This window comes from Asaia sp. A2, assembly GCF_057319415.1.
Genome location: NZ_JBXWTO010000008.1, coordinates 57672 through 114953, shown reverse-complemented (window position 1 = coordinate 114953; position 57282 = coordinate 57672). Strand labels below are relative to the sequence as shown.

52 protein-coding genes and 1 riboswitch (2 of these 53 running past the window's edge) are annotated in these 57282 nt (G+C 59.4%); of the genes, 20 read left to right on the top strand and 32 right to left on the bottom strand.

Going from position 1 to position 57282, the window contains the following annotated elements; translation table 11 throughout:
- Positions 1–1164, bottom strand: partial view of an ammonium transporter gene (locus ACWNRM_RS08815; RefSeq protein ID WP_485170391.1) — the 5' portion only. 177 nt of this gene lie to the left of the window's left edge; only the first 1164 of its 1341 coding nucleotides appear in the window; it begins with the start codon at positions 1162–1164; its stop codon lies off the left edge, out of view.
- Positions 1161–1499 (bottom strand): P-II family nitrogen regulator, encoded by a 339-nt coding sequence (gene glnK / locus ACWNRM_RS08810; protein ID WP_023977809.1) that lies wholly within the window; start codon positions 1497–1499, stop codon positions 1161–1163. The genes ACWNRM_RS08815 and glnK overlap by 4 nt, the downstream gene beginning before the upstream one ends.
- Before the next feature lie 170 nt (positions 1500–1669).
- Here glnK and ACWNRM_RS08805 point away from each other — a divergent pair, with 170 nt between their 5' ends.
- The 4 genes from ACWNRM_RS08805 to ACWNRM_RS08790 are packed head-to-tail and all read left to right on the top strand — an operon-like array spanning position 1670 to position 4498.
- Complete coding sequence (locus tag ACWNRM_RS08805; protein WP_485170392.1) at positions 1670–2893, top strand: UbiH/UbiF/VisC/COQ6 family ubiquinone biosynthesis hydroxylase; 1224 nt, start codon at positions 1670–1672, stop codon at positions 2891–2893.
- Entirely contained in the window at positions 2890–3714 is an 825-nt protein-coding gene (gene cysE / locus ACWNRM_RS08800; protein ID WP_485170393.1) for a serine O-acetyltransferase, read from the top strand. Before ACWNRM_RS08805 ends, cysE begins: the two co-directional genes overlap by 4 nt.
- A 4-nt stretch (positions 3715–3718) precedes the next feature.
- Positions 3719–4324, top strand: a complete 606-nt coding sequence (locus ACWNRM_RS08795) for a hypothetical protein (RefSeq protein WP_485172194.1) — start codon at positions 3719–3721, stop codon at positions 4322–4324.
- 21 nt (positions 4325–4345) lie between these two features.
- A complete protein-coding gene (locus ACWNRM_RS08790) occupies positions 4346–4498 on the top strand; it encodes a hypothetical protein (protein WP_485170395.1) in 153 nt (50 codons plus the stop codon).
- A 27-nt stretch (positions 4499–4525) separates the two neighbouring features.
- On the opposite strand, the gene ACWNRM_RS08785 is transcribed toward ACWNRM_RS08790, so the two are convergent.
- From ACWNRM_RS08785 to ACWNRM_RS08750, 8 genes are all read right to left on the bottom strand, one after another.
- Complete coding sequence (locus tag ACWNRM_RS08785) at positions 4526–5275, bottom strand: TIGR00266 family protein (RefSeq protein ID WP_485170396.1); 750 nt, start codon at positions 5273–5275, stop codon at positions 4526–4528.
- A gap of 132 nt (positions 5276–5407) precedes the next feature.
- The gene (locus ACWNRM_RS08780; protein WP_485172193.1) at positions 5408–6868 is read right to left on the bottom strand and encodes a carbohydrate porin; all 1461 of its coding nucleotides are present in this window, start codon (positions 6866–6868) and stop codon (positions 5408–5410) included.
- Positions 6869–7030: 162 nt separating this feature from the next.
- Positions 7031–9625: an MMPL family transporter gene (locus tag ACWNRM_RS08775; protein WP_485170398.1), complete on the bottom strand. Its 2595-nt coding sequence runs from the start codon at positions 9623–9625 to the stop codon at positions 7031–7033.
- 115 nt (positions 9626–9740) lie between these two features.
- Positions 9741–10214: a 6,7-dimethyl-8-ribityllumazine synthase gene (ribH, locus tag ACWNRM_RS08770; RefSeq protein ID WP_485170399.1), complete on the bottom strand. Its 474-nt coding sequence runs from the start codon at positions 10212–10214 to the stop codon at positions 9741–9743.
- A gap of 9 nt (positions 10215–10223) precedes the next feature.
- A complete protein-coding gene (gene ribB / locus ACWNRM_RS08765) occupies positions 10224–11513 on the bottom strand; it encodes a 3,4-dihydroxy-2-butanone-4-phosphate synthase (protein ID WP_485170400.1) in 1290 nt (429 codons plus the stop codon).
- A complete protein-coding gene (locus ACWNRM_RS08760; protein ID WP_485170401.1) occupies positions 11510–12121 on the bottom strand; it encodes a riboflavin synthase in 612 nt (203 codons plus the stop codon). The genes ribB and ACWNRM_RS08760 overlap by 4 nt, the downstream gene beginning before the upstream one ends.
- Complete coding sequence (gene ribD, locus ACWNRM_RS08755) at positions 12121–13107, bottom strand: bifunctional diaminohydroxyphosphoribosylaminopyrimidine deaminase/5-amino-6-(5-phosphoribosylamino)uracil reductase RibD (protein WP_485170477.1); 987 nt, start codon at positions 13105–13107, stop codon at positions 12121–12123. The genes ACWNRM_RS08760 and ribD overlap by 1 nt, the downstream gene beginning before the upstream one ends.
- Before the next feature lie 192 nt (positions 13108–13299).
- Positions 13300–13450, bottom strand: a riboswitch (FMN riboswitch).
- A 186-nt stretch (positions 13451–13636) separates the two neighbouring features.
- Complete coding sequence (locus tag ACWNRM_RS08750) at positions 13637–13831, bottom strand: entericidin (protein ID WP_485170402.1); 195 nt, start codon at positions 13829–13831, stop codon at positions 13637–13639.
- Positions 13832–14094: 263 nt separating this feature from the next.
- On the opposite strand from ACWNRM_RS08750, the gene ACWNRM_RS08745 reads away from it, so the two are divergent.
- A complete protein-coding gene (locus tag ACWNRM_RS08745) occupies positions 14095–15546 on the top strand; it encodes a cryptochrome/photolyase family protein (protein ID WP_485170403.1) in 1452 nt (483 codons plus the stop codon).
- Between the two features lie 22 nt (positions 15547–15568).
- On the opposite strand, the gene ACWNRM_RS08740 is transcribed toward ACWNRM_RS08745, so the two are convergent.
- Together ACWNRM_RS08740 and ACWNRM_RS08735 are read right to left on the bottom strand one after the other, a co-directional pair.
- Positions 15569–16171 (bottom strand): hypothetical protein, encoded by a 603-nt coding sequence (locus ACWNRM_RS08740; protein WP_485170404.1) that lies wholly within the window; start codon positions 16169–16171, stop codon positions 15569–15571.
- A gap of 59 nt (positions 16172–16230) precedes the next feature.
- Positions 16231–17322 carry an A/G-specific adenine glycosylase gene (locus ACWNRM_RS08735; protein ID WP_485170405.1) on the bottom strand — a complete coding sequence of 364 codons (1092 nt, stop codon included), beginning with the start codon at positions 17320–17322 and terminating at the stop codon, positions 16231–16233.
- 9 nt (positions 17323–17331) lie between these two features.
- On the opposite strand from ACWNRM_RS08735, the gene ACWNRM_RS08730 reads away from it, so the two are divergent.
- Positions 17332–17934, top strand: a complete 603-nt coding sequence (locus ACWNRM_RS08730; protein WP_485170406.1) for a DciA family protein — start codon at positions 17332–17334, stop codon at positions 17932–17934.
- A gap of 98 nt (positions 17935–18032) precedes the next feature.
- Here ACWNRM_RS08730 and ACWNRM_RS08725 read toward each other — a convergent pair whose 3' ends face one another.
- On the bottom strand, positions 18033–18224 hold the full coding sequence (locus ACWNRM_RS08725) for a hypothetical protein (protein WP_485170407.1): 192 nt from the start codon (positions 18222–18224) through the stop codon (positions 18033–18035).
- Here ACWNRM_RS08725 and ACWNRM_RS08720 point away from each other — a divergent pair.
- Complete coding sequence (locus ACWNRM_RS08720; RefSeq protein WP_485170408.1) at positions 18223–18756, top strand: hypothetical protein; 534 nt, start codon at positions 18223–18225, stop codon at positions 18754–18756. The two genes, ACWNRM_RS08725 and ACWNRM_RS08720, sit on opposite strands and share 2 nt — an antisense overlap.
- Positions 18757–18871: 115 nt before the next feature.
- Here the strand turns inward: ACWNRM_RS08720 and ACWNRM_RS08715 are convergent, their stop codons facing one another.
- The gene (locus ACWNRM_RS08715) at positions 18872–19042 is read right to left on the bottom strand and encodes a DUF1328 domain-containing protein (RefSeq protein ID WP_485170478.1); all 171 of its coding nucleotides are present in this window, start codon (positions 19040–19042) and stop codon (positions 18872–18874) included.
- A gap of 230 nt (positions 19043–19272) precedes the next feature.
- Here ACWNRM_RS08715 and ACWNRM_RS08710 point away from each other — a divergent pair, with 230 nt between their 5' ends.
- The 3 genes from ACWNRM_RS08710 (at position 19273) to ACWNRM_RS08700 (ending at position 26289) form a co-directional block, all read left to right on the top strand.
- Positions 19273–21306 (top strand): NAD(+) synthase, encoded by a 2034-nt coding sequence (locus ACWNRM_RS08710; protein ID WP_485170409.1) that lies wholly within the window; start codon positions 19273–19275, stop codon positions 21304–21306.
- A 680-nt stretch (positions 21307–21986) separates the two neighbouring features.
- Positions 21987–23426: a beta strand repeat-containing protein gene (locus tag ACWNRM_RS08705; RefSeq protein WP_485170410.1), complete on the top strand. Its 1440-nt coding sequence runs from the start codon at positions 21987–21989 to the stop codon at positions 23424–23426.
- A gap of 148 nt (positions 23427–23574) precedes the next feature.
- The gene (locus ACWNRM_RS08700) at positions 23575–26289 is read left to right on the top strand and encodes a glycosyltransferase (protein ID WP_485172192.1); all 2715 of its coding nucleotides are present in this window, start codon (positions 23575–23577) and stop codon (positions 26287–26289) included.
- 145 nt (positions 26290–26434) lie between these two features.
- On the opposite strand, the gene ACWNRM_RS08695 is transcribed toward ACWNRM_RS08700, so the two are convergent.
- The 7 genes from ACWNRM_RS08695 to ACWNRM_RS08665 all read right to left on the bottom strand — a co-directional run bounded on the left by ACWNRM_RS08695 (position 26435) and on the right by ACWNRM_RS08665 (position 36267).
- Positions 26435–29008, bottom strand: a complete 2574-nt coding sequence (locus ACWNRM_RS08695) for a membrane-bound PQQ-dependent dehydrogenase, glucose/quinate/shikimate family (RefSeq protein WP_485170412.1) — start codon at positions 29006–29008, stop codon at positions 26435–26437.
- Positions 29009–29717: 709 nt separating this feature from the next.
- Positions 29718–30599: a sugar phosphate isomerase/epimerase family protein gene (locus ACWNRM_RS08690; protein ID WP_485170413.1), complete on the bottom strand. Its 882-nt coding sequence runs from the start codon at positions 30597–30599 to the stop codon at positions 29718–29720.
- Entirely contained in the window at positions 30596–31624 is a 1029-nt protein-coding gene (locus tag ACWNRM_RS08685) for a LacI family DNA-binding transcriptional regulator (RefSeq protein WP_485170414.1), read from the bottom strand. The genes ACWNRM_RS08690 and ACWNRM_RS08685 overlap by 4 nt, the downstream gene beginning before the upstream one ends.
- Before the next feature lie 80 nt (positions 31625–31704).
- Positions 31705–31920 carry a hypothetical protein gene (locus ACWNRM_RS08680; protein ID WP_485172191.1) on the bottom strand — a complete coding sequence of 72 codons (216 nt, stop codon included), beginning with the start codon at positions 31918–31920 and terminating at the stop codon, positions 31705–31707.
- 451 nt (positions 31921–32371) lie between these two features.
- Positions 32372–33076: a histidine phosphatase family protein gene (locus tag ACWNRM_RS08675; protein WP_485170416.1), complete on the bottom strand. Its 705-nt coding sequence runs from the start codon at positions 33074–33076 to the stop codon at positions 32372–32374.
- Complete coding sequence (locus ACWNRM_RS08670) at positions 33073–35163, bottom strand: hypothetical protein (protein WP_485170417.1); 2091 nt, start codon at positions 35161–35163, stop codon at positions 33073–33075. Before ACWNRM_RS08670 ends, ACWNRM_RS08675 begins: the two co-directional genes overlap by 4 nt.
- A gap of 177 nt (positions 35164–35340) precedes the next feature.
- Complete coding sequence (locus ACWNRM_RS08665; RefSeq protein WP_485172190.1) at positions 35341–36267, bottom strand: LysR family transcriptional regulator; 927 nt, start codon at positions 36265–36267, stop codon at positions 35341–35343.
- Positions 36268–36437: 170 nt separating this feature from the next.
- Here ACWNRM_RS08665 and ACWNRM_RS08660 point away from each other — a divergent pair, with 170 nt between their 5' ends.
- The 3 genes from ACWNRM_RS08660 to ACWNRM_RS08650 all read left to right on the top strand — a co-directional run bounded on the left by ACWNRM_RS08660 (position 36438) and on the right by ACWNRM_RS08650 (position 39388).
- On the top strand, positions 36438–37208 hold the full coding sequence (locus tag ACWNRM_RS08660) for an SDR family NAD(P)-dependent oxidoreductase (RefSeq protein WP_485170420.1): 771 nt from the start codon (positions 36438–36440) through the stop codon (positions 37206–37208).
- A 539-nt stretch (positions 37209–37747) separates the two neighbouring features.
- The gene (locus ACWNRM_RS08655; protein ID WP_485172189.1) at positions 37748–38782 is read left to right on the top strand and encodes an aspartyl protease family protein; all 1035 of its coding nucleotides are present in this window, start codon (positions 37748–37750) and stop codon (positions 38780–38782) included.
- Between the two features lie 159 nt (positions 38783–38941).
- A complete protein-coding gene (locus ACWNRM_RS08650) occupies positions 38942–39388 on the top strand; it encodes a DMT family transporter (RefSeq protein WP_485170422.1) in 447 nt (148 codons plus the stop codon).
- 181 nt (positions 39389–39569) lie between these two features.
- Here the strand turns inward: ACWNRM_RS08650 and ilvC are convergent, their stop codons facing one another.
- From ilvC to miaA, 4 genes are read right to left on the bottom strand one after another with little or no spacing between them, the layout of a single operon-like run.
- The gene (ilvC, locus tag ACWNRM_RS08645) at positions 39570–40589 is read right to left on the bottom strand and encodes a ketol-acid reductoisomerase (protein WP_485170423.1); all 1020 of its coding nucleotides are present in this window, start codon (positions 40587–40589) and stop codon (positions 39570–39572) included.
- The gene (ilvN, locus tag ACWNRM_RS08640) at positions 40589–41116 is read right to left on the bottom strand and encodes an acetolactate synthase small subunit (RefSeq protein ID WP_023979706.1); all 528 of its coding nucleotides are present in this window, start codon (positions 41114–41116) and stop codon (positions 40589–40591) included. The genes ilvC and ilvN overlap by 1 nt, the downstream gene beginning before the upstream one ends.
- Positions 41116–42912, bottom strand: a complete 1797-nt coding sequence (gene ilvB / locus ACWNRM_RS08635; RefSeq protein WP_485170424.1) for a biosynthetic-type acetolactate synthase large subunit — start codon at positions 42910–42912, stop codon at positions 41116–41118. The genes ilvN and ilvB overlap by 1 nt, the downstream gene beginning before the upstream one ends.
- A 32-nt stretch (positions 42913–42944) precedes the next feature.
- Positions 42945–43943: a tRNA (adenosine(37)-N6)-dimethylallyltransferase MiaA gene (gene miaA, locus ACWNRM_RS08630; protein ID WP_485170425.1), complete on the bottom strand. Its 999-nt coding sequence runs from the start codon at positions 43941–43943 to the stop codon at positions 42945–42947.
- Positions 43944–43984: 41 nt separating this feature from the next.
- Between miaA and serB the strand changes: the two genes are divergently transcribed.
- A complete protein-coding gene (gene serB / locus ACWNRM_RS08625; protein ID WP_485170426.1) occupies positions 43985–44875 on the top strand; it encodes a phosphoserine phosphatase SerB in 891 nt (296 codons plus the stop codon).
- A 61-nt stretch (positions 44876–44936) separates the two neighbouring features.
- On the opposite strand, the gene ACWNRM_RS08620 is transcribed toward serB, so the two are convergent.
- Positions 44937–45125, bottom strand: coding sequence for a helix-turn-helix transcriptional regulator (locus ACWNRM_RS08620; RefSeq protein WP_485170427.1), 189 nt, complete (start codon positions 45123–45125; stop codon positions 44937–44939).
- A complete protein-coding gene (locus ACWNRM_RS08615; protein WP_485170428.1) occupies positions 45122–45502 on the bottom strand; it encodes a hypothetical protein in 381 nt (126 codons plus the stop codon). Before ACWNRM_RS08615 ends, ACWNRM_RS08620 begins: the two co-directional genes overlap by 4 nt.
- A 326-nt stretch (positions 45503–45828) precedes the next feature.
- On the opposite strand from ACWNRM_RS08615, the gene ACWNRM_RS08610 reads away from it, so the two are divergent.
- On the top strand, positions 45829–46323 hold the full coding sequence (locus ACWNRM_RS08610) for a hypothetical protein (protein ID WP_485170429.1): 495 nt from the start codon (positions 45829–45831) through the stop codon (positions 46321–46323).
- A gap of 82 nt (positions 46324–46405) precedes the next feature.
- Here the strand turns inward: ACWNRM_RS08610 and ACWNRM_RS08605 are convergent, their stop codons facing one another.
- Positions 46406–47557: an alpha/beta fold hydrolase gene (locus ACWNRM_RS08605; protein WP_485170430.1), complete on the bottom strand. Its 1152-nt coding sequence runs from the start codon at positions 47555–47557 to the stop codon at positions 46406–46408.
- A 690-nt stretch (positions 47558–48247) separates the two neighbouring features.
- Between ACWNRM_RS08605 and ACWNRM_RS08600 the strand changes: the two genes are divergently transcribed.
- The 3 genes from ACWNRM_RS08600 (at position 48248) to ACWNRM_RS08590 (ending at position 51134) form a co-directional block, all read left to right on the top strand.
- The gene (locus ACWNRM_RS08600; protein WP_485170431.1) at positions 48248–49744 is read left to right on the top strand and encodes a CoA-acylating methylmalonate-semialdehyde dehydrogenase; all 1497 of its coding nucleotides are present in this window, start codon (positions 48248–48250) and stop codon (positions 49742–49744) included.
- Between the two features lie 177 nt (positions 49745–49921).
- Positions 49922–50185 carry a DUF3297 family protein gene (locus tag ACWNRM_RS08595; RefSeq protein ID WP_023979699.1) on the top strand — a complete coding sequence of 88 codons (264 nt, stop codon included), beginning with the start codon at positions 49922–49924 and terminating at the stop codon, positions 50183–50185.
- 4 nt (positions 50186–50189) lie between these two features.
- Positions 50190–51134 carry a nucleoside hydrolase gene (locus ACWNRM_RS08590; RefSeq protein ID WP_485170432.1) on the top strand — a complete coding sequence of 315 codons (945 nt, stop codon included), beginning with the start codon at positions 50190–50192 and terminating at the stop codon, positions 51132–51134.
- A gap of 101 nt (positions 51135–51235) precedes the next feature.
- On the opposite strand, the gene ACWNRM_RS08585 is transcribed toward ACWNRM_RS08590, so the two are convergent.
- From ACWNRM_RS08585 to ACWNRM_RS08575, 3 genes are all read right to left on the bottom strand, one after another.
- Positions 51236–53506, bottom strand: coding sequence for a TonB-dependent siderophore receptor (locus ACWNRM_RS08585; protein ID WP_485170433.1), 2271 nt, complete (start codon positions 53504–53506; stop codon positions 51236–51238).
- Between the two features lie 148 nt (positions 53507–53654).
- Positions 53655–53984, bottom strand: a complete 330-nt coding sequence (locus tag ACWNRM_RS08580) for an SGNH/GDSL hydrolase family protein (protein WP_485170434.1) — start codon at positions 53982–53984, stop codon at positions 53655–53657.
- A gap of 3 nt (positions 53985–53987) precedes the next feature.
- The gene (locus ACWNRM_RS08575; protein ID WP_485170435.1) at positions 53988–54317 is read right to left on the bottom strand and encodes a GDSL-type esterase/lipase family protein; all 330 of its coding nucleotides are present in this window, start codon (positions 54315–54317) and stop codon (positions 53988–53990) included.
- 447 nt (positions 54318–54764) lie between these two features.
- On the opposite strand from ACWNRM_RS08575, the gene ACWNRM_RS08570 reads away from it, so the two are divergent.
- The gene (locus ACWNRM_RS08570) at positions 54765–56033 is read left to right on the top strand and encodes an outer membrane beta-barrel protein (protein ID WP_485170436.1); all 1269 of its coding nucleotides are present in this window, start codon (positions 54765–54767) and stop codon (positions 56031–56033) included.
- 83 nt (positions 56034–56116) lie between these two features.
- On the opposite strand, the gene ACWNRM_RS08565 is transcribed toward ACWNRM_RS08570, so the two are convergent.
- Positions 56117–57163: a threonine aldolase family protein gene (locus tag ACWNRM_RS08565; protein ID WP_485170437.1), complete on the bottom strand. Its 1047-nt coding sequence runs from the start codon at positions 57161–57163 to the stop codon at positions 56117–56119.
- A 77-nt stretch (positions 57164–57240) separates the two neighbouring features.
- Here ACWNRM_RS08565 and folD point away from each other — a divergent pair, with 77 nt between their 5' ends.
- Positions 57241–57282: the start of a bifunctional methylenetetrahydrofolate dehydrogenase/methenyltetrahydrofolate cyclohydrolase FolD gene (gene folD, locus ACWNRM_RS08560; RefSeq protein WP_122038546.1), read on the top strand. Its footprint extends 882 nt past the window's final position; 42 of the gene's 924 nt are visible here — the first part of the coding sequence; it begins with the start codon at positions 57241–57243; the stop codon falls past the right edge of the window.

Sequence of the window (57282 nt, the reverse complement as noted above, 5' to 3'; positions counted from 1 at the left end):
GACGACACCTGTCGGGTTGGCATCCGTTGCCGATAGCGGCCCATAGGCAAACACGCCGGTCAGCAACGCGCCTACGATACCGCCCGTACCATGCACACCAAAGGCATCAAGGCTGTCATCATAACCAAGGCGCGGCTTGAGAATGGCCGAGGCCCAGAAGCACACCACGCCAGCCACGAGGCCGATGATCAGCGCCGGACCAGCCAGCACGAAGCCTGCTGCCGGCGTAATGGCCACGAGACCCGCCACAGCACCGGAGATGATGCCAAGAGCCGTCGGCTTGCGGGAGTGGATCCACTCGGCCGCCATCCAGGCCATGGCACCACCTGCGGTCGCGATCTGTGTGGTCAGCATGGCCATGCCTGCACGGCCATTGGCGCCACCGGCAGAACCGGCATTGAAACCGAACCAGCCCACCCACAGAAGCGAGGCGCCGATGATGGCATAGGTCAGGTTGAAGGGCGAGAAGTCGTCATGACCCATGCCACGGCGCTTGCCGATCACGAGGGCAGCGACAAGACCCGCGACACCCGAGTTGATATGAACGACGGTACCACCGGCAAAATCGACCGCGCCAATACCTGCCACCCAGCCAAGCGGGCTCCAGACCCAATGGGCAATCGGCGCATAGACCAGCAGGGACCACAGCACGGTAAACACGCACAGGGCCGAGAACTTCATGCGTTCGGCAAAGCTGCCTGCAATCAGGGCAGGCGTGATGATCGCAAAGGTCATCTGGAACATTACCCAGACGCTCTCGGGAATCGTCATCGCCACAGGGTTGGCCGAATTGGCCCCCATGGTGAACGCCTGATCGACCCCCTTGCTGATATGCTCGGCCACGCCGTTCAGCATGAAGCGCGACATATCGCCAATCCAGGGCGTGCCCGTGCCGAAGGCAAGGCTGTAGCCGATCAGCAGCCATACGATGCTGGCAATACAGCAGATGGCGAAGGACTGGATAAGGGTCGCAAGCACATTCTTCTTGCGGACCATGCCGGCGTAGAACAGGCCGACACCCGGAATGGTCATCAGCAGCACAAGGGCGGTGCTGACCAGCATCCAGGCCGTGTCACCCGTGTCAATCGCGGCAGGCGCTGCGAAGGCAGGCAGGGGAAGCGCGCAAAGAGCGAGAGGAGCAAGGGCCTTGAAAACGCGGCTCATATGGCAGTTTCTCCCGTTTCGCCGGTTCGGATGCGGATGACGCTGTCGAGAGGCGAGACGAAGATCTTGCCATCGCCGATCTTGCCGGTGCGGGCGGCGTTGAGAATCGCATCGACGACTTCATCGACAATGTCATCACTGACAGCGATCTCGATCTTGACCTTCGGCAAGAAGCTGACCTGATATTCAGCGCCTCTGTAAATCTCCGTCTGACCTTTCTGACGGCCGAAACCCTTGATCTCGGTAACCGTTAGGCCCTGTACCCCTAAAGGGGTCAACGCTTCACGGACGTCATCCAGCTTGAACGGCTTGATAATCGCCGTAATGAGCTTCATTACATTCCTCCGCACCGCAAACGGCTTCTGTTTATAGAAACAGCTCCGCCAGTTCTCATGAACATAAATCGTGCCAGTTTCATAACGAGATTGGCAAGGGTCTATGACGATCCATTTCCCATTTCCTGCGACTGCATTAAAAAAGCCACGGTCAACAATGCTGCGGAGAAATGAACCCCATGCGACAGGTCGATATCTGCATAAACGGCGCTGGCCCCGTCGGGGCCACTCTGGCCTGTCGCCTTGCGGCCTCGGGGCTTCGGGTTCTGCTCATCGACCGGTCTCCCCTGCCGGGTATGGAACATCCCTCGCTCGACGGGCGCGCTTATGCCATTACCGAAGGCTCACGCCGCATGCTGGTGGCGGCCGGTATCTGGCAGCACCTTCCCTCCCCCTCGCAGCCCATACGCAGTATCACCGTCAGTGATGGCCGTCCCGGCGAGCCAGCCTCCCCCCACGGCCTGCGCTTTGGCCCGGAGGATGCGCCGATCGAAAATGGTGAAGCCACGCCATTCGGATGGATGATCGAGGCGCGCGACCTGCGTGCGGCCCTCAACCATGCCCTTACGACGCATGAAGGCGCTCTCGACATTGCCGCGCCTGATACGGGGCGCTTCGAATTCGGCACCGATCATGTCGAGATCACGCTCAAATCCGGACCGGTTTATCGGGCACCGCTCGTCATTGCCGCAGAGGGGCGGCAGAGCCCGCTACGCCAGCAGGCGGGCATCATGGTCACGCGCCTGCCCTACAACCAGTGCGGACTGATCAGCATCATTCATCATGAGCGCCCACATGACGACAGGGCGCTTGAACACTTTCTCCCGCAGGGGCCGTTTGCACGCCTCCCCCTGCCGCCCACGGCCGAGCATCCCTATCGTTCGGCGATCGTCTGGGCAGAAGCGACACGACGCGCCGAGCGGTTCTATGCGCTCGACGAAGCGGCCTTTGCCAATGCCATCATGCAGCGTCTTGGCGATGATGTAGGCAAGGCCGTTCCGGTCGGCCGACGCTGGATCTATCCGCTTTCGGCACAATATGCCCAGCGTTACACGGCACCGCGACTTGCGCTTGCCGGCGATTCTGCTCACGGGCTTCACCCGATCGCCGGACAGGGCCTGAATGTCGGCTTCAAGGACATCATCGCCCTTTCCACCCTTCTGGAAACGCGATTTGCCAGCGGGGGCGATCTCGGCGGCGCCGATCTGCTTGCCCGCTACCAGCGTCAGGTGCGCCCCCATAACATGGCGATCATGGCAGCTTGTGACGGGCTTGAACGCCTGTTCGGCAATGACAATCCTCTTCTGCGTTTCGGGCGCGATCTCGGGCTTGGCGTGATGAGCCGCCTGCCTGGCCTGCGCCGCACGTTCGTGAGAAAGGCCATGGGTTTATGAGCACGATACCTGATCAGACATCGCCCAAAGCGCCTGATCTGGGCGTCGTGTGGCAGGAGATGCTCAAGCAGAGCGATGTCTGCTGTGACGTGCTCATTCAAGGTGTGTTCGCCACCGGTATCAGCGATCACCGCAATTTCCAGGGAGCTCTTGCGGCGTTGCTTGGTACCAAACTGGCCGACCGCGCCCTCTCGGCCCCCGTACTTTCGGCGCTCGTCACATCAGCTCTGGCCGAAGAACCGGAAATTGCAGAAGCTGCCGCAGAAGACATGATCGCGATCTTCGAGCGCGATGCTGCCTGCCCGGACTATGTGACCCCCTTCCTGTTCTTCAAGGGCTATCACGCCATACAGGCCTACCGTATCGCCCACTGGCTCTGGTGCCATGACCGCCAGCATCTCGCCCGTCATCTGCAAAGCCTTGTGAGTGAACGCTTCGGTCTCGACATTCACCCCGCCGCCCGTCTTGGACGGCGTCTGGTGTTCGATCATGGCGCAGGCATCGTGGTGGGTGAAACCTGCATTATTGAAGACGATGTTTCGCTTCTCCAGGGCGTTACTCTCGGCGGGACGGGCAAGGAAACCGGCGATCGTCACCCCAAGGTCCGGCGGGGCGTTCTTGTGGGAGCCGGAGCCATCGTGCTGGGTAATATCGAACTTGGCGAAGGCGCCAAGGTGGGCGCGGGCTCTGTCGTGCTCGAGAGCGTACCACCTTACACAACGGTTGTGGGCAATCCCGCACGTCGCATCGGCACGCGCCATACCGCCATGCCAGCTCTGGGCATGGACCAGCGCCTGCCCCCGGTCGATTACGTGATCTGACCCGATGGGTCGTCTCCTTTTACACACCGGTCGACTCTCACAGCTTAGAAGCGTGTTGCCTGTGCTGCGTCGGGGTGTCCTGGTTCTGGCAACGCTCGTTGCAGCCTATCTCGTCGTACTGATCTGCCCTGAACCGGCTTTTGCCTATCGCTTGTCCTACCAGCAATTCGAATTGTGGTCGGATCGCCCTATCGACGACCATATAACCGTCATCCTGGATGACGCGACACTGCGGCTGCGGACATCAAGCCTCTATACGCCCGCCCAGCATTTCCATGTCTTTTTCTGCAATACGGGTTGGCGGCTTCAGCTTTACGGTCTGTTTCACCCTCGTGTTGGCGGTATCGTCATCAGCCCCCTCACCTCCAACATCTATCTCCGTGAGTCGGATATCGCCCATAACAGGATCATTCCCCTCCACGACAAACCGATGGCGGACGCGCGGGAAAGGCCTCTTGCCTATTACGTCGCCCATGAAGCAACGCATGTGATGCAAGGCCGCAGCTTCGGACGCTTCTTTGCCTTGACCCGCCCCGCATGGCTCAATGAGGGCTATGCCGATCTCATCGGCAAGGGCGGTGAATTTGATATGCGAGACAATCTCGCGTGATTTCAGGCGCATGATCCCTCAATGGATGTGCGCCGGAGCGGACCCTATCGGCTCTATCATCTGGAAGTCGCCTGGATGCTCGGCCATGACGCTGTTCCTCTCGAAACGCTCTACGCGCACCCTCCGGCCGAGAGAAAGCTCCTCACCAGATTGCGCGAGGCCCGACTGCCCTGACAGATCCGGCATCGCACCCCTTTCGCATCAGTCGAACGCCTTGCGAACGAGCGAACTGAGCAGCGTGCCTTCCACAGCACCTCTGGCTTCGGTCCCGCCAAGATAGGGCGACAGAGCCCCGGCGAGATTGGACAAGGTGAGTGTCTGCAGCCAGATGCGCCCCGGCCCGGTCAAACGGGCCAGAAACACGCCATCGCCCCCGAACAGCTTGTTGCGTATGCCGGGCAGTGTCGTGATATCGAACTGCACACTCTCCTCGAACATGCCGACATGACCGGGATGCACATCGATCTGTTCTCCGGGCGCAAGATCATGGGCCACGATCTCGCCGCCCAACTCCGCCCAGAACTGACCGTAACCCGAGATGCGCTGGAGGATGAATCCCTCCCCGCCAAACAGGCCCGCTCCGAGCTTGCGCTGGAAAGCCATGTCGAGGCGGACCCCTTCGGTACCGGCGATGAAGCCATGACGATGCACGAGATAGGCCCGCGATCCATCGATTGTATGCTCGGTGATATGCCCCGGTATCTTGGCGGCGAAGGCAACGATGCCGGGAGCCCCTTCAGCGCGATAGCGGGTCATGAACAGCCCGCCTCCCGCAATCATGCGCGAGATTGTGCCCATGAATCCGCTTTGCCCGGCCCCTGACGTGCTGGTTTCCAGCGTGACATGGGGGCTTTTCCAGGAGAGCTCGCCCGTCTCAGCCATGAGCGTCTCGCCGGGCTGGAGGGCGATGCGGAGTACAGGGAACAACGAACCATCAATCTGGGCATCCACGAATCATTCTCCGGGAAACATAACGTCACAGAGCATGGCACGGCGGAGCCAGTCGATGCATCGGCAAAAATGCAGGAGACCAGAAAAGATGCGTTCTCGACCGATCATGACCATCAGGCCGGTTCCGGTTGTTCAGAGGAACTCCACATGGGACTTGAAGCCGAGCAGGACAGCGTCTTTGAGGTTTCCCTGCCCGTTGGGTCGTACGAACAGCTCAACCATCGGCTGCATGAGAATACCGCGCCAGGCATGCCAGCCATAATTGGCCTCCATGACGACGGCATGGCGCTGGATACCGGTGGCACGGTAGGGCAGTACCTCCCCCCTCGCGCGCAGCAACTCTTCGGTGCGCTGCACGCCCGGCGACATTGCCGTGTAGCTGAAGGCCAGAGCGATGGTGTCCTCAGGGCGGGAGGCGAAAGTCCCACGGCTGATAAGACCGCCATAGACCTGCCAGTGACGCAGCGCCACGCGCCCGTCATTATAGAGAAAGCCCCAGAGCGCCGTCAGGCCGGAATCCGTATCCTGTCCGGCCTTGTCCTTACGATAGGTCGTGATTTTCTGATCCATCAGCACCCAGGCATTATAGCTGGCACGATGCTGGCGCTGGTTCAGTCCTGTCAGGGCATAGGGCTGACCGTACTGGTCCTCGTGGATATCGGAAAGCGGGGTGGTCGTGAGGGCCGCACCAATCTTGTAATGGCCGGGTAAATGGCCGCGCGCCCTTGGCTCCCAGCCCAGTTCGAGCGGCATACGCACACCATTGATATAGGCGCTGTTGAACTTGAAGCCGCTGCGGTTCATCGAATAGGCAAACATGCCCTCTTCGGTCAGATACAGGCCAAGCTGGATATAGGATTGCGGCAAGGGGCGGCCGCGCACACGCAGACCCCAGTTCCCGGCCGGAAAGGTCGAGGCATATCCGGTATCGGCTGCCGCACGGGGGCGACCGCAAATGGCGTTGATCTGGAAAGTACAGAAAAGCGGGCTGGCCACGAAGTCGGAGAGTTCGGCCATGCGCCCTGCCGCAATCGAGAGCTTGCCGCCATACAGCGTCTCTTCGCCATAGGCCATGACGAGATGCACCACCACATTGCCGCCCCCGCCATAGATTTCGGAGGAGTGGTTCAGCCAGTCACCGAACATGCGGTTGGCAGGCGTGCCATAGCGCCCCGTTACGACCATATGGGTGGCAAAGCCCCTGATATGCGCGATGCGCTCCCAGTCCACATTCAGCGAGAGGGCATATTGCCCGGCATTGCTCGACCCCTGACGGTAATCCCCGACATGGCGTGTGGGTGTGGTAACGGCGGCCGCATATTCATTGATATTGTCGAGCAGCAGCCCGATCCCGTGGCGACGCAACCAGTCCGTCAGGCCAAAGGGATTGTAGAATACGGCCTTGGGCTGACCGAATGCCGGCACGCTGGTGGGCTGCAAGGGCCGGTCAGGAAACGGATCATTGATCTGATAGCTGGGTTCCGAGCCGGTTTCCTCATCGTCATCATCGGCGGCCCAGCCCGGCATCGGGGCTGACATACCTGCAAGACAGGCGGCGGCCAGGCTCCAGCGAAAGAAGTGACTCAGAACCAAAGAAACTGCTCACGGAAACGTTAGGCCTCGGTCCTAGCATCGCCAATCCGTGCCTGACCAGTCCGATTTTTTTTCCGCAAGCCCGGAACCGGGGGAGAGCAGCACACGGGGGTCACAATACCCCGGCTCTGGCAGGCGCCCCCGTCTTGCCGGATGAACCGGCTATTCCTTGTCGATGCTACGCTTGGGCAGCAGGGCGGGAATGAAGGTCAGCGTAGCAAGCAACGTACAGGCCAGCGACATGAGCAGTAGCCGCCCCATGCTGGCCGTGCCCGGATGCTGCGAGGCGGCAAGCGACCCGAATGCCGTCCCTGTCGTCAGGGCCGAGAACAGGACCGCGCGCGCCGTCGGAGATGTCAGCGGGCTCTTGATGCCGGCACGCCAGTTCATCACGAAATAGATGTTGAACGACACTCCCACGCCAAGCAGGAGGGGCAGCGCGATGATATTGGCGAAATTCAGCGTCTCGGGCACCGTCACGATCAGAATGACCGTGATCAGCGCAGAAAGCAGCAGGGGGGCCAGCACAAGCGCCATATCCAGCAGGCGGCGCAGAGCCACAAACAGGATGATGGCGATCATGACCAGAGCCGAAATCGCCGCCGTCGAGAAAGCATGAACCATCGTGTGGGCGCTCTCGACCACCTCGAGCGCCGTGCCCGCCGTGTTCTTATCCACCGACTGCATGTCGCGCAGGAAGCGATAAAGCACCTTGCTATCGGACATCCGCCCCTTGGGCAGAACCTTCAACAGGGCGCGTCCATCCGGCGCCACATAGTCACGCGCAATATCCTGCGGGATGCTTTCCATCGTCACAGGCGTGGGCTGAAGCACATCAACAAGCTGGGCCAGCTGCTCGGGCAAAAAGCGTGTCAGCGCCGTATTGGCCGCCATGATCCGGTCATCCGGCGCCTTGGCGAGTGTCGCAAGGGCTTTCTGGATGTCGCGCAGCGGTGAGTCGGGCGCGGTCTTGTCGATCACAGCGGCCAGCTTGGCCGCTGCCGAGGCCGCGCTGGCGCGAAGGGCATTGGCATCGGGTGCAGGCTGCACTTCCTGACCTACCAGTGTCGGCAGCAGGATCGACGCCGTATCCTTGATCATCGCGAGTTTTTCGGTCTGATCTTCCGGCACGAACATGCCCAGCCACATGACCGAGGAAACACTCGGCAGCGCGTCGAACTGCTTCGCCCGTTCCGCAGCGACCTTCAGGTTCGGCACGATCACTTCGCCATCATAGGGCGAGGCCCGTGGGTCCTGCTCCAGCAGATGAAGCGCACGCATCCCCTCGGTGTTCGGATTCTTGGTATGCAGAGGATCAGCATCAAAGCTCAGATGCGGAATAAGCGCGATGCCGGTCAGGGCCAGAATGGCGTAAAATGCCAGGATGGGCTTGCGGAAGCGACGCAGGAAACCGTCGGCCGGTGCGAGGCTGGCGAAACCCGGCATGCCCCGGCTCAGACGCGCGCGGAACAGATGCAGCAGGGCCGGCAGCAGGGTCATGGTGCACAGGAAGGCGATGATCATGCCGATACCGGCAATCAGGCCAAGCTGGGCCACACCCACGAAATTGGTCGGAACGAAGGCAAGGAAACCCGCCGCCGTTGCCAGAGCCGCCACCAGAATCTGATGTCCCGTCTCTCGCCCCGTCTCGGTCAGTGCCTCGGCAGGCGCCATGGCCTCACCCGATGGCAGACGCTGCCCCCTGAAGCGGACAGAAAACTGGATCGCGAAATCAACGGCGATACCGACAAACAGAACGGCAAACGCGACAGAAATCAGATTGAGCTTACCCACGGCGAGGGCGGCAAAACCTGTCGTCAGCAGCAGACCGATAACGAGCGTGATCAGGATCGGCACGATTACACGGACAGAGCGCACGGCCAGAACCAGCCAGCACGCCACCAGCACAAGCGAGGTCAGCAAACCAAAACCCATGCCGTGGGCCACCGTCGAGAATTCCTCATCACTCAGCTGCACCGGACCGGTGATCATGGCGATTGCATTGCCGCTCCTGACGAATGGCAGGGAATCGATGGCACGGCGCATGGCGGCACTTGCCTCACCACCCGGCTGAAGCGAACCGAAATCCTGATGCGGCTGCGTGATGACATACTGGTAGTTGCCCGCCATATCACCAAGCGGACCCGCCAGAAGATTCTGCCATGACAGATCCTTTGGGTGGCCGCTGGCGGCATCATTCAGCGCTTTGGCAAAGCCGCGAAGCTCTGGCGTAAAGCTCTCGGGAATATCCTCACCCGCCGACAGCCCCTCACCCATCAGCCCAAGGGCCGTGAAAATACCGCGTGAAGACGGATCGGCCGAAAGCGTCCCCAAAAAGGGCTGTGCTGCCACGATGGAATCGAGCAGCGTGCCCAGAACCGGCTTGTCCAGAAAGAGCAGCCCGTGATTTTCAAGAAATGGCGAGTCGTCAGGCAGGCGAACGGTACGGAAATTCTTGTGATCGGCGCGTAGAATACGGGCCAGTTCACGGGCTGTTGCCCGGCCCTGCTCAGGCATGTCGGCCTTGATGATGGCCACCATCAGGTCGTCATTCTGCGGAAAAAGCTTGCTTAGCTCTGCGCCGCGCTGCTTCCAAGGCAGGCTGGCTGCAAACATTTCATCGGTATCCGTAGTGACACCAAGGCGTTGCACCGTCATCACCAGACTCGCTGCTGTGAGCAGCACAAAAAGCGCAATGACAACAAAGGCGCGTCGAGCGCAGAACGAGACGATCGATCCGATGAAATTTGCTAGCATTGACGTGTGATGAACCCTGCCTCGGAAAGACGCCAAAGCGTCATGATCCGGGCAGGTTTAGAGCATTGTCACCCGAATGGGAAACCATGCGCGTCACAGCGTTGTAACAAACGCCTCAGCTGCGGGTATTGCGCAGAAAAGCCAGGGTTTCGACACAGGCGGCTGAAGCCTCGCGGCCCTTGTTGTGCACATCCTTGCGCGAGCGGGCCTGAGCCTGCTCATCCGTGTAGGTGGTCAGCACACCGAAGGAGATGGGCGTCTCAGTGGAAAGCTGGGCCTGCATGATGCCGATGGTGGCCCCGAGGCTGATGAACTCGAAATGGGCCGTGTCACCCTTGATCACGCAGCCAAGGCAGATGATCCCCTCATATGTTCCTGTCTTGGCCAGAGCCTGCGCCATAAGCGGCAGCTCGAAAGCTCCCGGTGCATCGAACACATCGACATCGCGAATATTGTGTTCGGCAAGCCATTCCAGCGCGCCATCACGCAGGCCATGCGTAACATCCGTGTTGAAGCGGCTCACCAGCAGTGCGAGCTTGGGCGTGGGAACGAGTGCGAGGTCGGGAGCGACGGGGATGGATTTGCTCATGGGAGATCCTTACTTCTGAATCACTGAATCAACGAGTTCGGGCCAGACATCGCTGAGCTGATGCCCCATCCGGGTACGCTTGGCGTGAAGATACGCCCGGTTGAACGGATTGGACCCGGCTTCGAGGCGTTCCTGACTGATGACCTTCAGCCCTGCCGCCTCCAGTCCCGAGACCTTGCTGGGATTATTGGTGAGCAGCCTGAGCGTGTCGATACCGAGCGACTGCAGAATGGCCGCGCCGGTAACCCAGTCACGCGCATCGCCCGGCAGACCCAGCTCCAGATTGGCTTCAAGCGTGTCCTTGCCGGCATCCTGCAAGGCATAGGCCCGTATCTTGTTGCCAAGTCCGATCCCCCTGCCCTCATGCCCGCGCAGATAAACCAGCACGCCAGAAGGGGCTGCGGCGATACGCTCAAGTGCCTCGCGCAATTGCGGGCCGCAATCGCAGCGCAGTGAACCCAGAGCATCACCTGTCACACATTCGGAGTGCAGACGCACCAGGGGAGTGCCGTTAGCGGGGTCACCCTTGATCAGCGCCACATGCTCGATGCCATCAGGGGCACGGAACGCCTGGATACGCAGGTCATGGCCGCCATAGACGCTGGGAAGCGCTGCCTCGGCAATACGCTCGACCGCAGGCGGAACGGGTGCGGGCAGAATGACATCCCCCAGCGCCTCGCGGCCATGCACACGACACCAGGCAGCAATTTCCTCAATGCTGATAACGGGAATATCGTGACGTGCCGCGAATGCGCGCAGTTCCGGCAGGCGTGCCATCGTGCCGTCATCGCTCATGACCTCGCAGATCACCGCCGCAGGAAACAGGCCTGCCAGCCGAGCCAGATCCACAGCGCCTTCCGTATGCCCGTCACGCGCCACCGTACCTTCGGGATGCGCCCGCAAGGGAAAGATATGGCCAGGGGTGCTGATATCTTCGGGCTGTGCATCGGGGTGGCCCGCAACCTGAATGGTTCGTGCACGATCGGCCGCCGAAATCCCTGTCGTGATCCCGGTCGTGGCCTCGATCGAGACGGTGAAAGCCGTTCCGCGTGGATCATGGCCGCGCCGGGGCATCATGGGCAGTTCAAGACGATCAATCTGCTCCGGCTCCAGCGGCAGGCAGATCAGCCCGCGCGCGTGGGTTGCCATGAAGTTGACGGCATCCGGCGTTGCAAACTGGGCGGCAATCACCAGATCGCCCTCATTCTCGCGAGCTTCGTCATCCACCATCATCACCATGCGCCCTTCACGCAGGGCGGTGATGGCATAGGCCAGACCGGGTGAGAGAACCGTGTTCATGACCGTACCCCGTATCTCAGCAGGCTCTCGACATATTTGGCCAGCACATCGACCTCGACATTGGCCGGGTCGCCCTCGCGGATCTCGGAAAGCCCGGTATGGTCCCATGTGTGCGGAATGATCATAAGGGCGATGGTGAAACTGTCATCCTGCACGTCGCTCACCTCATTGACCGTCAGGCTGACGCCATCGAGCGCGATCGATCCTTTCTCGACCACATAGCCACGCAAGGCAGCGGGCAGACGGAACGTGATATGATGCGACTCCCCGACCGAGCGGATCCCCACCAGATGGGCAAGCCCGTCGACATGCCCCTGAACGATATGTCCCGACAGACGTGTCGAGGGTGTGCTAGCCCGCTCCAGATTGACCCGCGCTCCGGCAGCCAGTCTGCCCAAAGCGGTGCGCGACAGCGTTTCAGCACTGACAAAGAAATCTGCCAGCCCTGAGGAGTCATAGGAGGCGACAGTCAGACAGACACCATTGACGGCAATGCTCTCGCCCAGATCCATATCTGAAAGTCCCGTCTCGACCTGAAGCAGGATTGCCTGGTCACGGGGTTCGACAGCCTTGATACGGCCGATATGTTCGATAATGCCTGAGAACATCAGAATGCAGCCTCGTCAGCAGGAAGGGGGCATGCCCCTTCATCAAGTATGAAACGCAAGGGGGTGGGGCCGTGGGAATAGACACGGTGCCGGTCAGGACCGTCCGGGGTGGTCTGGATGTCCAGCCAGTCATCCCAAAGGCCAAGCCGCCTGATCTCGCCAAGCAGCCCCGGCCCGGCTTCGACCATCGCCCAGTTCACGCCATGATCGGCCAGAAGCGAAGGGATCTCGCCCAGGTCACGCGAGACAAGCACGCGAAAACCGCTACCGATCATTTTCTCCCGCCAGGAATCTGGCAGGCGATTCTGCCTGTCACACACCACGACCAGACGCGGCGCCCGGTCCTCATGATCGGGAACATGGCGCACATCGAAACGTGGGCTGTCAGACAGGATCGTGCCGATACCCGTGATGATCGCATCACTGGCGCGGCGCAGGCGATGGGCAATCTCAAGCGAGGCCTGGCTGGTAAAAGTCTTGCGCCCGGCAGGTGGAATCATCGAACCCGTATTGTCCCGTGCCTGCTTGACCGTGATCCACGGGCGCTGGCGCACGATACGTGTGGCAAAAGGCGCCAGAAGCGCCGCGCAGCCATCATGCACATCGGCGAAGGCCGGAAAATCCTCGAGCAGAAAGACATTCCGCCCCTCAGGCATCTGCCGCAGGCGCGCAATGCCCCCCCCGGCTACCGGGTTCGGATCGCGCATGCCCACCCAGACATCCTGCACAGGACTGTCGCGCAGTGCTTCGCTGCAGGGGGGCGTGCGCCCGACATGATTGCAGGGCTCAAGAGTAACGAGGGCTGTCGCAACGCGGTCGATCACACCGGTCTCGCGCGCCCGGTGTAGGGCAAGCGCCTCGGCATGGCGGGTGCCGGTACGGTGATGAGCGTCAGTGACGAGTATGTTGCCCTCGTGGTCGAGCAGACAACAGCCAACAGCAGGATTGGGAGAGGTGGCGCCAAGATAACGCGCCGCTTCGTTCAGCGCGGCCTCAAATCCCGAACGAACCGCCTCACGCTGGGCCAGACTATGGCCCTTTTGTGCGAAGGCAGAACCGGGGGCGAAAACTCCCGACACGATGATACGGTCCCATCCATCAAGGACGGTCTCCGGGCGTGAACACTCTGTATCTCGGCCAGGAACATCCCCGACGGGCTGCACCATGACAGAGGCAAGTCCTGTTCTCTTTCATCCGGACTATGACCGTCGGCTCCGGATTTGGACCGGATCTGCTGACCCCCGGGCCTGAAGGGCCTGAGGCGCTCGCGGGCTCGTGCCAGAGGCACCTACCGCCGGTGGGGAGTTTCACCCCGCCCTGAGAACGTCGAATTCTATACCGGCCGACATGACCGGACGGTCACTATGTGCCCCCTTGGACGCGTTTTGCAAGGGGCTAAGCCAGCCAGACGTCCTGACACAGATCCCTGCCGTCACCCTGGCAAGGTGATCAAGCGCAAAAAAGGGCGGAGAAATCCCCGCCCTTCATGCTTGAACCATATGCGGTTCAGATAGCTCAGTGCGTTGCAGCCTGCGGCACCGAATTATGAATGGCGCCCTGGGTTGCGCCTGCGCCACGGCTCACGTCATGACCGATGGAGCTGACGTCGCGGCCAGCACCGTCAACCGTGTTGCATGCAGCAAGGCCAAAGGCAGGCAGCGCCAGCATGACAGCAAGAGCACCGGTGCGGAGGAAGGAAGCCTTAGTCATGGAACAATTCCCTTGTTGATAGGTTCGGGCCTTAACAACGTGTAACCATCATATGGGTTCGCTTCGTTACAAATTGGCATCATCATGACTATGCCCTGACCTTGCGCGACGCGGTCTCGCCTCAGTCGCGGAAAACCGCCAGAAACAGTTTGGTGATGAACCTTGCGTAACGTGATGCGCTCACCTTGTTCACCTTTTCGTGCAAAAGCCGGGTACCGTTTTTCTGGCATGCGCGCCGGCACAAGAACACAGGCAGAACCGTAATGACCGACACGCCTCCCTCTATAGTATGGTTTCGCGACGATCTGCGGCTTCAGGATCATCCGGCTTTGAACGCTGCCAGCGAGCGAGGCGGTAAGCTTCTTTGTGTCTATGTGCTTGATCGTTCGGGCACGACCCGGGCACAGGGCGGAGCCAGCCTGTGGTTTCTCCACGGCGCTCTTGGCAGTTTACGCCAGACGCTGAAGAAACACGGAGGAGATTGCCTGATCCTTGAGGGTGATCCCGCCGAACTCCTGCCCGCTCTGGCAAAAGAGACGAAGACCGACGTTCTCTACTGCCATCATCGCTATCAGAAAGAGGCAAACGCGCAGGACGACGCTGTCTCTCAAGCACTTGAAAAGGTCGGGTGTGACATGAAGCGCCTGCACGGTACGGTGCTGCGTCAGCCGGAATCCATCGTTACAAAGACCGGCACGCCCTACAAGATCTTCTCAGCCTGGTGGAAAGGATTCAAGGGATTAGGGGCACCCCCCTCGCCCATAGCTGCGCCTTCTGGCCTCTCTTTCCTTCCTCTCTCCTTTATGCATGGCAAAAAGCCGAAATTTGCCCCCTGTGATATCGACAAGGCCCTGCTCCCCACCAAGCCGGACTGGGGTTCAAAAATGGGGGAATACTGGGATCACGGCGAAGAGGCTGCGCATGAGGCTCTGGACGATTTCGCATCCGGCCCTCTTGCCCATTACAATACCGGCCGTAACGACATGGCCGCCGAGGAGAGTTCGCGGCTTTCGCCCTATCTGCGTCATGGCGTGCTCTCACCACGACAGATCTGGCATCACTGCAAGAACAAGGGCGAGCCAGCCGATCGCGAGACCTTCCTTTCCGAGCTCGGGTGGCGCGATTTCTCGTGGTACACGCTGTTTCACAATCCGCAATTGCCTCAGCACAACCTCAAGAAGCAGTTCGATTCCCTGAACTGGCGCAAGAGCCGCAAGGATCTGCAGGTCTGGCAGAAGGGAAAGACGGGCATCCCGGTCGTGGATGCCGGGATGCGCCAGCTTTGGGAGACCGGCTGGATGCATAACCGGGCGCGCATGATCGTCGCCTCTTTTCTGGCCAAGCACCTGCTGATTGACTGGCGACAGGGGGAAGCCTGGTTCTGGGATACATTGATTGATGCCGACCCTGCTTCCAATGCCGTAAACTGGCAGTGGGTCGCGGGGACAGGCATCGAAGCCTCGCCCTTCTTCCGGATTTTCAATCCCCTCCGCCAGTCTGACAAATTCGACCCCAAGGGTGATTACATCCGGCGTTGGGTGCCTGAGCTGGCCAAGCTGCCCGATGACGTCATTGCGGCCCCCTGGCAGGCAGACAGCGAGACCCTCGAACGCGCAGGCATCAGACTGGGGCGTGACTATCCAAAGCCCGTCGTGACGCTTGATGAAGGGCGTGACAGGGCGATGAGCGCCTACCGCAAGACACGAAGCGGCTGAGGCGTGTAACGCAGGCCACGCCTCAGAGGCGAGACACCGCAAGGACACGCGTTTCGCCCTCTGCAAGCCGCAACGCCAGTTCAGTTGATGACCCTGGCTCAAGTGCCGCCAGGTCCTCAAGCGCCGGCAGGTTTGCCGCAAGCGAGAAACGATAAGGGCCGATCACACCAACATGGCCCTGCGCAAAAGTCATCGCTGGCAGGGTTTCACCATTGGGGCCGGTAACTGTGCTGACATCGTTCTGGCTGAGAATAGCATAAGCGTGCATCATGGGCTCGCTGAGGATGAAGAAGTGCTCCCAGTCCTTCGCCTCCGTTGCATGAAAATCGATGCCGGCATTTTCCTCGCTGCGCAGATAACGTCCCGTTCCGTCAAGCCGCTGCAATGTAACCACGCCGCCAGGCAAGCGTGTTGCCAGAAGTTGAGGAATGGGCATGGGTAATGAGACCACCTTGCGTAAGGTGACCGTAAACTGTGGCTGCGCCACGGTATCGGCAAAGAAAAACAGGCCAGGATAACGCCCTGGTGGGGGCACAACAGAATAGAGACAGTCGCGCAGGGGATCATGATCGACCACATGCCCGAAGAAATCGAGAAGCCAGAATCGGGCAGAGGCATAAAGCATGGACAGGCGTCCCTTTCGTCAATCGGTCGTCGCGTTCTTATACAAGCCCCGGGCAAGTCTCACACTGGCAGAGCCAGACACTTCTGCATGACACTCGGCAAGGCCTGCTGCCCCAAGGCCTCAGGCGGGCATGCAAAGCCTTCCTGATTGTGAAGCGACCCAAAATCGCGCATCTGCACCGTGATAACCGTCAGATTGAGCCCGAAATGTGTGAAAACATGCCTGATCTGTCCATCGACTTTCCATGTCAGATCATCGGCCGTGCTTTCCAGCCCGGCGCGCTCTGCCGTCCGCAAGGCAACCGGAGCGGCCTGCAGTGCTGTCTCGATCTGAATAGGGTCATCCTGCCAGGCTGTGCCCGGCAGTTCCGCCATGCCACCCAGCAATCCTGCCTCCGGGCGATGACGTAGCCAGATTGCGCCCTCACGGTCGATGAGCCGGAAGACCATGCCGAAGCGCTCGGGCCTGACCTTGCGAGGCCCACGGACCGGGAAGCGGGCAGGATCACCCGAGGCATGGGCCTTGCAGGACTCTCGCCAGGGGCACACGAGACAGGAAGGGCGGCGGGGCGTACATATTCCTGCCCCGAGATCAAACAAGGCCTGCGTGAAATCACTGGGCGCCCCACGGGCCGCAGGATCGAGATTGAGCAACGTCGCGAGGCGGTCAAGATGCTTCCTGGCCCCGGGCATCGGCTCGGCCACAGCGTGCAGCCTGGCCGTAATACGCTCGACGTTGCCATCGACCGGGACAACCGGCACGGCAAATGCAATGGAAGCAATGGCACGCGCCGTATAGGCCCCGATGCCGGGGAGTGCCTGAAGCGCCTCCACCGAACGCGGGAATGCACCAATTGCGGCCACCTGCTGCGCGCAGGCGTGCAGATTACGCGCCCGGCTGTAATAACCAAGACCCGCCCAGGCCGCGAGTACCTCCTGCAAAGGAGCACGCGCCAGATCTTCAACTGTGGGATAATGCTTCAGAAACCGCTCGAAATACGGCATAACCGTCACAACAGTGGTTTGCTGCAACATGATCTCGCTCAGCCAGACGGCATAGGGATCCGCAGTCTCTCCCGGGAGAGCACGCCACGGCAGGACACGCCTGTGGCGCGCATACCAGTCCAGAAGGGCTGAAGCAGAAGGAGTCACAAGGGCGATATGAAGCGTGATTCCACAATGGGCAAGGGGCAGAGTCCAACCGGCCCCGTTCGACCCATCAGGGCACAACCCGGAACCAGCAGACCGTCCGGCGCCACCGCCCCTTCACCTGCCAACCCGACGACAGAACGCGAGAGGCGCACCATGACGGGGCGTGCCCTGGGGGCAATTCTGCCACAGGTCACGCGGCCCGCCTTCAATCGCAAGCCTGCTCCGGCGGTCCGGCTGATCCTCGACTGGGCCGAGATCGTCGGCCCGGCCCTCGCAACCCAGACTGAGCCGCGCAAGGTCAGTGCAGGCACACTCACCATTGCCTGTACCGGCCCTGTTGCACTGGAGCTCCAGCATCTTGCGCCGCAATTGATCGAGCGGATCAACAATCATTGTGGCCCTTTGCGAACGGGGCGCGATCTTCGCTTTGATGACGGCACCCAACTCGTCAGGAAAATCAGAATACTGCAAGACCCGGGGGTTGTGAGACCCGTCACACCGGCAGCACGTCCGGCGCCTCGCCCCATCGCAATTGCAGGCATGAAGGAGGGTGAGTTGCAGGACGTTCTGTCACGTCTGGGTGGCCATATCCTGCGCCGCCCCAGGCGCTAAGGATAAGCAACGCGCGATCATCCGACGCTCAGAGTGATCCACTTGGGGCAGTGACGCATCTCGGTACGTATGATTTGTCACGAAACGATATCCTGCTGTTACGCTTTCGACTTTTTTCCGCCCCTACGCATGACGATATCAGGGGAAACAAAGCCGCTTCTCCAGTGCTCTCGTCGGAAGGAAAGACCCAGACCATGCGCAGAACGTCTATCTTTGGGGTTGCCCTGTTCGTTGCGCCGCTGCTTGCCGCCCTCCCCGCTCAGGCCCAGCGCGGCGGAGGCGGTTTTCATGGCGGCGGCCCCGGTGGCGGGGGCTTTCATGGTGGCGGCCCGGGCGGAGGCTTTGGCGGCCGTCCCGGCGGCAGCTGGGGCGGCGGCGGTTTTCACGGCGGTCCCGGTGGCGGCTATGGTCGTGTCGGCTATGGTCGCCCGGGCTGGGGCGGCCCGGGTCGAGGTGGTCCAGGCTGGGGTGGACCCGGTTGGGGCGGGCCGGGCAGAGGCTGGTATGGTCGCGGTGGATGGGGCGGCGGTTGGCGTGGTCCCGGATGGGGCTGGGGCGGACCAGGCTGGGCGGGTTATGGCTGGGGCATGCCCGGATGGGGCGGCGGATGGGGCTGGGGTGGCTGGGGCTGGGGCGGCGGATGGGGCGGTCTCGGTATTGGCCTTGCCACTGGTGCCGTCATTGGCGCTGCCGTCGCGCAGCCCTACTTACGCGCAGCCTTATGTTGCAGCCCCTTACACCTATGCCTGTGGCGGCTACGCCAACTGCGATCCGCAACAGGGCTATGCCTATCCGGGAGATCCTTATTCCGGCGGATATTGAACCCTCAGGCCAGGACGCGACATAGAAAAGGGGCGGGGAATGATCCCCGCCCCTTTTTTAACTGCTCAGCATCCCGGCAGAACGCAGGACGCTGCTTCTTCTGTGAAAGTCCGCCTCAGCGCGTACGCCCTCTTCCGAAAATGAAGCTCAGAACGAAGAGCACAAGAAAAATGAAGAACAGAATCTTGCCGATCGATGCAAAATCAGCCGAGATACCACCAAAACCGAGAACGCCTGCGAGCAGGGCAAGAATCAGAAAGACGATGGTCCAGCGCAACAGATCCATGACGACAACTCCGCAAAGGAACATAACATAATCGTCATGATCCATGATGGATCGTGAACGGACGAACGCCGCGCAGGTTCATCCCGGAAGAAACATACCCTTGTATTTTAATCGGGAAAGACGTTTCTGATCCGAGATCTGCCCCGGCGCACCGGGTTTCAGGCACCTTGTCGATGTGCGAGGAAGGCAGGCTGTCCGACCAGGCCGACGAAATGACAGGAGACAATGCCATGAGCCCGTTCCGATCGCTTTACCGGCACGGTTTTGCCCGTGTTGCAGCCTGTACCGTTCCTGTGCGCCTTGCTGATCCACAGTATAACATGGGGCAGATTGCTGCACTGGCTGCTCAATGTGCAGATGAAGGCGCCGTTCTTGCTGTTTTCCCCGAAATGGGCCTCTCCGGTTATGCCATTGACGATCTGAGACAACAGGATGCCCTCCTCGAAGGCGTGATCCGGGCCCTTTTATCGCTTGCCGTAAACTCGGAAGCGTGGAACAGCCTGATCGTGGTGGGAGCCCCGCTGGTGCAGCGCGGCCAGCTCTACAATTGTGCAGTCGTACTGCATCGTGGCGTCATTCTCGGCGTCGTGCCCAAGACCTACCTGCCCAATTATCGCGAATTTTACGACTCCAGGCATTTCAGCCCGGGTGCCGGCATTGCGCAGGAAACGATCAGGCTGGGTGACCAGCATATCCCCTTCGGGACGGATCTGCTCTTTGAAGCCGATGACCTGCCCGGTTTCACGCTCGGTGTGGAGATCTGCGAGGATCTCTGGGTACCCAGCCCGCCAAGCACTGCCATGGCCATGGCAGGCGCCACAGTAATCGGCAATCCTTCCGCCAGCACGATCACAATCGGCAAATCCGAGGATCGTCATCTGCTGTGTCGCGCCCAATCGCAGCGCGCCCTCTGCGCCTATGTCTATGCCGCAGCTGGCGCCGGTGAATCCACAACGGATGTCGCGTGGGACGGACAGGTTTCCATTTATGAAGCGGGCCGCCTTCTTGGCGAATCCGATCGTTTCCCAAAAACCGCGCAGGTTACTTTTGCCGACATAGATCTGGACCTGTTACGCCAGGAACGCATGCGTATGGGCAGCTTTCATGACTGCGCCCGCGCACAGACGCCGGGAAACTGGCGGCGCATTCCTGTCACGCTCGCCCCGCCGCAGCACGATCTGGGATTTCATCGCGCGGTGCCGCGCTTTCCGTTCGTTCCCGAAAATGAAGCGAGGCTCGATCAGGACTGTTACGAAGCCTGGACCATACAAGTGCGCGCCCTGACCCAACGGCTAGAGACAAGCGGTGTCGAACGCGCCGTGATTGGTGTCTCGGGCGGTCTGGACTCAACGCTTGCCCTGCTGGTCGCCGCACGCGCCGCTGACGAAATGGGGTGGAACCGCAATCGCATCCACGCCTACACCATGCCGGGTTTCGCGACGGGTAGCGCAAGCCTGTCTCTGGCGCATGATCTGATGAAAGCCCTTGGGGTCGAAGCCCATGAGCTCGATATCCGTCCGACCGCCATGCAGATGCTCGAAACCATCGACCATCCCTTTGCCACGGGCGAGGCCATACATGATGTCACGTTCGAGAACGTGCAGGCAGGCCTGCGTACGGACTTCCTGTTCAGACTGGCGAATCAGTGCAATGGCATCGTGATTGGCACAGGTGATCTGTCAGAACTCGCCTTGGGCTGGTGCACTTATGGCGTGGGCGATCAGATGTCGCATTACAACGTCAATGCAGGCATGCCCAAGACATTGATCCAGCACCTGATACGCTGGCTTGCCCAGCAGCAAAGTCTGGGGCCCGGCATAGCCCCTGTGCTGGAAAGTATCGTTTCAGCCGAAATAACACCTGAACTCGTTCCAGCAGACGACAAAGGCGTACAGAAGACAGAAGAGAAAATCGGCCCCTACCCGCTGCAGGATTTCAATCTTTTCTACACGCTTCGCTACGGTTTCAGACCCAGCAAGATCCTTTTCCTCGCGATGCAAGCCTGGGAAGACAAGGAACGCGGTATCTGGCCCGCCCATTACCCTGCTGACCGCCACACCGCCTACAACCCCAGCGAAATACGGCAATGGCTGATACTCTTCATCAAACGTTTTTTCGGTTTCAGCCAGTTCAAGCGCTCTGCCATGCCCAATGGCCCCAAACTATCGTCAGGAGGCAGTCTGTCGCCCCGCGGAGAATGGCGCGCCCCATCCGACAGTACGGCCGCTGTCTGGCTAGCCGAAATCGAGTCTGCCGAAATCTGAGGAGGGGGCAGCCTGCCCCCCGTTCCTCCGCCCGAGCTTTCGCCACATGAGGATAATTGTCCGCAAAACAATAATAACTTTTTTGTCCGAATAAGAATATTCGATTACAGAACCTGCCTGCCCTTTTCCCAACCACTATAAGTTTATTCAGACCAATCAATATGTTATCGCGTTTTCCCTCTCAGGAAAATGATTCACGTCTCCTTTTCAAATATTGTTTTTGTATAAAAAACATACTGGTTGGCATAACCAATTTTTTCATTGTTACTTTACAAGATCACGCATAATACATTCTTTGTAATAGTAATTTGTAGTAACAAATTATATTTTTGTCGTATTTGTCGCAAAAAATTGGTTTGTGCATATGCGACCAACGCTATAGTTTATCAGAAACCACTGATATCAATATTCCGCGATCTACCCTGATGTTTCCAAATCGAATAATTTTTTTATTATGAGAACCTTTCAAACTAGATTTTCATATAAAAAATATCTTTTTGTTTCCAATACAGTCGATTTATTGACGTAAAGGAAATCTTAAGGTATCCACAAAGAAATTGGTGTTCAATCCAAGTCTCGCCAAACAGCACAAGTGATGCCGCCAGCCACGGCCAAAAGGGACGGGCAGTGCGTAACACATACGTCTTTGAGCCTACGAAGAATAATAAGGAGAGGATCGCATGGCGGTCGTAACGGTTGTCGGTTCGTCAGGAATGTCTATCCAGGTTACCGTTGAAGGTGCCCGGATGCAGACACTTGCCTCGAGCTATGCGGCGCAGATCTTCAAGGCTTCCGAACAGGGCAGTCTGACTTCTGTCGATCTTGTGAACGGATCGAACGTAGCCCCCTCATCGAATGCCAGCGTCATTCAGGGTGCTATCACAACCGGTGGTGCTTTTTCGGTTCAGGGCAACTACACCAACCTCGTTATCGGTGCACTGGGCAACGCGGTCGACTTCAACGCCCCAATCGCCCCAGTCCCCCCCCTCTCCGCCCCAGTGACTGTGGATGGCACAGGGGTCACAGCCAGCAATCTCTCAATTCTGGCAGGCAACACGTCTCAGGTCAGCTTCTACGCCGGCAACTATGACGGCACTTTTGTTGCCACCATGGGCAACAATCTGTTCGACGGTTCGGGTCACAAGGGCAACTGGACGATCGCGACTGGCGACGGCAACGACACGATCATTGCGGCAGATGGCGTTAACAACATTCGTGCCGGTGATGGCCAGAATGTCATCATGCTGGGTTCAGGTGCCAATTTTGTGGCTTCGGAAGGTCAGGATACGATCACCGGCGTCGAGAATGCATCCGATACCGTCACGCTACTTGGTGGCAATTCGATCGTCTCGCTGAAATCCAATTCCCTCGTCATTGACTCCGCCCTGTCCGGCAGCCAGATCACGGTTGGTATCAACAGCACGGTCTTTGGCGGCACAGGGTCGACCGTCGACTTCACGGGTTCGACCGGCACCATCGCTGGCGCGATCGGTGACACCATTTCGGCTGCCGGCGATCTGCAGGTCTATCACGGCAGTGATCAGACGATCAGCGTCTCGGGTGCGCTGCAGTTCATCTCCGGCACGGGTAACACCTCGATCAACGCTGGCCTCGGCACGATCTGGGGCGCAAACGATTTGCACGCCAATGTCAACACCAGCGGCCTGGCGCTCTTCACCGCGAACCAGCCCAGCACCACTGGCAGCCAATACATCGATGCGTCTTCTTCCAAGGGTACGCTTGAGGCCTGGACGGGTGCAGGCAACAACACGGTCATCGGTACATCTGGTTCCGATCACTTCGTGTTCGGCACGCAGTTCGAGAACTCCAATGGTGACAGCTTCGCGACCGTGACCGGTGGTGACGGTGCAGCCAACACCTTCGGCGTGCTGGCTGGCCATAACGGTGGTGACATCACCATCACCGACTTCGGCAGCGCTGCTGGCAACATGTTCTTTATGTACAACTACAAGCCGGCTGATGCGGACCAGGCTGTGAAAAACCTGCTTGCTACGGCCACCGTGGCAGGGGGCAATACCACGCTGCAACTCGACAACAACATGAAGGTCACGTTCCTTGGCGTAACGGACCTGAAGGCGTCGAACATCGTCATCAGCTGATCACAACTTCCAGTATTGTGACGCAAGCTTGGCAAAGGCCCGGTCGGGAAGACCGGGCCTTTGTTTTTCCAGTCAGTCAAATTCGTTTATAGACTCATGAGGCCCTTATCCCGGGTCACTTTCGACCTCGTCTATGAATGAGCCTGTCTTGAACGAATTTCCTGATAATAAGACGCCATCTGATTCTGATTCCGCCGTAATTGCCGATGAAGTGACACGTGCTTCTGTCTACATGGCGACAATACGGGCCGATTCACTTCAAGCCGAATTGCGTCTGGCCAATCAGCAGCTCAGATTGATGCGTCGCTCCCTCTCGTGGCGCGTTACGGAACCTCTACGCTGGGCGCGCGCGCTCAGCCTTGGACAGCTTCCGCGCGGGATCCCGTTGAGACAGGCCTGGGAGCAGTGGCTTGATTCGTATCGGGCCGAGGGGCCATTCCGAGCCATCACCCGATTCATCGACGGTGGTCGCGTCAAGCGACGCCTGCAGCGTCATAGCGAGCATGCAGGCGACCCACTCTTCGTTCCTACCGAACGCCAGGAACAGATCCTGCGTAGCCCCGCGCGTCGGGCTGATACGTTTCTGCGCCCTCATTATCTGCTGATTGCCGATCTCGGGTTACAGCAATGCACCAAATATCGCGTCACGCAGAAAGCAGAGCTCCTGAGAAAGCTCGGCTGGTCTGTACAAATTGTGGAATGGCGAGACAGTGGTGAAGCGTTGTCGGCCCTTCAGGTTGCAACCAGGGTGCTTTTTTATCGCGTGCCTGGTGACGCCTCGGTCCTGACACTTATCAATGAAGCGAAACGTCTCGGCCTCGAGCCGCGATGGGAGATCGATGACCTCCTTTTCAACAAGCTTCTCTATCGCCTCAATGGCAATCTCGAAACGTTGGACCATAGCGAACAGCAGGAACTCTACGAACTTGCTGATCGCTATCTTCATGCCCTGCGTGCCTGTGGCCGAGGCCTGGCGTCAACCGAAGCGCTGGCAGGAGAAATGCGCAAGATCGGCATCGAAGACGTTCTGATCCTTGAAAATGCTCTGGACAATCAGACACTTGATATTGCGGATCGTCTCGTCGCCGGCAGGATGGCGCGCACCGACCAGCGAATTGTCGTGTGCTATGGCTCAGGCAGCCGTGCGCATGACGTGGATTTCAAAAACGCTGAAGCCGGGCTGATCACCGCCATGCAGGCCGAGCCCCGTCTGGACCTCCTCCTTGTTGGCCCACTCAGGATCTCTGACAGCTTTGCGCAGTTTGGTGCCCGTGTGACACGGATAAACGAGCTGTCCTATCCGGCTTATCTTGAAGCTCTTTCACAGGCGGATATTGCCATAGCACCCCTCGAAGAGACGATCTTCAATGACTGTAAAAGCAATATCAAGTTCCTCGAAGCTGCCATACTGTCCCTGCCTTCCATCTGTTCGCCCACCGACACTTACAGCCGCGTCATCAAAACGGGTGAGAATGGCTTCCTCGCGCATACGGCTGAGGAATGGCGCGATGCCCTTCTTTCGCTCGCTCGTGACCCCAGCCTGCGTGAGCAAATAGGAGAAAGAGCCAGAGAAACGGCTCTGGCACTTTATGCGCCGCAACAGATCCTGACCCGACAGGCGTCCGAGGTTTTCGGCCGCCCACCAGCCTTCAAGCATACAGCGCCTCGTATCCTTCAGGCCAATGTGTTCATGGCACCTCGTTCATTCGGGGGGGCAACAATCGTGGTGGAGGCATTACTCGGTCTGCTGGCCGAGGCTGGATTTGAAAACAGTGTCATGACAACGCGCCCTGTCTTTCAAGACCTGCCCGACGGTGCCCTGCGCTATCGTATTCTCGACACGGATGTTTTTTCCGTTGTGGCAGGACGCCATGGATCGTCGGATAATGCCAATATGGCACGGCAGATCGAGCGCTGGATTGATGCCTGGGATGTCGAGCTGGTCCATTTTCACGCCATCCAGGAGCTGGGTACCGGTATGGCGCGTGCCTGTCAGAAACGCGGCATACCCTACGTCATCAGCCTTCATGACTGCTGGTGGCTATCCGATGATCTGTTCATTACCCGTGATGATGGCCAGTATCACCTTGAAAACAGCGATATCCCGTTGGCGCCCGGTGAATCGACACGCGCCCTCTATCTCAATGAACGTCGCAAGCTCATGCGTCAGGCGCTCAAGGGCGCCGCAGCTATTCTGAGCCCGTCGGAAGAGCACAAGAATCTCTATGTGCGCAATGGCGTGCCAGCCGAACGGATCATGATCAATCGCAACGGGTTCACATGGCCGTCACGACCGAAGGCACAACGCCAACCTGGCTCAAAACTCCGCTTCGGGTTTGTGGGGGGCATCGGGTTCGTCAAGGGATTCAACCTTATCCGGAAGGCCTTCGAGACTCTCGCCCGCGACGATTGGGAACTCGTTCTGGTCGACAACACGCTCAATCTCGGCTTCTCCTCGATCGACACGTCCGAGTGGCTGGTAAAAGGGACCGTCAGAACCGTTCCCGCCTATAATCAGGCCGGTTTGGATGATTTCTACGATCAGGTTGATGTGCTGCTCTTCCCGTCCCAGTGGCGTGAAAGCTACGGGCTCACAGTGCGCGAAGCCCTGTCACGCGACGTATGGGTCATTTCCACCGCTCCCGGCGGACAGGCCGAAGAGATCGTCGATGGCGTGAATGGTTCGCTCATCCCCATCATCAACGATCCCGCCCCACTGCGCGCTGCCATCGAGGCCGTTCTTGATGACAAGGAGCGATTTGATCACTATGTGAACCCCAACAAGGCTAGCCTGCCCAGCTATGAGGACCAGGCAGCGGAGCTCACATCCCTTTATCACAGCCTGCTGAGGCACTCGCACTGAGCGGACATACCCGCTTGCTTACCGATTGAAGCGCCCCTCTGCCAGAGCTGGCAGAGGGAATGCCTGCCCTCACCGTGTATCAGAGATCCTGCCGTTGTACCTGCCTCACCCTGCGACCTGGTCGCAGGGTGAGTACGTCTGCGCCTCAGTGTATGGAAGGCAGTGCGTAGGACAGGACATAGTCACCCTTGTTGGCATTGGTTCCGGTGCGCGTTGCACCGCCCGCCACAACCAGAACATATTGCTTGCCGTTCTGGACATAGCTCATCGGCGTCCCCTGTCCTCCGACAGGAAGGCGCTGACGCCAGACTTCCTTGCCGCTCCGCAGATCGAAGGCCCGCAGATAATTGTCAAGCGAACCATGGAAGAAGGCAAGATTGCCCTGCGTCAGCATCGGGCCTCCCATTGTCGGCATGCCGATCGGCACATAGAGATGCGGGATAATTCCCTTCTGACCGAACACGCCATGGATAGCCGCATCCTGAATGCTGCCAACCGGCACTTGCCAGAGCGTCTTGCGGGTTCTGAGGTCAATGGCCGTCAATGAGCCATAGGGCGGCTTGAAACACGGCGCGCCGAGCGGTGAGACGAACATGGAACGTTCTACCCCCCAGGGTGTGCCAAGCTGCTCGGAATATTCACCCTCAGTCGACGGGACGAGACCGGCATGGGCGGCCTCTTCGCGCTTGATGAACTGCCCCCACATGGCCATGCGGATATCATTGACGATCAGCACACCTGTTTGCGGGTCCAGCGCACCGCCGCCCCAGTTCGAGCCACCATAGTAACCGGGCCAGATCAGGGTTTTCTGCTTGTCACTCAGTGGCGTGAATTCCCCCTCCCAGCGCATTTTCCTGAAGGCAATCCGACAATAGAGCTGATCGAAGATCGTGCCGCCCCACATATCGCTCTCCTTCAGCGGATCAACACCAATGGAAAGCGCAGAATAGGGTTGCACCGGGCTGATGCGTTGGCCGGGCATGCCATCCGTGGGGACCTTGCGATTGGTCACGGGAACGACAGGCCTGCCAGTACGGCGGTCGAGCACAAAGATCTGGCTGCGTTTGGTCATGGCAACCACAACGGGTGTCGTCTCGCCATTTCCATCAGGCATATCATAAAGAATCGGCTGGGACGTTACATCATAGTCGAACATATCGTTGTTGGCCGTGCGAAAATGCCAGTGCTCCTGCCCGGTACGGATATCAAGCGCAAGAATTGCGTCAGTATATTCATCTGAATAATCATGACGATTACCGGTCCAGAAATCCGGCGTCTGGTTACCCATCGGAATAAATGCGAGTCTGAGCTTCGGATCATAAGAAGCCGTTCCCCAGAAATTCGGTGTCTCAGTCGCATAGATCTGGCCAGAAGCCAGTGGGCGGCTGTCGCGATTGCCACGAGAGGCATCCCAGGCCCAGACAAGACGACCCGTACGGACATCATAACCGCGAATGACGCCCGAGGGCTCACCCACAGTCATGTTGTCATTGATCTTGCCGCCGACCATGATCACACCGTCGGCAACCAGAGGTGCCGAAGTGAGGTAATAGGAGCCAGGCGCTGTCGGGCCGAGCCCCTCAAGCAGGTTGACCATGCCGTGGTCACCGAAATCCTGACACAATGCACCTGTTGCAGCATCAAGCTCGAAAAGACGCGCATCGTTGGTCGTACTGACAATGCGCCGAGCGCAAGGCGCCGCCGCATCAACTGGCGCAGGTCCGACTGATGCAGGATCGACCGGCGCGGCGGGGATGGCAGGCATGGTGGTGGATGCGGCATCGGCTGCAGGGGCAGGCTGAACCGCTCCGGTTTCCGTCATATCCTGCGGGCCGAAAGCCTTCGCATCCGGTGCCAGCAACGACATGGTCGTCATGTCGGCATAGCTCACGCCACGGCAACGCTTCCAGCCCTTGTTACCCCGCGTCACCTGCATGTGCGGGTCGAAACGCCATTTCTCCTTGCCTGTGACGGGATCAAGCGCAATCACCTTGTTCAGAGGCGTGCAGAGATAGAGCGTATCGGCAATCTTGAGGGGGGTAACCTGATATTCCGACCCATCAATGGCCAGATCGCCGGTATGATAGCTCCAGGCCAGCTTCAGGTCGCCCACATTCTGTGCATTGATCTGGGTGTAAGGCGCGAAACGGTCGCCTGTTAGATTACGGCCCCAGGCCGGCCAGTCATCACCATTCTGCTGCCCCAGAGCTTCGTCGGCCCTCGGCTGCTGGGAGGCCTCTGCCGTCACCTCTGCATGAGGCTGGAAAACGCCCAGAATGACACCACAGAAAATAATGGCATAAATCGCGGCAACGCCCATGCCCCAGCGCCGCGATACACCACCGGCGTGCAAGGCCCCAGAACCCCTTCCCCCTGCAGAAAGACCACGCGCGCCCTCGAAGAAAGGTGCCAGCACACCCACCACGATGGGCAGAACCAGAAAGACCCCGACACGCGGCAGGATCAGCCAGAACACCCCCCCTACTTCGCTGAAGGCCCACCCGACAGCCACGAGACTCAGCAGGATTGACAGAGGCAGGGCAGCGGTTCGACGACTTGCGACCAGAAACCCGACACTGGCCATAAGCAGACCAAGGACAATGTAGGCCCAGCTTCCACCCAGCGAGGCCAGATAGGCTCCACCCAGAGCCAGACCTGCGCCGAGCAGCCCGATCACCAGGCCGACAAGCATACATATCGAGGGAACAACGCGTTGCACGGGATATCCTCCCACTACGCCCCCGGAAGTGAGCTCTGCCCGGTATTCAGGCCCGTCACGCCGAAAGCCAATGAAGCTACGAGACCATCAGGCCAGTAACCTGCCCTTGATCGGCGAAAGAGGTCACGCGGCTTGATACTCAAAGAGTGGGTAATGTGCGCCGGATATCTCTCTTTTCATTCATCAATATTTTATTATATCGCAATACTTCACATGCTTTTGAAGAATGCGACTTATTATTTAAACTCTTATGCCTCATCTCCGGTCCAAAATGAGTTGGACCGCCTCGACATGATCGAGACGGCGTAGACGGCCGGAGGCCGTGCGTGCGCTGAAATACTGGAAACAGTAACGGTAGCGACACGGCATCGACTTCATGTTTTCAATCGCCGCGACCGAGACGCTGCCGCAATGCGGGCACGGCACTTTGCCATTCCAGCGATTGGGCTTGAAATATCGCTGACCAGTCTCATCTTTCTGGAAATACTGAGGATCTCGGACAGGTTTCTCCCGTGATCTGGCCAGCCGATAACGATCCTCAAAACGGGCGGTTACAGGCTCGTCGGGTATTCAGGCCCCCTTTTCTTCCGCTCCCCTGCGGCAGGTGCGCCGCAGAAACGCGCGAAGGCAAAGGGAGCAAAAGCGGTCAGACTAGCGGCAACGCCCATGAACCCGTGACGAAATGAGGTTCAGGAGGATAACCGGGTGTTCAGCGCTTCTGGCGGCCGAGCGCCTCGCGTGCCGATTTCATCTGCACGTCGGTGAAGGCCTTGGCATGGGCAGCCAGATCGCGGCTGTCGTCCCAGAGATTACACCAGATGCCCAGGATCCCTTCGAGCGGCTGACCGACCACCGCAGAGGAGAAGGACTCGAAGGTAATCGGTCCCTGATACTGAATGCTCTCCAGCGCACGGAAAATGCTGGGGAAATCGACAGACCCCGAGCCCAGATAACCACGATGGGAATCTCCGGTATGGAAGTATCCCAACAGATCGCCTGCTTCACGGATAGCCTCGGCTGAATCGGCTTCCTCGATATTCATGTGATAGCAATCAAGATGCAGCTTTACGTTCGGCATCTCGACACGTTTCACATAGGCAATGGCCTGATGGGCCGTATTGAGCACGTTGGATTCGTAGCGATTGACCACTTCCATGCCCAGCGTGATGCCACTGGCCTGCGCCTTTTCGGCGACGCGACGCACCACCTCGATGGAGCCACGTACGCCATCTGCCGTAACCGGGGTCGCGTATTTCTGGAAAGCGGAATAAAGAATACCGCAGACATGGGTTGCGCCGACATCGCGCGCGAGAGAGATGGCATCAAGCAGATGCGCCTCGCCGCGCCGGACACGCTCGGGATCGCCCGAGGAGATATCCATATCGGCAGTCAGACCAAAGGACATGGTGATGCCAAGACGATTGGCCTCGAGTTCGCGCAGTGTGGCTGGCACGTCGAATGCCTTGATGTCCATGGTCGAGGCCTCGATCAGATCATAACCGAGTTCGGCCGTCGAACGGATCGCCATGGCGGCGTCTTCTGGCGTCCAGCCAGCAGTCCAGACGAAAGCGTGAAGTCCAAGCTTGTTCATGAGCGTTTTCCTGTTCTGGGAGGTGCGGTCGACCCGCGCACCGCAAGCGTGCAGGGCACCCGGACCTGCAGATAGGCAGTGCTCTCGCCCGCAATACGTTGCATGAGGCGTGCCCAGCCCTGCACCCCAAGCTCTTCCACCGGTTGGCGTATGGCCGTGATGGGCGGGAGCATGGCACGCATCCATGCGTAGTCATCGTAACCGATAAGCGACACGTCATCGGGCACGATATATCCGCTCTGGTGCAGGCACCGGAGCGCCCCCAGAGTGATGGAATTGGTCAAAGCAATAATCGCTGTGGGCGCGTTTTCCCCCACCAGCAAAGCGCCTAGAGACGGGATATCGTCTTCAACATGATGGCCAACTTCCAGAACCTGCGGCTCAGGCAGACCTTCACGGGCACAGAATGCCCGGATCCCGGCGCAACGCTCGCGAATATTGGCCAATGAAAGCGTCGTAGCCACAATGGCAATACGACGATGGCCCAGCCCGGCAAGACAGGACGCGGCTTCGGCGGCAGCGTGTTCGTTTTCCGCGGCAACAGTATCAGCCTGACAGACATGCGGCAGACGATCGATCACGACATAAGGTACCCCTGCCCTGTCAAGCAGGGAGGAGTCCTCAAAACGATCGTCGTTGGGCAGAACGATCATGCCGACCGGACGCCACGCCAAAAGGGCCTGGAGCCGCGAGGAGGCCAGTGCGGTATCCTCGCCAGCGCTGGCAACGATGATATCGTAACCATCACGAATTGCGCAGTCCTCGAGGCAGGCGATGATGGCCGTGAAAAACGGATTATCAAGGCTCGGCACAAGAACGCCGATGATGCGGGTGCGCCCTTCACGAAGCTGCATGGCTGCCCTGTCAGGCAGATAATTGAGGCTCTTGATGGCCGCTTCAACACGCTGACGCACGGTATCGGAAACGTTTTTGCGGTTGCGTACTACGTTGGAAACAGTGGCCACCGAAACCTGCGCGGCGTCTGCAACATCCCGGATCGATACCTTGGCAACCTTGAGGGCCATGCTGATACCCGCGGTTAAACGTTTAACTTTTCCTGAAAGTTAAATGTACTTCGGATATCCCGTAAATGACATTTCCGTCATCATGGAGTTGTAGCGACAGGCTGGGCGGCGATGGGGATGCTTTCACGCGGTCCGCGCGCCAGCGCAGCGCGAACCCTCGCATGCGCCTTCTGCCCCTCGATCAGGTCAGGGTCATCAACTCTGCGATGCGCCATGGGGCGAGGGCAAGGCTCGGGCCTCACCCCCAAGAGCCTGGTATTGTTGCCAGCCCAGTCATGGGTAAGCGCTATCGTCATCGTCGCTGACGACCATCATTCCGCCTGCCGGACCCTTCCGCGCAATATCGCTATTCTGGCGCGCCAGGACGCAGGATGCCTGAGATTCGTCGTTTACGAGGATCGTGAAAACAGGGGGTGATTTGCCATCAATGAAGGGTAAGAGGATGAAGTCAGCCTCCAGCACCACCTTGAAACCGACCACGGTCTCAAGGTCTACAACAAGATCTGGAAACTTGGTGGCAAGATAGACAATATGTGGTGCGCAATCATGGAATAACCGCCGAGGGTGCGCCGCTTTTACCGTCGCACCATCGGCGCACCGGCTCCTGAACGAACGGAGATCATGGTGACGTACTGAACAGGAGCCATGAGGCCGGTCTCAATCTCGCGCGGGAGACAGGCAGGCCATCAAGGCTGACGATCGTCCCCTGCATATGGCTGCGATGCCTTACGCTGGCAGAGGGCACTCTCAGATCGCAGGAGCAACGGGCAGTTCGTTCACAGTCACCACACGCCACACACCATTGATCCGCTCGATGATGGATACCGAAAGGTTCTGGATGGAAAAGCGCAGCCCCGTATCGGGATGGACATTGAGCGCGTGGGAAAGGGCAGCACGGATTGCCCCGCCATGACTCACCACAACCGTATCCTGACCGGCATGACGATCAGCCATTTCATCGAGCGAATGGCCGACACGGGCGCAGACATCCAGCATGCTTTCGCCGCCCGGCGGTTGCTCGGAGGCCGAGAGCGACCAGAAATCATGGGCGGTCTGACGCAGCTTCAACGGGAGTTCCTGATGGGGCAGATTATGCCACTCCCCCATGGATTGCTCGGTAAAGCGCGGCTCAATGGTCATGGTTCGCGGGCCATACCCGGCCTCGAAGATAGCGCGTGCCGTGTCCTGCGCCCGCTTGAGGGGTGAGACAACCCAGTTGGCCTCTGCAGGAAGACGACGCCCGAGCGCCGTATAATAGGGCACCTGCAACGCCAGATGCTCGGTGCAGAGCTCGACATCCATCGAGCCATAGACGCGCATCCGGGCCGAGGCCTCAACGATGGCATGACGGATCAGCCAGAAGCGGGTGACGCCCGATGGCAGCTGCATGGAATCGAGAAAATGACCATGGGCCTTGGGATCGGTAGCAGGGGCCTTGTCAGTCTGGGTCATGATGCGCGGGGCTTTCTCGGCTGGTGGGCATAAGGGGCATAGCGCGGCTGCGGATCGACCGGCGCGAGGCGGGTCCAGTGATCGAGGATGACCGTGATCTTTGCCAGAGCCCGACGCACATCGGCAAATTCACGCTCCAGCCGAACAGCATTGGGCAGACCGGCATGAGACGGCTCGCCCGAAACGAGACGCGCCCCGGCGCAAAGGCGCAGCGCTCCGGCATTCTCGCCATTGAGGGCCGGATGGGGCACGGGCACGGGCTGACCCAGATGACACAGGAGAGGCGCAAGCTCCTCACCTGGCACCCAGGGGGAAAGATCCGCGTTCAGCCAGCGATGCAGCGCGCGCGACCTTTCGAGATCGAGCGGTTTCTCCGGATGGTCAGGGTCGTGCACCAGAAAGGAGAATACGGTCGGGATCGTATCCCACAGGATCTCGCCTTGCACGTCGCGCCGGTCGAGAGACGGCATGGTGAGCAGGGTCAGCGCAGGGTGAGCCGCGATTACCTCATGGGCGTGGTGCTCGAAGCGACGCAGCGTATCGACAATCTGCTCAGCCGGTACAGCGGCAAAAGCCTCGCTCTCGGCAAGGGCAGCCTGCCAGCGCAGGGCAAGGCCAAGATTACCATCGCAGCCAAGCGGCGTGGGCGACGCCGTATGGGGCCAGTCACATTGATGGAAATAGGCGGCAAGCCCCTGCGGCAGACTGAAATGCGGAAGCGCTGCCGTGAAAAAATCGGGCAGCAGGATCGCGCCGCAGAAAGGAGGTCCGGTAAGGAATTTTGAGCCTGTGGTCATGACGAGCATGCCGGCGCGCACGAGAGAGGTGATGCGATGCGGTGCCAGCCGGGCCTGGCAGGCGTCGACAACGAGCGTGATCCGCTCGGGGTAGCTGGCCGCAAGGCGACACAGCATGTCGGTACAAGGCCCGACCAGCCCGGTCTTTGACATATCAAGCTGATGCAGGATGACATGATGACCGGCTTCAAGCTCCTCCCTCACTCCGGCCTCAACCTCCTTGTTGAGATCGGCGCAGGTTCGCGGTGTGCCATCGGCCAGACGTATGTCAATGCCGCGTATGGTCGTCTCGGCAGGAAAGCCTTCGAGATGACGGGCCTTGTCGGCCGAACTGCCCAAGGCGGTTCCGGCGGCAAAATGCCGTCCCTGCGCCGCCAGCGGGACACCACTGCCCGTTTCATCGGGGGCAATCAGGATATTGACGATGGCACGCCCCTGCGCACGCATCAGCCCCATGGCCAGCACGGCCAGCTCGCAATCCGTTCCCGATGCGGCAAGGATGACATTGTCGCGTGACCCAAGCCCATAAAGCGCGGCGATCTTCTGGCGCACCTGCAAACACGCCGCCTCGCGGGAGGCCGCACCATCCCCACCGGTCAGCGCATCCAGCACGAAAGCGCGCCTCGCGCGCTCGGCCCCCAGATATCCCCGCTCGGACAGGGATGACGCGGTGGAGGAGGAGAATGTCACCGCCCAGGGTCGGGGCCGATGGGAACACCCGTACCGGTTCAAACCGGTTTCAGGGTTGATGACGAGACGTTCGTCGCCGCCATCGGCCATCAGATATTCAGCCGGGGCCAGACACGACCAGAGGGGAGCAAGGCGGGCAACAAGACCATGACTGTCGCAGCCATCGCGCAGGATTTCAGGCGCGACATCAGGCAAAAACTGCGTCAGGGCGGGCCAGAGCGCTGCAAGGCGCTCGGGCGGCGGCGGCTGGCTGGCAGCAAAGTCGCTCAGCCATGTCAGTTCGGGCGGTAGATGGGGCGTGACACAATCGAGACGATGAAAAAGGGCGGCCACGCGCGCAGCGACCACGATGGCGACAGCCTGATCGTCAACAGGCAGTCCCCGGCACAGGAAATCCAGTTCAAGCGCGTAGCGCAGCAAGACCGGCGCGATATCCGGATGCCCGAAGGCAATGGCACCGAGGGTGATGGACCGATCCGAAACAATGAAGGGCCGTGTCAGGCGGGGCGACAGATTGAAGACGACCTGATCGGACAGGGTTTGCAGGTCAGGCCGGTCCAGTGCCGCCAACAGGCTGTCTGTAATGTCTTCTGCCAACACGACGCTTTTCCCCCTTTGAGGCGGTGGTTTATAGCCCAACCCCGGATGAACCCCAAATCACCGAATGTCACGGATTACCCAGCCTGTCGGGCTCACGACATCCATCCGGCAATCATCATTGCGGCGAGAGATACCCCCACATCCGGTCTTTCAGCCCTGCCCGGTCCGGCCTGAAACTCATACTCTCTCAGGCATCATGCCCTGAGGAATGATGGGTAGTTGTTCCCGGCATAAAGCGATCAGTCTTTCCCTGAACCAGCGATGCGCCGGATCGGCAGAAAGTCTCGGGTGCCAGAGTGCAGAAATGGTAATGGCAGGCGTCTCAAATGGCAGGTCGAAAACACGAAGGCTCTGATCCGCCCGGATGGATGATCCCGGAACAAGGGCTACCAGATTGGTGGCGGAGGCCAGACGCAAGGCATCATCGAAGGCGGGCACCACCACTTTCACCGTGCGGGTCAGGCCCTGCTGTGCCAACGCCCGGTCAACGGGCCCCGCTGCACTTCCGCGGCGCGAGGCCACAACATGATGGCATTGTGCATAGCGCCCCGCCGTCACAGGGCCATCGAAAAGAGAATGGGTACGCGCCGCCACCCCATAAAACCGGTCATGGAACAGGGTCTTCATGCGCATCTCGGGTCCGAAATCACCGGGTCCGATGACGCCAACCTCCAGATCCACCGCACCCTCCCGCATGGATGCCGCTTCCTTACTGCGCCTTGGCAGAAAGACGAGATTCACCCCCGGTGCCTCTGACAGAAATACCTGCACCAGCCGCGTTGCGCAGGCCTCGATGAAGCCTTCATTTGTCCGCAGCGTGAACTGCCGCTTCAGCGTCCGAGGGGTAAAACTCTCCTGCACAGGCGAGAGAAGGGCCTGTGCCTGCATCGCCACCTCCCGCACCGACTCACCCAGAGCAAGCGCGTGCGGCGTTGGCACAAGCCCCCGGCCACCGCGCACCAGAAGAGGGTCGCCTGTGCTCTCACGCAGCCGCATGAGCGTGCGGCTCATTGCTGAAGGACTGAGGCCCAGGCGCCCTGCCGCCTTTACGACGCTACGCTCTGACAGGAGGGCATCAAGCGCAACCAGAAGATTGAGATCCATTTTCATCACCTGGTGGTCTTTCCGGATGTCGGATCCGCAGAGATCCAACATATTTAACCTTGCTGAAGAGGCGTTTGGTGCACTGTTAAGTTGCATGCGATGCGTCTGGCGCAATTGATGGAGTCACCGCATTTCTGGCCGGTCTCGAAACCGCACAAGGAATTTCCGGCATGAGCGACTTCAACTCTCCCGCCCGCCCCCCTCATCTGCTTCTGATCGGCGCTTCGCGCGGTCTGGGCCTGGCCCTTGCGGGAGAATTCCTGACGCGAGGCTGGGAAGTTACCGCGACGATACGTGGAAATCCGGGCGCTGACCTTCGTCAATTGGTCGAACGCTTCGCGCCTTGGCTGCATATCGAAAAGCTCGACATGACCGAGGCGCCCATGATCGAAGCCCTTCGGTCTCGTTTGAGTGACTCGTTGACCTCTGCTGTGTCCGAAAGCCCGGATCATCTGGCAACACCTCTCATGATGCGTCCCTTCGACATGCTGTTCGTCAATGCAGGGACGACAAATGCCCAGCCGGATCAGCCCATCGGTCAGGTAAGCAGCTCGGATTTCATGCAGGTCATGCTGACCAATGCCCTTGCCCCCATGCGCGTGATCGAGACACTGGAGTCTCTCGTGACCCCGCAGGGACTGATTGGGGTGATGTCTTCAGGGCAGGGCAGCGTCAGCAATAACAACGCGGGACGGCGCGAGCTCTATCGGGGCAGCAAGGCGGCACTGAACCAGTTCATGCGCTGCTACGACGCGCGCACCGGCCAGTCACGCCCCCTCGCGCTCATTGCCCCGGGCTGGGTGCGTACGTCACTGGGTGGGCCTGATGCACGTTTCTTGATTGGGGAGAGCATTCCCGGCGTGGCGGATGTCCTGATTGCCCATCAAACCGGTAGCGGCCTCATCTACCGCGATTTCAAAGGCCGTGATGTTCCCTGGTGATGGATACACCCAGTATCAGGGTGATGCAGAAGACTGATGCAGCCTGCGTGCCATTTGAGGCTCTATTCACTTGAAGAAATAAAAATTGAATTCTTATTAATATATAGTAAATAATGATCTTGCAGATATAGTTGCACGAGCAGAGACGAGGCGAGCTTTCTTCCCAAACGTATCGGCTCTACCTCGAAAGAAACTGGAAAACCATGCGCCTCTCCTCGAGCCTGAGATACATATCGAGCATCTCTACCATACTCCTTACTTTGTCTACTCATTCCGCGAGCGCACAGACGCAACGCGTTTCACCGCATTTCAGGAACCTCCTGGTTGAGCACAGCGACGGTACAGCGTCGATTGGACTTGGTGACAGCAATGGTATCATCGAAGGCATGGCTACTGGCGATCAGTCAGCGCCCCGCGCTGCCGTAAGGAAGGGTAGCCCCTTTTTCGGACTGCTGGCCCTGATCGTCGTAGACAGGATGACGGGCAATGTTCGCGATGCTGTTTCTGACACCGAATTACTCAAAAAATCTCTACGAGACATGAGTATTCCGTATGACGTCGAGACACTGGCCTATTTTGCGGATGTCCTTGGAGCAGGAAACAAAATCCTTGAGGGCGACATGACCGGCTGGATCAGAGCCATCGACTCGGTGCGTAATCACTATGTCGTTCCTGTTCGGCAGGCGCTCAACATACCCGGTCTGGTATTCAGCGATCTGGATGTTCTCGAACCGAGCATTCCGGTTGCAGACATCCCCGAGCAATCGGCCGATATCGCTCCCGAAAACCATGTGGCGTTCAGCACCCCGTCCAGATTCGTCGGGCAACCAGGCGTCTATCCCCATATCAAAGGCACGCTCAACGGAGCGCCGATGAACTTTCAATTGGGAACAGGCAGTTTCATTGGTGCCATGCCCTTGGAAGTGTTCAATGCGGGCCATTATCGCGAGATAGGTCACATCGACACTTCAGTCGACACGATGGGTCGAAAGACAGCCGCACGCTATGTCATGGCCGATACGATCACTCTCGACAAAAGCACTTTCCATAACGTCATCTTCAAAGTCACGAAATCCGACTTTCTGACATTGGGTATGGGGTTCCTGAGGCAACTCCCGCACGCGACGCTTTCGCAAAATGCCCTGGATTTTGGCGGCAGCGCACCCTATCACTGTACAACCCCCATTCATCTATCAATGAACATGGATGGTACGGCCCTGAGCCTCGTCTTTCCTCTTGTCTCACGTCATGGCACGCAGTGGAGCGCCTTCTCTACGGGCTTGCAGGGTGGAACAGCGTTCTTCACGGTCACGCCCCATTTCACCCCTGCAGAGTTGGCACAATCAGGCCCAACGGCTGGCGATACGACGCATGGTCTGGGTTTCTACCGAGCCGTCGAAACCCCGATCAACACATCGCTCTACGGGGTAAGACTGCACGACAAAGTGCAGAAAATCCTGGCCCCGTATGCCCGCGCCGACTTCAAAATGTCCCTCACAGCCAACCTGCTGCTCTATGGGAACGTCTCTTACGATTTCGCCTCACGCACAGCCTGTTTTACCACAAGACACTGAGAGCCCTGCCTGCTGATTCGCCTCAATAGATATTCGCGGGAAGAGGCAGCCTTTTCTCGCGGGTAACGTTAGCGGTCGGGATTGTTGTGACGCTCTCCCCGGACGAGCGTCCCTATCCCTGAGAAACAATCAATCCGGCGACGCTGGAGGACCGTGTGCATGTCGAACGGCTGGGCTCTTCCCTTCATCCTCATCGCCGGTGCTCTTCAGGCGCTGGGCGCCACCATGAACGGGGCATTGGCGAAATCTCTCGTCAATCCGTGGCTTGCGACCTCGGTTTCGTTCCTGCTCGTACTGTTTCTGGCCATCGGTCTGTTTGCCTGCATGCCGCGCCCGCTGCCCAGTGCGGGTGATCTGGCCGGTCTGCCCTGGTGGGCGCCGCTTGGCGGCATCACGGGGGCCGTGGCCGTATTTGCGGGGCTTCTTCTTATCCAGAAACTGGGCGCAGGGCCGGTCAACGGACTGACCATCACCGCCAATCTCGTGACAAGCCTGCTGATCGATCATTTCGGGCTTCTGCGCATGGAAGTGCACAGCCTCAACCCCTATCGCATCACCGGCGCGGTGCTGATGATCGCAGGGGTCGCACTGATCGCACGGTTTTAAGAGCAGGCCAGACCAAAGGTGCCCTGACAATTCTCAAGACGCAGGGCTTTGGATCAGACGGAGGACGCAGCGCCTCATTGCCCTGCCACGCCTATCAAGTGCGGGCGGTTGGATCGTCTGGCACAAAAAAGGGGGGCAAAGCCCCCCTTTTCCTGTGCTTTCTCCCGAGAGGGAAAAGAACTCAGTTCTTAGCCTTATCGACCAGCTTGCCCTTGGCAATCCAGGGCATCATGCCACGCAGTTTTTCGCCGGTCTTTTCGATCTGGTGAACGTCGTTGCGAGCGCGAATGGCCTTGAAGCCAACGCCGCCGGACTGGTTTTCGAGAATGAAGTTGCGCACGAAGGTGCCGTCCTGGATGTCGGTCAGAACGCGCTTCATCTCGGCCTTGGTTTCAGCCGTCACGATGCGCGGGCCGGTGACATATTCACCATACTCGGCCGTGTTCGAGATCGAGTAGTTCATGTTGGCGATGCCGCCTTCGTAGATCAGATCCACGATCAGCTTCATTTCATGCAGGCACTCGAAATAGGCCATTTCGGGAGCGTAGCCGCCCTCGACCAGTGTTTCGAAACCGGCGCGGATCAGCTCGACCAGACCACCGCAAAGCACGGCCTGCTCACCGAACAGATCGGTTTCGACCTCTTCCTTGAAGCTGGTCTCGATGATGCCGGCGCGGCCGCCACCATTGGCCGAAGCGTAGGACAGGGCGATTTCAAGCGCCTGGCCTGTTGCGTTCTGGGCAACAGCCACGAGCGACGGCACGCCGCCACCCTTCTGGTACTCGGAACGCACGGTGTGGCCAGGGCCCTTCGGCGCGACAAGGAACACATCCAGGTCAGGGCGGGCTTCGATGATGCGGAAATGGATCGACAGGCCGTGAGCGAAGACGAGTGCGGCGCCCTGCTTCAGGTTCTTTTCCAGCGAGTCCTTGTAAAGCGCGCCCTGGCCTTCGTCAGGCGTCAGAACCATCACGACATCGGCCCAGGCCGCAGCGTCGGCAGGGGTCATGACCTTGAAGCCAGCGCCTTCGGCCTTGGCGACAGCCGACGACTCAGGACGCAGGCCGATAACCATATCGGTCACGCCGCTGTCCTTCAGGTTGTTGGCATGGGCATGGCCCTGGCTGCCGTAACCGATGATGGCAACCTTCTTGCCCTTGATCAGGCCCAGATCACAGTCACGATCATAATAGACGCGCATCAGAAAGACTCCTCGATGGATTGAAAGACTTCGGTACCACGGCCTATAGCGGCGATTCCGGTCCGGGACACTTCCGCAAGACCAAGCGGTTGCATCAATTCGACGAAAGCATCGATCTTCTCGGCGCTTCCCGTCAGTTCAAAAACAAAAGACCCTGCCGTCGTATCGACAGCATGAGCGCGAAATGCCTGGGCAATGCGCATGCCCTCGGTGCGCATCTCGCCCTTGCTGACCACCTTGATCAGCGCCAGCTCACGGGCCACATGCGGCCCGCTCTCGGTCAGGTCACGCACACCATGCACCGGGATCAGGCGCGCAAGCTGCGCCTTGATCTGGGCAATCACCATTTCGGTGCCCGAAGTCACGATGGTGATACGCGAGAGATTGCGCGTGGCATCAATGGCAGAAACGGTCAGGCTCTCGATGTTATAGCCACGTCCCGAAAACAGACCGACGACGCGGGCCAGGGCGCCGCTCTCGTTTTCGATCAGAACCGCAATGACGGCTCTCTGGATATCCTGTGCCATCAGACCAGCATCATGCCTTCTTGAGTAATCCGGGCCGCATTGGCTTCCTGATCGGGGCCAAGCAGCATCTCGTTATGCGGGGCGCCCGACGGAATCATCGGGAAGCAGTTTTCGTCCTGCGCCACACAGATATCCGCCACCACCGGGCCGTCATGGCGCAGCATCTCGTCAATCACGCCATCCAGCTCGCCCACGCAGGTGGCGCGCAGCCCCTTGCCGTGAAACGCTTCTGCCAGACGGATGAAGTCGGGCAGCGCCTCGCTGTAGGATTGCGAATAGCGCGAGCCATGCAGCAATTCCTGCCACTGGCGCACCATGCCCATATAGCGGTTATTCAGGATGAACAGCTTCACCGGCAGGCGATACTGCGCCATGGTGCCGAGCTCCTGGATATTCATGAGCGTCGAGGCTTCACCGGCAATATCAATCACCAGCGCATCGGGATGCGCTACCTGCGCGCCCACAGCGGCAGGCAGGCCATAACCCATCGTGCCAAGGCCACCAGAAGTCAGCCAGCGATTGGGCTTGTCGAACTGGAAATGCTGCGCCGCCCACATCTGATGCTGGCCGACTTCCGTGCTCACGAATGTATCGCGCCCCAGAGCCTGCGTGGCTTCATAAAGACGACGAATGGCGTATTGCGGGCGGATAATGGCGCTCGGGGCCTGATCCTGAACGAAACCGAAGGAGTCCAGCGCGCGCCAGCCCTCGATCTGCGCCCACCAGGGGCTCAGATCCTGCCCTTCGCCATCCCAGGCCGCCAGCAGCGCCTCGATGGTGCGTCCGACATCGCCAACCAGCGGCACGTCCACGCGAATGATCTTGTTGATCTGCGAGGGGTCGATATCGGCATGGACCTTGAACGAATTGGGCGAGAACGCATCGACGCGCCCTGTCACACGGTCATCGAAGCGCGAGCCAAGCGCGATCAGCAGGTCGCAGCCATGTGTGGCCAGATTGGCCTCGTAGCTGCCGTGCATACCCAGCATGCCCAGAAACTGACGGTCGGTCGTCGGGAAGGCGCCAAGCCCCATCAATGTGGACGTGACCGGGAAATTGGTGCGACGCGCCAGCTCGCGCAGACCTTCCGACGCCTTGGGGCCCGCATTGATCACACCGCCACCCGTATAAAGAAGCGGACGCTTGGCGCGCTTCATGGCAGCGATGGTCTGGCGGATTGCCTCGCCGTCAGCATCGAGATTCGGACGATAGGGGCGATGCAGACGGCCCTCGCCCGGGGCCGGAAGAGGCGCACTGCCGACCGTGATATCCTTGGGCAGGTCAATCAGCACAGGGCCGGGGCGGCCACCAGCTGCCACCTCGAACGCCTCACGCACGATCGGCGCCAGGTCCTGACCACGACGCACCAGATAATTGTGTTTGGTGGCCGGACGCGTGATGCCGGTCGTATCGGCCTCCTGAAACGCGTCATTGCCGATCAGTGCTGTAGGCACCTGGCCGCACAGGCAGATCAGCGGGATGGAATCCATCAGCGCATCGACCAGACCGGTCACGGCATTGGTGGCGCCGGGGCCGCTGGTGACCAGCACAACGCCGACCTTGCCGGTCGAGCGCGCATAAGCTTCAGCCGCATGAACGGCGGCCTGCTCATGGCGCACCAGAACGTGACGGATATAGTTCTGCTTGAACAGTGCATCATAGATGGGCAGCACCGCGCCGCCGGGATAGCCGAAAATGACCTCGACGCCCTGCTCCACAAGCACGCGCAGGAGCACCTCGGCACCATTGAGCGGCGCTGTCGAAGTTTTTCCGGTCTGCTGTGTTGACGCGTTCATGTGAGCGCACCCCTTTCATTGAGCGGGCGGGTTTATGACGGGATTGAGGATTCGTCAATGGTCGATTGTATGAAAGTTGCTATTTTTTCGAGTTCTCTTTCCGAAAATTGCGTACTCTCGTCATATCTTTGCAAGGAAATCATGCAATCCTGCTCTGCGCCCAGCGCATGGTGATTGAACCACGTGGCCTGACGTCGCGTGTACTGCCCCGTGGCGATCACTGCACGGGATATCGCTTCCTCCAGCCCAAGGGTTCCGGCAAGAACGGCGCTCAGCTCCGGCACACCATGCGCCCGCATGGCGGGCAAAGCGGGCGAAAGCCCCCGTGCCACAAGGCGTTGCACTTCCTCCATCGCCCCCCGTTCCATCATGCGTGAGAACCGTTCCGCAATCGCCGCACGCAGCGCCTTACGGGGTGGGTGAAGCCTTACGGAGACAAAGCGAAACGGGGCGGGCGGCAGGCCGGGCTGGTTGCGCCAGTACGAAAGCCCATGCCCTGTGCCACGCAACACCTCGAGCGCACGGGCCACACGCTGCCCATCGCCTGGCCTCAGCGTCTGGGCTGTATCAGGATCATCCTGCATCAGCAGGGCATGAGCGGCCTCGCTCCCCTCATCCTCCACAAGATTGCGCGCCCAGTTGCGCGCCGCATCGCCGGGTTCGGGCACCTCGACCAGACCATCAAGCAAGGCCCGCAGATACATGCCTGTGCCGCCACACAGGATTGGCAGCCGGTCCTGCGCCCTGGCCGCCTGCATTTCCGCTAGGGCGGCCTCGCGCCACCACGCCACACTGCCCGGCCGCGCTGCATCCAGTACGCCGTAAAGACGATGCGGCGCACGCGCTTCATCCTGCGCATCGGGGCGGGCGGTCAGCACATGCAGATCCTCATAGACCTGCATGGAATCGGCATTGATGACGGTGCCTCCAAAGCGCTCCGCCAGCCCGAGCGCCAGCGCCGACTTGCCGGAACAGGTCGGTCCCGCCACAATAAGGGCCACCGGGGCCAGGGCAATCGACGCGTCAGCCATTCTGTCTTGCTGTCCCAAGCGTTTCTACCAGATGGGCCAAGATGACCTTACCTTACGTTCTCGTTCTCGTTGCCGACCCTGCACAGGGCACCCTGTCCAAAGATGCCATCGACATTGCGCGGAACATGGTCAAGGGCAAGAACCCCATCGTGCTTTCGCCGGGCGAAGCCGTCGAAATCCCCTGCCCTACCCCGGCACCGGGCGCACCAACCATCGCGACCATCCGCGCAACACTGGCCCGTCATAAGGTGGATGCCCTGCTGGTCAAGACACGCGGCCGCCGCAAGGCTGTGCTCGTGGCTGATATGGACAGCACCATTCTGAACGGTGAAACCCTCGATGAGGTCGCGGCCCTGCTTGGCGTGGGTGACGCTGTCGCCCAGCTCACCCTCGACACCATGAACGGCAAACTGGATTTCGAGGAGTCCCTGCGGACACGTGTCGCGCTCCTGGAAGGCAAATCCGCCTCCTGCCTCGAAGAGGTCTGGCAAAATTCAAGGCTCAATACGGGTGCCCGTACGCTTGTGCAGACCATGCACGCCCATAACGCCCGCACAGCGCTCGTCTCGGGTGGCTTCACCTATTTCACCAGCCGCGTGGCAGAGGCCTGTGGCTTTGACGAGCATTACGGTAATGAATTCGACATCGTGGATGGCGTGTTTACAGGCAAGCTCGCTGCCCCCGTGCTGGGGCCGAACAGCAAGGAAGAGCATCTGGCCCGCCTCCTCGAAGAGCGCGGCGTGAAGGCTTCGGCAGCCCTGACGACAGGAGATGGCACCAACGACCTGCCCATGCTCGCCGTCGCTGGTCTGGGCATCGCCTATAAGGGCAAGCCAAAAGTACGCCAGATGATCGAAATGCAGGTCAATCACTCAACCTTGCGTGCCCATCTGTTCGCTCAGGGTTATCCCGCGAGTGTTTTCGTGGAGTAAGGGTTCGTGGGGCGCTGCCCCATCCCCCGGAAAGGGGCTCGCCCTTTTCATCCCCTTCTGCCTATGGGGTGAAGATGGCTTCGATGCTCAGATCGAAGATTTTCGCGATGGCGAACGCCAGAGGCAGGCTCGGGTCGTAACGCTCGTTCTCAATCGCATTGATGGTCTGCCGCGAGACGCCCAGCGCCTCGGCCAGCGCATTCTGGCTAAGGCCCTGAGCCAGACGCAGATCGCGCATGCTGTTTTTCACCGGTATCTCCGGCACGTAACGACCATGCCTGCTAGCCACAGAAGCGCCATAAGCGGCCAGATGGCGAAGGCGCGAATGTGGGGCGCGCCCGCATTCTCCGCAAACCCCCATCCTATGGTGATGAGGGCCGTGCCAAGAAAAGCCGTCGCTATGGCGTCGAACTGAACGCGACGCTGAAGTTCATCCATGCGCCGCAGTGCTCGCATGATAACCCATGCCACGGCCACGGCTCCAAGCATGGGCACCATGCTCAAAGCGAAAAGAAGCGTCCCTGTGGGGCTAAGCAGATGTTCCAGCGCACCTGCCGTGAGGAGCAGGAAGAGATACAGCAACAATGCCGCGCCGAGCTCGATCCCGTACTGTTTGGGCCTGAACATGCGTTCCTCCATGTAAAGCACACTTTCCATATCCCTTGTTTCGGGATGGAAAGCAAGCTTTACATCGCGACAGTCGATTGCGGCGCGCACCGGGTGAAGACCTAATTGAAGCGTAGAAGGAACGACTCGTCTGCCCTTGATCTTGGTGACCGTAGAAATACGGCGATGAAACCGAAGCAATTACTCGTGAAGAGAATTGCTTGCGTCCGCTGTTTCTTGCTTTCGCGATTACCTAGATACATAGTTTCAATAATATGAGATAAAATGTTGATATACTTGTGACTTATTTTTTTGCATTTTATCTTAAACCCCGACATATCTCCACAATGAACCAAAATAAGATACCTCTTATTTCGAGAATCCTCCTGATTATTTCAGGACTTTCTCTTGCAACAACAGCGATCGCCCATGCGATCACACTCTATCTCGGCCCGCCCGCCTATGGATTCATCGGTGCTGGCCCAGATATGGCGCGTAAGGCATCGCAAGGCGATTGGCACCCGGCAGCAATCCTCGGTACGATCGGTTTCGTTCTGCTTATTGGTGCTTATTCCGCGTTCGCAGGAGCACGCCGGCTTTGGCGACCGCCTTTGCCAGCACTACGCTTTGCCCTCTTCACGGTCACGGCGCTGCTTTTGGGTCGCGGTGCCATCGGCGTTTTTCTGCTGGCCTTGCTGTGGCTCAATGGCGTCCAGATGAAAACTCTCTATATCGCCGGGCTGGGCGGAAGCCTTGCCTTCTGGATAGGGAGTTCCATCCTGTGCCTTCTGGTTGGATCAATACAGCTGGCCGCAACGTCGCTCTCACGCGACCTCTACTGAGCGCAGTACCGTATTGCAGTAGGGGTTTTCAGAGCGCAACGCCCCCTCGACAGGTTCAGGGCAGAGCCCTGAACCCTGTGCCTCACTGACAATCGGATGAAATCGCATCGCCTTGCAGGCTGCGATCAGCAAAAGCCTGTGCTTCACTCTCGGCCGCGTTCAGGAGCGGTGAGTGTTCCACACGATAGTGGTGCACGCTTACAACCGTTCCGGCAGAGCATAGCGCCTGCTTCAGCTTCTCCTGCTGGGCGGGGGGCACCTGCGTGTCACTGGTGGCAATCCCCAGCATGACGGGTGAAGACAGCTTGAGCGAAGGATAACGCGCCCATTGCAGTGCCGGAGCCAGCGCGTTTTCTGCATCTGGCTGGAAAGTGTTGTCAGGCGTCAGGCCCGCATGTTCGACAGCCCCGAAGAAATCGCCACGGCAGAGTTCGCTGGCCTTGCGATACAGCGGCAGGGCACGGGGCTTGAAGACGCTGGATGGGTCGAAAGAGGGATCGGCCGCCCCAAGCGAGGCACCAAGCAGCAAGCCATAAACCACGCCGGGGGCAAAGCGACGGGCCCCGTGAGCCTGGGTCAGGATATGGCCTGAATCACCATCGAAATACGGTGCGCCAAGCGCGATCGTACCCTTGATCTGCAGGCTGGGTGCATAGGATTTTGCGAGCGCCGAGGCTGCAAGCACAGCCTGCGCCCCCTGATCATGCCCCAGCAAGACGACATGGCCGCTCAGCGCAGAGAAGCGGCGACGGGCTGCACGAACCGAGTCCAGCACAGCCATGCCTTCTGATTTGGCATTCAGGTAGAGCGCTGCCCCCGGTTCGCCCAGCCCCGGATAATCGGTGGCGACAACGGCATAGCCCCGGCGCAGCCAGCTTCCGTAAAAGCTGGCCTGCGGGCCGCCAATCCCCATGATGGAAGGCGCACAGGTAAGGCCGATTCCGCTTGTGCCGTGAGCCCAGGCTACGACAGGCCAGCCACCTGCGGGCGGTGTGCCGCGCGGGACCATGACCTCAGCCGAAACCGCTACCAGGTGCGTCGGATTATGCGCATCGGTGCTGCGATAGGCCATACGATAAGCCGTGCCGGGAATAGGCGCATTTTTCTGTTCGAGCTTGATGGCCTGCCCGGCAGCGACGGGGGCATAGCGCGATTCGGCATCCTCATCGGCATCCATCGCGCAGGCGGTCAGGGTTAGGGCGGAAACAGCCATCATGGCAAGGACAGAACGCATCAGACCTCTTCGATCTAGGGGTAACGAGGGATGGAAAGTCTCAGGAGTGTCGCGCGGGGGCAAGCCCCGACAGCCCAGCAAGCCAAAAACACCCCGCATGCGATGGGGACCATTCGGGGCCGGATCAGGGAACCGCATACGGCAAACGCAACGCTTACAGGCTGGTTCGGCCCCCTTGAACGTTCCCATGATGGGAAATCAGGGCGACTTCATGGTCGCTGCTGCTGGTTCGACGTAACCAGAGGCAGACAATGCCCGATGGGCGGATGGACATTTGACAGGCCCGACCCAGGCGCGGTCCGGCAGCAGGTGTTTTTAAAGTGAGCCGCCAAGCTGATCCGAGCCCACGTCGCTTTCTAACCATTGAGGCGCAGTGTCATCCCGCAGACCGCTGAGACGGGCGAAGCTGCAGCAGGCCCATCTATCGGAGCGGCAGAGGGCACCTTCCCGCCGCAATGCCCCCGTCACATCTCCGGCTACCACTCACCGGAACGTGACCCTGATCATCAGAAAATGGAATTATTTTTCTTTTATGATGTCAAAAAGAGAATATTAATTTCCATACAGGTCAGGAGAGCGGCCTCACGCGGGAGTTGAAATTCGCGTGGCGGGGCCGATGCTATAAGGCGGATGAGGGGTGCGGGTCCATCAGGGGCGCGTCACAAGGCCGCAAGGAAGAGGAAGACGTTCATGAGCAGTCTGATTCAGCATTATATCAACGGGTCCCGTACCGAGGGTCACGGCGCCCAGCGCGGAGAGGTTTTTAACCCTGCCACAGGCAAGGTGACGGCGCAGCTCGCTCTGGGTGACACGCGCGACGTCGATGATGCCGTTGCTGCCGCCAAAGCCGCCTTTCCCGCATGGTCACAAACCACCCCTCTGGCCCGTGCCCGTGTGCTGTTCCGCTTTCGTGATCTGATCGAGAAGCACGCCCGCGATCTGGCAGCGGTCATCACCTCGGAACATGGCAAGGTCCTGTCGGACGCGCTGGGCGAAGTGACGCGCGGCATGGAAGTGGTGGAATTTGCCACCGGCGCCCCTGAACTGCTCAAGGGTGAATTTACCGAACAGGTGGGACGCGGCATCGATGCCTGGTCGATGCGCCAGCCACTCGGGGTCGTGGCAGGAATCACGCCCTTCAACTTTCCGGTCATGGTGCCGCTCTGGATGGCACCGATGGCGCTCGCCTGCGGTAACTGCTTCATTCTCAAACCTTCCGAGCGCGACCCTTCCGCGTCGCTCGTTCTGGCCGATCTGCTGAAAGAGGCCGGTCTGCCTGATGGCGTGTTCCAGGTGGTGCATGGTGACAAGACCGTCGTGGATGCCCTGCTCAAGCACCCGGACGTGCAGGCGATCAGCTTTGTGGGCTCCACCCCCATCGCCCGCTACATCCACGAGACCGGCGTAGCCCACGGCAAGCGCGTTCAGGCTCTGGGCGGTGCCAAGAACCATGCCGTCATCATGCCCGATTGCGACCTCGACAAGACCGTCGATGCCCTGATGGGCGCGGCCTATGGTTCGGCAGGTGAACGCTGCATGGCCATTTCCGTGGCCGTGGCTGTTGGCCCTGTGGCCGATGCGCTAGTCGACAAGCTGATCCCCAAGGTCAAGGCGCTGAAAATTGGCAATGGCACGGATGACGCGACCGAAATGGGCCCGCTGGTCACCAGAGTCCATCGCGACAAGGTGGCTTCCTACGTCACGCTCGGAGCCGAGGAAGGTGCCAGTCTGCTGGTCGATGGCCGCGATTTCAAATCGACGCAGAACCCGGATGGCTTCTTCCTTGGCGGGTCGCTGTTCGATCATGTGACACCGGAGATGCGCCTCTATCGCGAGGAGATCTTTGGCCCCGTTCTGGCCGTCGTGCGCGTGCCCGATTTCGAGACCGCCCTGAAGCTGGTCAACGATCATGAATTCGGCAATGGCACCGCCATCTTCACCCGTGATGGCGATAGCGCCCGTGCCTTCACCCATCGCGTGCAGGCTGGCATGGTCGGCGTGAACGTACCCATCCCGGTACCCATGGCGTTCCATTCCTTCGGCGGCTGGAAGGCTTCGCTGTTTGGCGATCACCACATGCATGGCGCCGAGGGTGTGCGCTTCTTCACCAAGTACAAGGCTGTCACCTCGCGCTGGCCGACAGGCATCCGTCAGGGTGCGGATTTCGTCATGCCCACGCTTGGCTGAGCCGAACGCCTGAAAACAGCCTGAGGCAGCAAACCCTCAGGCCCTAAAACAGCCGCAAACGGGCGCGAGGGTGCACACCCCCGCGCCCGTTTTGCGTTCCGGCGCTTTGCGCGAGCCGGAACTCGGGCTATGTCCCATGACAAGAACTGGAACACGCGCCAAACCGGAGGAATTCCCATGAGCGACACCATGCCAGACCGTCTGAGCGCCACACCGGGCAGCCCGTTCTATGACGAGGCCCTGCTCGAAAAGGGCATCGGCATCCGCTTCAATGGCGAAGAACGTACCAATGTGCAGGAATACTGCATCAGCGAGGGCTGGGTGCGTCTGGCTGTCGGCAAGACGCTCGACCGCAAGGGCAACCCGATGACCATCAAGGTTTCCGGCACGGTGGAAGCCTGGATCAAGGGCCCCGAAGCCGAGGAAGCTGGCAAGGAGTAAACCCATGACGCCCACACGGATCATTATCGATACCGACCCCGGACAGGACGATGCCGTTGCCATACTTCTGGCGCTGGCCTCGCCCGAGGACATTACGGTCGAGGCGATCCTGACGGTGGGCGGCAATAGCGGCATTGCCAACACCACACGCAATGCCGCTGCCATTCTCGAACTCGCCGGCCGCACTGATATTCCGCTGCATAGCGGATGCGACCTGCCCATGAAGCGCCCTCCCGTCCGGGCCGATCATGTGCATGGCGAGAGCGGGCTGGATGGCGCAGACCTGCCTGTACCGACAAAACAGGCTGACTCACCCCATGCGGTGGATTTCCTGATCGAAACGCTGCGTCGCGAGCCGGAAGGCAGCCTGACCATCGTAACACTGGGCCCGATGACCAATCTGGCGACAGCGTTGCAGAAGGCTCCCGATATCACACCGCGTATCAACCGCGTTGTGTCCATGCTGGGCGCCTGTTTTGAAGGGGGGAACATCACCCCCAATGCCGAATTCAATGCCTATGTCGACCCGGAAGCCGCAGCCATTGTTCTGGGCTCTGGTGTGCCGGTGGTCATGCTCCCGCTCGATATTACCCATCAGGTGCTGACGACCCCTTCCCGACTTGGGCGCATCCGCGCCATCGGCAATGAGGCCGGGCGCTGTGTGGGCGGTATGCTCGGCTTTTCAGAGCGCTTCGATCTCGAAAAATATGGCTGGCCCGGCGCGCCGTTGCATGACCCCTGCACGATCATGTGGCTGCTGCGCCCCGATCTGTTTCAGGGCCGCCTCGTCAATGTCGAGGTCGAGATACAAAGTGCGCTCTCATCCGGTCAGACTGTTGTCGATTACTGGAGCGTGACGGGACGCCCCGCCAATGCGCTCTATATGCGCGATGTGGATTCAGACGGATTTTATCAGGTGCTGACGGAGCGCCTGTCGCGTCTGCCCTGAACAGACGACACCCCGACCATCAGAAAACCCCGGAGTGCAGGAGCGCTCCGGGGTTTTTCATGTGAACAACCGGACCGTCTAACGGCCCGTTATTGCGCTTTTCACCAGGCGAAACCGATTGTGCCCTGCGCGTTGCGGCGCTCGCCGTAATAGCAGAACTCCTGCCCGTAAGACGCATAGGCCAGACAGTTGGTCACGTAGTTCTTGTCGAACAGATTGCGTACGCTGGCACCGACTGTCCAACCCTTGAGCGATTTCGAGACGTTCGCCAGATCATAACGCAGCGAGGCATCGAACAGCGCATATTGCGGTACCTTCACGCTGCCATAGCTGGCTTCACCGCCATAGGCCGAGGCGGAATAGCGCATGCCTGCACCAAGACCGAGTGATTTGAAGCGGCCCTTGGGAATGGTGTAGAATCCAAACAGCGACGCATTGCCACGGCCAGACTGAATAAGCGGCTTGCCGGTGGAGTCATCATGTACGCGCTGCACGCTGACAGCGGCTTCGACCATCAGATTGTGCCAGTTGTCGATATGCGCTTCGAATTCGAAACCGTCTGAATGTACCAGCCCCTGCTGGGTGTTGTAGATCGTATTCGGAATAGAAACCAGCACATTGGTCTGCTCGATATGGAAGCCTGCGGCCGTCAGCAGGATGGGCGTGCCCGGCAGCTGATATTTCAGACCGCCCTCTAGCTGTTTGCCGATGGATGGATTGGCCTGATGCGTCGCGCCACTGCTTTCCAGCACCACGCCAGTCTGGGGCTGGAACGAGGTAGCGTAGCTGATATAGGGCGCAAGGCCGAACTTGAAGTGATAAAGGCCGCCTGCACGCCACGTAATCTGGCTTGGGCTCTGCTTTGAATTCGACGCCGAGTAATACTCGATCTGGCGCGAGCGGAACCAGTCATTGCGAATGCTGCCCGTCAGCACCAGACCGCCCCAGTGAATCTCATCCTGCCCGTAAACGCCGATCTGATGCGAATTCACCTTGTAGCGCGCATAGGTTTCGAGCGGATCGATGCCCATATCATAATTCGGGGCGAAGACATTCAGATCCGGGGCCGCACTCTGCCCGGCCGTTTCATTGGCCCATTGCTGCTGATAGTCGAAACCCGCCATGATCATATGCGTGAACGGCCCCGTGCGCAGCTTGCCATGCACATTGCTGTCAAATGCCAGATTACGCGTATGCTCGGTGGTGCCAAACCCATAGCGCGGCAGCATGCTGTCGCTGTCCCAGTATCCCGCATTATAGACGCTGCGATATTGCGTCTTGATGTCGTCATAGCGGCCGCGTGTCGAGAAATTCCAGTCGCTGTCAAACCGGTGATTATAGATATAGGTGATGCCGCCATGCTTGCGATTGAATTTCTCGAAGCGTGCATCGCCATCGTAGAAATTGCGGGGCAGATAGCCGCCAAAAGGCGCAGGCTTGAGCGAGCCTTGCAGCGGTACACCGCCATAGGTGCCGGCCTCGGGATCGTACTGGTAATTGCCAAGCAGGGTAAAGGTATCCGGCCCGTTACCGCCGAAGGTGACCGAAGGGCTGATTGAGAAGCGGCGACTGCCGGTGCGTGACAGCTGGGTGTGCTGACCATTGACCGTGCCGTACAGGCGATAGCGGATGGACCCATCCTTGGTAGCAAAGCCACCCATATCGGCGTCGACACGATACAGATCGAACATGCCGCCCGTGGCGTTGACCGAACCGTAAGAGGCGCGATCGGTCGGCAGCTTGCTGGACAGGGCGACGAGACCACCGGGGCTGGACTGGCCGTAAAGCGCCGAAGCCGGGCCTTTCAGGATCTCCAGGCGCTCAAGACGCGACGTATCGATCTGCGCAATTGCATAGCCGGTCGGGCTGTCCTGCAAACGCAGCCCGTCGAGAAACTCGGGAATGGTGAACCCACGCAGCTGGAACAGGTCATAACGCGTACCAACCCCACCACGCAGATCAGGCGTGATGCCTGCCGCATAGCGTACGGCTTGGTTAAGCGTCAGTACGCCACGAATGTCCATTTCATTGCGGGTGACCACCGTTACGGATTGCGCCGTCTCGATGAGCGGTGTGCTCGATTTGGTCGCTGATGAGGCGATGGTTGCGCCTTTCTGACCACGCACCACAAGCTCCTCAGCCTTTGGATGAGAAGCAGCCAGGGCCGCATGGGCAGACGACGTAGCGTGAGAGCCCGTCGGGCCCGAAACTGCCGCGTTCTGAACTGCCCCAGACGAGGCACTGCGCGTCCTGACCGTTCCAGTCTCGCTTTTGCTGGGGGATTGCTGTGTCTGCGCATGGGCGCTGCCAGTCATCAGCGCCATGAGGGAAACACACATTGCCAGACCCGAGCGGGTAAATTCAGCGCGCATAAAATGTCCTGCCGTGAGAAAACGGCAGAGAGATAGCGATATTGCGAGTCATTCGCAAAGAAAGTTTGAGGAAAGTTAATTTTCCCTACCCACTATGTGGCTTAAATATCACCCTTGCGTGATCGAGCACATGTCTGCCGGTGAGGCCCTAACCAACTTGCAGGATGTCTTTCACCTTGCCAGCCAGGACTTCGCCAAGCGTGCGGTTATTGTCAGGCGTAAAGTGAACGCCATCGCTGCCATCGGTGGTGATATACTGGGCCGCGTCGAGGAACGCGGCGCCCCTTGCCCCCGCAAGCGCTCCATACTGGGTGGCAAGGGCCGCTATCTTCGGCACAGCCCCGTCGAACTGCGCCCTGAGCCAGGGGCCGGGTATGTCACCCGGCAAGGGCGGTGCGACAACAAGCAGTGCGGGCGCCTTGTAGCCGGTGCCGACACCACCCGTGCTGGCAGCCACCTGTCCGACCAGCCTGGCCATACCCTACGCGATGTCATGGGCGGTTCGCCTGTAGGCATTCTTGGCGTCGTTCGTACCAAGCATGATGATGACAAGATCGAGCGGCATATGACTGGCCAACGCCGCAGGCAGATAGGCTGATCCGTCCAGACGCGGATCGTTGGCGTCGAGTGCCGTCGTGGTTCGGGCGCTCAGCCCCTCCTCGATCACATGAAATCCGTCGCCAAGAGCCTTCGCCATGACACCGGTCCAGCGCTCATCACGCTCGTATCGCGTGGTGGGCGTTCCCTCCGGCACCGGCTTCCAGCCCCAGGTCAGTGAATCGCCAAAGCAGAGTATATGTCTGGTGGTCATGCCATGCCTCCAAGCCATTTGTTCAGGCATCTCTCACCATGCGCGTCGTTCGGATGTTTTGCAAAACTCCGGGCCCGACCCAGACCGGAAGCGTGATTCAGGCGCAAAAGCCACACCCGCTTTTTAATGTCGTTTCGCTAATACTTTGACAAGAAACACACAGCGAGAATGGTTACTTTCAGCAAGTGTTCCTGTGCAACTCAGACCTCACGCCGACTTTCCCAGGCCACCACACGGAGATTGCATGGGTCAACTCCGGCGCCATACGACAACCGGCTATACGAAAACCTTGCTGAAATCTGGTTGAAACCACACCACGCACTAAACCACAGCTGCAAGACCACTATCCGCAACAAATCATGTTGCCTCCTTGATACAATTAGTAAACCGAAATAAACTTGCGGCAGAATGAAATACCCCATGAGGGTCTTTTTATAGGGATGGGTTATGGACCTGATTCGCAACCTTACACGTCGCTTTCTAAAGACTATTTCTGCAGGCGCCCTGATTACAGGTGTGACAACTATCCTCCCTGGATCGGCCCTTGCCGACATTCCGCTGTTCAAGACCACGTCCAACCCCTGGCTGCAGGGGGTCAATCTGTCCGGCCTGATCGAAGGCGGCATCATGGCCAATCCGGCCCGGCCTGATAACGGTATCAATTTCGGCAATTTTCTCGGCGACCATGCGAATCAGGCTCAGTTGAACCAGATCAGCCTTACGCTCTCAAAAGCCATTGATCCGGCCAAATCCGAATACCAGATCGGCTTCATGCTCGAAGCGCTCTATGGCTCGGACGCACGCTACTATCACCTGCTCGGCCTGTCGAACAAAATGACAAGCGACCGCTACCAGCTCCTTCCGGCGCAGGCCCATGTGGATGTGCACGCCCCGATCTTCTCGAAGGGTGGCATCGACATGCAGGCCGGCATCCTGCCAGCCCCCATGGGCGTCGAAGTGCTGGATCCGACACTGCGTCCTTTTTATTCTCTGGCCTATACGTCTCAGTATTCCGTACCCTTCGAGCATCTCGGCGCCATGTTCCACTGGCATGTCACCCCGATGCTTGATTTCAATTTCGGCGTCGACACAGGGAATCAGACGACGTGGGGCCGCAACGACAACAACAATGCAGCGGCCGGCTATTTCGGGTTCAATCTTATTGGCCTGGCTCATGGAAAACTGAACATCAACGAACTGTCGCGTGTCGGCCCGGAAAATGCCGTTGCGGCGCTTGGCCCCCGTGCCAACACAGCGCAGCGCTGGTGGAATGACATTGCCGCATTCTACACGGTCAATGACAAGCTCAGCCTCACGGGAGAGTTCAATTTCCTGCACGATGACGGTCTGCGCGCCGAAACCTGGAGCGTCGTCACCTTCGCTGCCTACAAGATAACACCGAGCCTGACCTTCAACTACCGCGGTGAACTCTATCGCGATAACAGCGGTATGTTCGTCGTCAACTTCCTGAACAATCAGGCCTATATGAACGCCTTTCTGGGCGGCTACGCGCCAGTCGAGACGGCCCCCGCCACCACTTATGGTGCCCTGACACTCGGCGTCACCTACCGTCCTGACCTTGGGCACGGCATTCGCGTTTTTGCCCTGCGCCCCGAGATTCGCTTTGATCGCTCGCTCAACGGCACGTCTCCATTCAACGATGGTCGCAATACCGGCATGTTCACCTTTGGTGGCGATGCGATGATCGGTTTCTGATAACGCTTGACGAAACGTATAAAAAGAAAGGGGCGTCCGGCATGGCCGGACGCCCCTTTCTCATGCTTGGTCAAAGCACCGGATCAAAGCGCTTCGAGCAGGTAATCCACATCCCGTGCTTCAGTCGCCCAGCAGGTCACGAGACGTATCAGTACCCCGTCGATGCCCGGCGGCGTTGTCCAGCGATAGAACCCAAAGCCTTGAGCCTCCAGCGCGACCACGCTGCGTTCGGGCAGCACGACAAACACCTCGTTGCTCTGCACCTCGAAAGGCAGGGACGCCGCAGGATGGCGGCGCAGCCCATGAGCGAGGCGCTGAGCCATGGTGTTGGCATGCAGGGCGTGGCGCAGCCAAAGGTCATTTTCCACCAATGCCGCAAGCTGTGCGCTCAGGTAGCGCTGCTTCGACCAGAGATGCCCGCCACGTTTGATACGCCGGGCAAAATTTCTCGCCAGCTCTTCCTTGAAGATCAGCACAGCCTCTGACGCCATGCCGCCATTCTTTGTGCCGCCGAAGCTCACCATGTCGAACCCGGCCTTCCAGGTCATATCGGCAGGTGTGCAATTGAGTGCGGCAATGGCATTGCCCAGACGGGCGCCGTCCAGATGCGTGGCAAGATCGGACTCTCTGGCGCGTGACGTCAGGGCTGCAAGGTGATCGAGAGAATAGACCGTGCCCCATTCCGTGCTCTGTGTCAGCGAAAGCGTCTGGATCGGGCTTGTATGGACCCCGCCCCCAACATTGGTCACCAGGGCCCGGTCGAGGGCGGCAGAATCCATGCGCCCGTCAGGCGAAGGCAGGGGCATCAGCCTTGCCCCATGCATGAAGAACTCTGGCGCCCCGCCCTCATCATTGGCAATATGGGCGCTCTGGTCGCAGATCACGGCACCAAAAGGCGCGGTGGACGCGGACAGCGCAAGGCTGTTGGCGGCCGTACCCGTGGCCACGGGAAAGACCCAGACCGGATGATCGAAAGCCTCGCGCATGAGCGCCGTCAGTCTTTCAGTCTCGGAATCCTCTCCATAAGACGGCGCTGCCCCCTCATTGACGCGTATGAGAGCATTCATCACCTCGGGGCAGACTGGCGCGATGTTGTCACTTGCGAAGTTCTTGCGTATTGCCTCGGTCACGTCCGTTCCTCACTCGTCTCTGAGGCCATCATCCGGGTGCTGCCCGTGTCGATCGCCCTGCTACAGGAATTGCAGCCATGAAACACGATCCGGCGCTTTCAGAAAAGCTCATCGACGGC

Excerpts from the sequence above, each read along its gene's own strand:
- ilvC (WP_485170423.1), bottom strand. The coding sequence starts at position 40,589 with ATGCGCGTCTATTATGATCGTGACTGTGATCTGGGCCTGATCAAGGGC.
- ilvN (WP_023979706.1), bottom strand. The coding sequence starts at position 41,116 with ATGGCACAGGATATCCAGAGAGCCGTCATTGCGGTTCTGATCGAAAAC.
- ACWNRM_RS08710 (WP_485170409.1), top strand. The coding sequence starts at position 19,273 with ATGAGCCCGTTCCGATCGCTTTACCGGCACGGTTTTGCCCGTGTTGCA.
- ACWNRM_RS08570 (WP_485170436.1), top strand. The coding sequence starts at position 54,765 with ATGGACCTGATTCGCAACCTTACACGTCGCTTTCTAAAGACTATTTCT.
- ACWNRM_RS08720 (WP_485170408.1), top strand. The coding sequence starts at position 18,223 with ATGGCGGCGGCCCCGGTGGCGGGGGCTTTCATGGTGGCGGCCCGGGCG.
- ACWNRM_RS08660 (WP_485170420.1), top strand. The coding sequence starts at position 36,438 with ATGAGCGACTTCAACTCTCCCGCCCGCCCCCCTCATCTGCTTCTGATC.
- ribB (WP_485170400.1), bottom strand. The coding sequence starts at position 11,513 with ATGAACACGGTTCTCTCACCCGGTCTGGCCTATGCCATCACCGCCCTG.
- ACWNRM_RS08590 (WP_485170432.1), top strand. The coding sequence starts at position 50,190 with ATGACGCCCACACGGATCATTATCGATACCGACCCCGGACAGGACGAT.
- ACWNRM_RS08585 (WP_485170433.1), bottom strand. The coding sequence starts at position 53,506 with ATGCGCGCTGAATTTACCCGCTCGGGTCTGGCAATGTGTGTTTCCCTC.
- ilvB (WP_485170424.1), bottom strand. The coding sequence starts at position 42,912 with ATGAACGCGTCAACACAGCAGACCGGAAAAACTTCGACAGCGCCGCTC.
- ACWNRM_RS08665 (WP_485172190.1), bottom strand. The coding sequence starts at position 36,267 with ATGGATCTCAATCTTCTGGTTGCGCTTGATGCCCTCCTGTCAGAGCGT.
- ACWNRM_RS08740 (WP_485170404.1), bottom strand. The coding sequence starts at position 16,171 with ATGCTTTATGCCTCTGCCCGATTCTGGCTTCTCGATTTCTTCGGGCAT.
- cysE (WP_485170393.1), top strand. The coding sequence starts at position 2,890 with ATGAGCACGATACCTGATCAGACATCGCCCAAAGCGCCTGATCTGGGC.
- ACWNRM_RS08750 (WP_485170402.1), bottom strand. The coding sequence starts at position 13,831 with ATGACTAAGGCTTCCTTCCTCCGCACCGGTGCTCTTGCTGTCATGCTG.
- ACWNRM_RS08775 (WP_485170398.1), bottom strand. The coding sequence starts at position 9,625 with ATGCTAGCAAATTTCATCGGATCGATCGTCTCGTTCTGCGCTCGACGC.
- ribH (WP_485170399.1), bottom strand. The coding sequence starts at position 10,214 with ATGAGCAAATCCATCCCCGTCGCTCCCGACCTCGCACTCGTTCCCACG.
- ACWNRM_RS08790 (WP_485170395.1), top strand. The coding sequence starts at position 4,346 with ATGGATGTGCGCCGGAGCGGACCCTATCGGCTCTATCATCTGGAAGTC.
- ACWNRM_RS08730 (WP_485170406.1), top strand. The coding sequence starts at position 17,332 with ATGAAGCGTGATTCCACAATGGGCAAGGGGCAGAGTCCAACCGGCCCC.
- ACWNRM_RS08595 (WP_023979699.1), top strand. The coding sequence starts at position 49,922 with ATGAGCGACACCATGCCAGACCGTCTGAGCGCCACACCGGGCAGCCCG.
- ACWNRM_RS08705 (WP_485170410.1), top strand. The coding sequence starts at position 21,987 with ATGGCGGTCGTAACGGTTGTCGGTTCGTCAGGAATGTCTATCCAGGTT.
- ACWNRM_RS08675 (WP_485170416.1), bottom strand. The coding sequence starts at position 33,076 with ATGACCCAGACTGACAAGGCCCCTGCTACCGATCCCAAGGCCCATGGT.
- ACWNRM_RS08655 (WP_485172189.1), top strand. The coding sequence starts at position 37,748 with ATGAGTATTCCGTATGACGTCGAGACACTGGCCTATTTTGCGGATGTC.
- ACWNRM_RS08745 (WP_485170403.1), top strand. The coding sequence starts at position 14,095 with ATGACCGACACGCCTCCCTCTATAGTATGGTTTCGCGACGATCTGCGG.
- ACWNRM_RS08805 (WP_485170392.1), top strand. The coding sequence starts at position 1,670 with ATGAACCCCATGCGACAGGTCGATATCTGCATAAACGGCGCTGGCCCC.
- glnK (WP_023977809.1), bottom strand. The coding sequence starts at position 1,499 with ATGAAGCTCATTACGGCGATTATCAAGCCGTTCAAGCTGGATGACGTC.
- ACWNRM_RS08615 (WP_485170428.1), bottom strand. The coding sequence starts at position 45,502 with ATGTTCAGGCCCAAACAGTACGGGATCGAGCTCGGCGCGGCATTGTTG.
- miaA (WP_485170425.1), bottom strand. The coding sequence starts at position 43,943 with ATGGCTGACGCGTCGATTGCCCTGGCCCCGGTGGCCCTTATTGTGGCG.
- ACWNRM_RS08690 (WP_485170413.1), bottom strand. The coding sequence starts at position 30,599 with ATGAACAAGCTTGGACTTCACGCTTTCGTCTGGACTGCTGGCTGGACG.
- ACWNRM_RS08715 (WP_485170478.1), bottom strand. The coding sequence starts at position 19,042 with ATGGATCTGTTGCGCTGGACCATCGTCTTTCTGATTCTTGCCCTGCTC.
- ACWNRM_RS08795 (WP_485172194.1), top strand. The coding sequence starts at position 3,719 with ATGGGTCGTCTCCTTTTACACACCGGTCGACTCTCACAGCTTAGAAGC.
- ACWNRM_RS08650 (WP_485170422.1), top strand. The coding sequence starts at position 38,942 with ATGTCGAACGGCTGGGCTCTTCCCTTCATCCTCATCGCCGGTGCTCTT.
- ACWNRM_RS08680 (WP_485172191.1), bottom strand. The coding sequence starts at position 31,920 with ATGACGATAGCGCTTACCCATGACTGGGCTGGCAACAATACCAGGCTC.
- ACWNRM_RS08760 (WP_485170401.1), bottom strand. The coding sequence starts at position 12,121 with ATGTTCTCAGGCATTATCGAACATATCGGCCGTATCAAGGCTGTCGAA.
- ACWNRM_RS08605 (WP_485170430.1), bottom strand. The coding sequence starts at position 47,557 with ATGCGTTCTGTCCTTGCCATGATGGCTGTTTCCGCCCTAACCCTGACC.
- ACWNRM_RS08600 (WP_485170431.1), top strand. The coding sequence starts at position 48,248 with ATGAGCAGTCTGATTCAGCATTATATCAACGGGTCCCGTACCGAGGGT.
- ACWNRM_RS08610 (WP_485170429.1), top strand. The coding sequence starts at position 45,829 with ATGAACCAAAATAAGATACCTCTTATTTCGAGAATCCTCCTGATTATT.
- serB (WP_485170426.1), top strand. The coding sequence starts at position 43,985 with ATGACCTTACCTTACGTTCTCGTTCTCGTTGCCGACCCTGCACAGGGC.
- ACWNRM_RS08575 (WP_485170435.1), bottom strand. The coding sequence starts at position 54,317 with ATGACCACCAGACATATACTCTGCTTTGGCGATTCACTGACCTGGGGC.
- ACWNRM_RS08725 (WP_485170407.1), bottom strand. The coding sequence starts at position 18,224 with ATGAAAACCGCCTCCGCCGCGCTGGGCCTGAGCGGGGAGGGCGGCAAG.
- ACWNRM_RS08580 (WP_485170434.1), bottom strand. The coding sequence starts at position 53,984 with ATGGCCAGGCTGGTCGGACAGGTGGCTGCCAGCACGGGTGGTGTCGGC.
- ACWNRM_RS08685 (WP_485170414.1), bottom strand. The coding sequence starts at position 31,624 with ATGGCCCTCAAGGTTGCCAAGGTATCGATCCGGGATGTTGCAGACGCC.